55 protein-coding genes, 2 tRNA genes and 1 pseudogene (1 of these 58 running past the window's edge) are annotated in these 54,890 nt (G+C 73.9%); 19 read left to right on the top strand and 39 right to left on the bottom strand.

Annotated features, from left to right (window positions below):
- Window positions 1–658: the 3' portion of an RNA polymerase subunit sigma-70 gene (locus tag ACWEVP_RS46905; RefSeq protein ID WP_452069093.1), read on the top strand. Its footprint begins 332 nt before the window's first position; only the last 658 of its 990 coding nucleotides appear in the window; the start codon falls outside the window, past its left edge; it ends in the stop codon at window positions 656–658.
- A gap of 10 nt (window positions 659–668) precedes the next feature.
- Here the strand turns inward: ACWEVP_RS46905 and ACWEVP_RS46900 are convergent, their stop codons facing one another.
- Window positions 669–1,253: a helix-turn-helix domain-containing protein gene (locus tag ACWEVP_RS46900; protein ID WP_364466398.1), complete on the bottom strand. Its 585-nt coding sequence runs from the start codon at window positions 1,251–1,253 to the stop codon at window positions 669–671.
- Window positions 1,254–1,330: 77 nt separating this feature from the next.
- On the opposite strand from ACWEVP_RS46900, the gene ACWEVP_RS46895 reads away from it, so the two are divergent.
- Both ACWEVP_RS46895 and ACWEVP_RS46890 read left to right on the top strand, forming a co-directional pair.
- Window positions 1,331–2,269 (top strand): NAD(P)/FAD-dependent oxidoreductase, encoded by a 939-nt coding sequence (locus ACWEVP_RS46895; RefSeq protein ID WP_452069092.1) that lies wholly within the window; start codon window positions 1,331–1,333, stop codon window positions 2,267–2,269.
- Between the two features lie 42 nt (window positions 2,270–2,311).
- Entirely contained in the window at window positions 2,312–2,767 is a 456-nt protein-coding gene (locus ACWEVP_RS46890; RefSeq protein WP_452069091.1) for a group II truncated hemoglobin, read from the top strand.
- A 223-nt stretch (window positions 2,768–2,990) separates the two neighbouring features.
- Here ACWEVP_RS46890 and ACWEVP_RS46885 read toward each other — a convergent pair whose 3' ends face one another.
- Window positions 2,991–3,884, bottom strand: a complete 894-nt coding sequence (locus ACWEVP_RS46885) for an NAD-dependent protein deacetylase (protein WP_452069090.1) — start codon at window positions 3,882–3,884, stop codon at window positions 2,991–2,993.
- A 91-nt stretch (window positions 3,885–3,975) separates the two neighbouring features.
- Here ACWEVP_RS46885 and ACWEVP_RS46880 point away from each other — a divergent pair, with 91 nt between their 5' ends.
- Window positions 3,976–5,406, top strand: a complete 1,431-nt coding sequence (locus ACWEVP_RS46880; protein WP_452069089.1) for a protein kinase domain-containing protein — start codon at window positions 3,976–3,978, stop codon at window positions 5,404–5,406.
- On the opposite strand, the gene ACWEVP_RS46875 is transcribed toward ACWEVP_RS46880, so the two are convergent.
- A complete protein-coding gene (locus ACWEVP_RS46875) occupies window positions 5,396–6,313 on the bottom strand; it encodes a DUF3800 domain-containing protein (RefSeq protein ID WP_452069088.1) in 918 nt (305 codons plus the stop codon). The genes ACWEVP_RS46880 and ACWEVP_RS46875 overlap by 11 nt on opposite strands.
- A 128-nt stretch (window positions 6,314–6,441) precedes the next feature.
- On the opposite strand from ACWEVP_RS46875, the gene ACWEVP_RS46870 reads away from it, so the two are divergent.
- The gene (locus tag ACWEVP_RS46870) at window positions 6,442–7,935 is read left to right on the top strand and encodes a hypothetical protein (protein WP_452069087.1); all 1,494 of its coding nucleotides are present in this window, start codon (window positions 6,442–6,444) and stop codon (window positions 7,933–7,935) included.
- Here ACWEVP_RS46870 and ACWEVP_RS46865 read toward each other — a convergent pair.
- From ACWEVP_RS46865 to ACWEVP_RS46855, 3 genes are read right to left on the bottom strand one after another with little or no spacing between them, the layout of a single operon-like run.
- Complete coding sequence (locus ACWEVP_RS46865) at window positions 7,932–8,360, bottom strand: Rieske (2Fe-2S) protein (RefSeq protein WP_452069086.1); 429 nt, start codon at window positions 8,358–8,360, stop codon at window positions 7,932–7,934. The two genes, ACWEVP_RS46870 and ACWEVP_RS46865, sit on opposite strands and share 4 nt — an antisense overlap.
- A gap of 9 nt (window positions 8,361–8,369) precedes the next feature.
- Complete coding sequence (locus ACWEVP_RS46860; RefSeq protein ID WP_452069085.1) at window positions 8,370–8,915, bottom strand: DUF6529 family protein; 546 nt, start codon at window positions 8,913–8,915, stop codon at window positions 8,370–8,372.
- Entirely contained in the window at window positions 8,915–9,592 is a 678-nt protein-coding gene (locus ACWEVP_RS46855; protein WP_452069084.1) for a hypothetical protein, read from the bottom strand. Before ACWEVP_RS46855 ends, ACWEVP_RS46860 begins: the two co-directional genes overlap by 1 nt.
- Before the next feature lie 133 nt (window positions 9,593–9,725).
- Between ACWEVP_RS46855 and ACWEVP_RS46850 the strand changes: the two genes are divergently transcribed.
- Both ACWEVP_RS46850 and ACWEVP_RS46845 read left to right on the top strand, forming a co-directional pair.
- Window positions 9,726–10,748, top strand: coding sequence for an alpha/beta hydrolase (locus ACWEVP_RS46850; protein WP_452069083.1), 1,023 nt, complete (start codon window positions 9,726–9,728; stop codon window positions 10,746–10,748).
- Complete coding sequence (locus ACWEVP_RS46845; RefSeq protein ID WP_452069129.1) at window positions 10,748–11,602, top strand: alpha/beta fold hydrolase; 855 nt, start codon at window positions 10,748–10,750, stop codon at window positions 11,600–11,602. The genes ACWEVP_RS46850 and ACWEVP_RS46845 overlap by 1 nt, the downstream gene beginning before the upstream one ends.
- Here ACWEVP_RS46845 and ACWEVP_RS46840 read toward each other — a convergent pair.
- The 6 genes from ACWEVP_RS46840 to ligD (ACWEVP_RS46815) form a co-directional block, all read right to left on the bottom strand.
- Window positions 11,560–11,901 carry a DoxX family protein gene (locus tag ACWEVP_RS46840; RefSeq protein WP_452069082.1) on the bottom strand — a complete coding sequence of 114 codons (342 nt, stop codon included), beginning with the start codon at window positions 11,899–11,901 and terminating at the stop codon, window positions 11,560–11,562. The two genes, ACWEVP_RS46845 and ACWEVP_RS46840, sit on opposite strands and share 43 nt — an antisense overlap.
- A 94-nt stretch (window positions 11,902–11,995) precedes the next feature.
- Window positions 11,996–12,460, bottom strand: a complete 465-nt coding sequence (locus ACWEVP_RS46835; protein ID WP_452069081.1) for a GNAT family N-acetyltransferase — start codon at window positions 12,458–12,460, stop codon at window positions 11,996–11,998.
- Entirely contained in the window at window positions 12,457–13,449 is a 993-nt protein-coding gene (gene ligD, locus ACWEVP_RS46830; RefSeq protein WP_452069080.1) for a non-homologous end-joining DNA ligase, read from the bottom strand. Before ligD (ACWEVP_RS46830) ends, ACWEVP_RS46835 begins: the two co-directional genes overlap by 4 nt.
- Before the next feature lie 32 nt (window positions 13,450–13,481).
- Window positions 13,482–13,901: a DUF6292 family protein gene (locus ACWEVP_RS46825; protein WP_452069079.1), complete on the bottom strand. Its 420-nt coding sequence runs from the start codon at window positions 13,899–13,901 to the stop codon at window positions 13,482–13,484.
- 55 nt (window positions 13,902–13,956) lie between these two features.
- Window positions 13,957–14,364 carry an STAS domain-containing protein gene (locus ACWEVP_RS46820; protein ID WP_452069078.1) on the bottom strand — a complete coding sequence of 136 codons (408 nt, stop codon included), beginning with the start codon at window positions 14,362–14,364 and terminating at the stop codon, window positions 13,957–13,959.
- A gap of 247 nt (window positions 14,365–14,611) precedes the next feature.
- On the bottom strand, window positions 14,612–15,532 hold the full coding sequence (gene ligD / locus ACWEVP_RS46815; RefSeq protein WP_452069077.1) for a non-homologous end-joining DNA ligase: 921 nt from the start codon (window positions 15,530–15,532) through the stop codon (window positions 14,612–14,614).
- A 60-nt stretch (window positions 15,533–15,592) separates the two neighbouring features.
- On the opposite strand from ligD (ACWEVP_RS46815), the gene ACWEVP_RS46810 reads away from it, so the two are divergent.
- Window positions 15,593–15,814 carry a hypothetical protein gene (locus ACWEVP_RS46810; RefSeq protein WP_452069076.1) on the top strand — a complete coding sequence of 74 codons (222 nt, stop codon included), beginning with the start codon at window positions 15,593–15,595 and terminating at the stop codon, window positions 15,812–15,814.
- A gap of 57 nt (window positions 15,815–15,871) precedes the next feature.
- Here the strand turns inward: ACWEVP_RS46810 and ACWEVP_RS46805 are convergent.
- From ACWEVP_RS46805 to ACWEVP_RS46795, 3 genes are all read right to left on the bottom strand, one after another.
- Window positions 15,872–15,943: transfer RNA gene (locus ACWEVP_RS46805), tRNA-Cys, on the bottom strand.
- 74 nt (window positions 15,944–16,017) lie between these two features.
- Window positions 16,018–16,090 (bottom strand) — tRNA-Leu (locus ACWEVP_RS46800).
- A gap of 246 nt (window positions 16,091–16,336) precedes the next feature.
- Entirely contained in the window at window positions 16,337–17,077 is a 741-nt protein-coding gene (locus tag ACWEVP_RS46795) for an ANTAR domain-containing protein (RefSeq protein ID WP_452069075.1), read from the bottom strand.
- Window positions 17,078–17,175: 98 nt separating this feature from the next.
- Between ACWEVP_RS46795 and ACWEVP_RS46790 the strand changes: the two genes are divergently transcribed.
- Together ACWEVP_RS46790 and ACWEVP_RS46785 are read left to right on the top strand one after the other, a co-directional pair.
- Window positions 17,176–17,907: a GAF domain-containing protein gene (locus ACWEVP_RS46790; RefSeq protein ID WP_452069074.1), complete on the top strand. Its 732-nt coding sequence runs from the start codon at window positions 17,176–17,178 to the stop codon at window positions 17,905–17,907.
- 7 nt (window positions 17,908–17,914) lie between these two features.
- Window positions 17,915–19,309, top strand: a complete 1,395-nt coding sequence (locus ACWEVP_RS46785; protein ID WP_452069073.1) for a SpoIIE family protein phosphatase — start codon at window positions 17,915–17,917, stop codon at window positions 19,307–19,309.
- A gap of 13 nt (window positions 19,310–19,322) precedes the next feature.
- Here ACWEVP_RS46785 and ACWEVP_RS46780 read toward each other — a convergent pair whose 3' ends face one another.
- Both ACWEVP_RS46780 and ACWEVP_RS46775 read right to left on the bottom strand, forming a co-directional pair.
- Window positions 19,323–19,712: an anti-sigma factor antagonist gene (locus tag ACWEVP_RS46780; RefSeq protein ID WP_452069072.1), complete on the bottom strand. Its 390-nt coding sequence runs from the start codon at window positions 19,710–19,712 to the stop codon at window positions 19,323–19,325.
- Between the two features lie 69 nt (window positions 19,713–19,781).
- Window positions 19,782–20,546 (bottom strand): ANTAR domain-containing protein, encoded by a 765-nt coding sequence (locus tag ACWEVP_RS46775; RefSeq protein ID WP_452069071.1) that lies wholly within the window; start codon window positions 20,544–20,546, stop codon window positions 19,782–19,784.
- 212 nt (window positions 20,547–20,758) lie between these two features.
- Here ACWEVP_RS46775 and ACWEVP_RS46770 point away from each other — a divergent pair, with 212 nt between their 5' ends.
- On the top strand, window positions 20,759–21,691 hold the full coding sequence (locus ACWEVP_RS46770) for a PfkB family carbohydrate kinase (protein ID WP_452069070.1): 933 nt from the start codon (window positions 20,759–20,761) through the stop codon (window positions 21,689–21,691).
- A 10-nt stretch (window positions 21,692–21,701) separates the two neighbouring features.
- On the opposite strand, the gene ligD (ACWEVP_RS46765) is transcribed toward ACWEVP_RS46770, so the two are convergent.
- The 6 genes from ligD (ACWEVP_RS46765) to ACWEVP_RS46740 form a co-directional block, all read right to left on the bottom strand.
- Window positions 21,702–23,279: a non-homologous end-joining DNA ligase gene (gene ligD / locus ACWEVP_RS46765; RefSeq protein WP_452069069.1), complete on the bottom strand. Its 1,578-nt coding sequence runs from the start codon at window positions 23,277–23,279 to the stop codon at window positions 21,702–21,704.
- A gap of 17 nt (window positions 23,280–23,296) precedes the next feature.
- Window positions 23,297–23,425 (bottom strand): hypothetical protein, encoded by a 129-nt coding sequence (locus tag ACWEVP_RS46760; RefSeq protein WP_452069068.1) that lies wholly within the window; start codon window positions 23,423–23,425, stop codon window positions 23,297–23,299.
- 5 nt (window positions 23,426–23,430) lie between these two features.
- Window positions 23,431–23,985, bottom strand: a complete 555-nt coding sequence (locus ACWEVP_RS46755; RefSeq protein ID WP_452069067.1) for a hemerythrin domain-containing protein — start codon at window positions 23,983–23,985, stop codon at window positions 23,431–23,433.
- 53 nt (window positions 23,986–24,038) lie between these two features.
- The gene (locus tag ACWEVP_RS46750; RefSeq protein WP_452069066.1) at window positions 24,039–24,224 is read right to left on the bottom strand and encodes a hypothetical protein; all 186 of its coding nucleotides are present in this window, start codon (window positions 24,222–24,224) and stop codon (window positions 24,039–24,041) included.
- A complete protein-coding gene (locus ACWEVP_RS46745; RefSeq protein ID WP_452069065.1) occupies window positions 24,224–24,412 on the bottom strand; it encodes a hypothetical protein in 189 nt (62 codons plus the stop codon). The genes ACWEVP_RS46750 and ACWEVP_RS46745 overlap by 1 nt, the downstream gene beginning before the upstream one ends.
- A 96-nt stretch (window positions 24,413–24,508) precedes the next feature.
- A complete protein-coding gene (locus ACWEVP_RS46740; RefSeq protein ID WP_452069064.1) occupies window positions 24,509–26,074 on the bottom strand; it encodes a glycoside hydrolase family 13 protein in 1,566 nt (521 codons plus the stop codon).
- Window positions 26,075–26,101: 27 nt separating this feature from the next.
- On the opposite strand from ACWEVP_RS46740, the gene ACWEVP_RS46735 reads away from it, so the two are divergent.
- Window positions 26,102–26,899, top strand: coding sequence for a class I SAM-dependent methyltransferase (locus tag ACWEVP_RS46735; RefSeq protein ID WP_452069063.1), 798 nt, complete (start codon window positions 26,102–26,104; stop codon window positions 26,897–26,899).
- Between the two features lie 68 nt (window positions 26,900–26,967).
- Here ACWEVP_RS46735 and ACWEVP_RS46730 read toward each other — a convergent pair whose 3' ends face one another.
- The 10 genes and pseudogenes from ACWEVP_RS46730 to ACWEVP_RS46685 all read right to left on the bottom strand — a co-directional run bounded on the left by ACWEVP_RS46730 (window position 26,968) and on the right by ACWEVP_RS46685 (window position 36,745).
- On the bottom strand, window positions 26,968–27,354 hold the full coding sequence (locus ACWEVP_RS46730; RefSeq protein WP_452069062.1) for a hypothetical protein: 387 nt from the start codon (window positions 27,352–27,354) through the stop codon (window positions 26,968–26,970).
- 8 nt (window positions 27,355–27,362) lie between these two features.
- A complete protein-coding gene (locus ACWEVP_RS46725) occupies window positions 27,363–30,542 on the bottom strand; it encodes a WXG100 family type VII secretion target (protein ID WP_452069061.1) in 3,180 nt (1,059 codons plus the stop codon).
- Window positions 30,542–30,859 carry a hypothetical protein gene (locus ACWEVP_RS46720; RefSeq protein ID WP_452069060.1) on the bottom strand — a complete coding sequence of 106 codons (318 nt, stop codon included), beginning with the start codon at window positions 30,857–30,859 and terminating at the stop codon, window positions 30,542–30,544. The genes ACWEVP_RS46725 and ACWEVP_RS46720 overlap by 1 nt, the downstream gene beginning before the upstream one ends.
- A complete protein-coding gene (locus ACWEVP_RS46715) occupies window positions 30,856–31,119 on the bottom strand; it encodes an acyl carrier protein (RefSeq protein ID WP_372672530.1) in 264 nt (87 codons plus the stop codon). The genes ACWEVP_RS46720 and ACWEVP_RS46715 overlap by 4 nt, the downstream gene beginning before the upstream one ends.
- Complete coding sequence (locus ACWEVP_RS46710; protein ID WP_452069059.1) at window positions 31,112–32,761, bottom strand: fatty acyl-AMP ligase; 1,650 nt, start codon at window positions 32,759–32,761, stop codon at window positions 31,112–31,114. The genes ACWEVP_RS46715 and ACWEVP_RS46710 overlap by 8 nt, the downstream gene beginning before the upstream one ends.
- Window positions 32,762–32,770: 9 nt before the next feature.
- Window positions 32,771–33,355: a cysteine hydrolase family protein gene (locus ACWEVP_RS46705; RefSeq protein ID WP_452069058.1), complete on the bottom strand. Its 585-nt coding sequence runs from the start codon at window positions 33,353–33,355 to the stop codon at window positions 32,771–32,773.
- Window positions 33,348–34,739, bottom strand: a complete 1,392-nt coding sequence (locus ACWEVP_RS46700) for an MFS transporter (protein ID WP_452069057.1) — start codon at window positions 34,737–34,739, stop codon at window positions 33,348–33,350. The genes ACWEVP_RS46705 and ACWEVP_RS46700 overlap by 8 nt, the downstream gene beginning before the upstream one ends.
- Window positions 34,736–35,173: a MarR family winged helix-turn-helix transcriptional regulator gene (locus tag ACWEVP_RS46695; RefSeq protein WP_452069056.1), complete on the bottom strand. Its 438-nt coding sequence runs from the start codon at window positions 35,171–35,173 to the stop codon at window positions 34,736–34,738. The genes ACWEVP_RS46700 and ACWEVP_RS46695 overlap by 4 nt, the downstream gene beginning before the upstream one ends.
- Window positions 35,174–35,252: 79 nt before the next feature.
- Window positions 35,253–36,203, bottom strand: a pseudogene (locus ACWEVP_RS46690) (sigma-70 family RNA polymerase sigma factor); the annotation flags it as partial.
- A 26-nt stretch (window positions 36,204–36,229) separates the two neighbouring features.
- Window positions 36,230–36,745, bottom strand: a complete 516-nt coding sequence (locus tag ACWEVP_RS46685) for a bifunctional nuclease family protein (protein ID WP_452069055.1) — start codon at window positions 36,743–36,745, stop codon at window positions 36,230–36,232.
- Window positions 36,746–36,905: 160 nt separating this feature from the next.
- Here ACWEVP_RS46685 and ACWEVP_RS46680 point away from each other — a divergent pair, with 160 nt between their 5' ends.
- Window positions 36,906–37,373 carry an SRPBCC family protein gene (locus tag ACWEVP_RS46680; protein WP_452069054.1) on the top strand — a complete coding sequence of 156 codons (468 nt, stop codon included), beginning with the start codon at window positions 36,906–36,908 and terminating at the stop codon, window positions 37,371–37,373.
- Window positions 37,374–37,454: 81 nt separating this feature from the next.
- Window positions 37,455–38,888 carry an MFS transporter gene (locus ACWEVP_RS46675; protein ID WP_452069053.1) on the top strand — a complete coding sequence of 478 codons (1,434 nt, stop codon included), beginning with the start codon at window positions 37,455–37,457 and terminating at the stop codon, window positions 38,886–38,888.
- Here the strand turns inward: ACWEVP_RS46675 and pdxR are convergent.
- Window positions 38,816–40,219, bottom strand: coding sequence for a MocR-like pyridoxine biosynthesis transcription factor PdxR (gene pdxR / locus ACWEVP_RS46670; RefSeq protein WP_452069052.1), 1,404 nt, complete (start codon window positions 40,217–40,219; stop codon window positions 38,816–38,818). The two genes, ACWEVP_RS46675 and pdxR, sit on opposite strands and share 73 nt — an antisense overlap.
- Before the next feature lie 80 nt (window positions 40,220–40,299).
- On the opposite strand from pdxR, the gene ACWEVP_RS46665 reads away from it, so the two are divergent.
- Window positions 40,300–41,535, top strand: coding sequence for an MFS transporter (locus ACWEVP_RS46665; RefSeq protein ID WP_452069051.1), 1,236 nt, complete (start codon window positions 40,300–40,302; stop codon window positions 41,533–41,535).
- A 6-nt stretch (window positions 41,536–41,541) separates the two neighbouring features.
- Here ACWEVP_RS46665 and ACWEVP_RS46660 read toward each other — a convergent pair whose 3' ends face one another.
- The 3 genes from ACWEVP_RS46660 to ACWEVP_RS46650 form a co-directional block, all read right to left on the bottom strand.
- Window positions 41,542–42,330 (bottom strand): hypothetical protein, encoded by a 789-nt coding sequence (locus tag ACWEVP_RS46660; RefSeq protein WP_452069050.1) that lies wholly within the window; start codon window positions 42,328–42,330, stop codon window positions 41,542–41,544.
- An 87-nt stretch (window positions 42,331–42,417) separates the two neighbouring features.
- Window positions 42,418–43,923: a CehA/McbA family metallohydrolase gene (locus ACWEVP_RS46655; protein ID WP_452069049.1), complete on the bottom strand. Its 1,506-nt coding sequence runs from the start codon at window positions 43,921–43,923 to the stop codon at window positions 42,418–42,420.
- 86 nt (window positions 43,924–44,009) lie between these two features.
- Window positions 44,010–44,327 carry a hypothetical protein gene (locus ACWEVP_RS46650; protein ID WP_452069048.1) on the bottom strand — a complete coding sequence of 106 codons (318 nt, stop codon included), beginning with the start codon at window positions 44,325–44,327 and terminating at the stop codon, window positions 44,010–44,012.
- Between the two features lie 113 nt (window positions 44,328–44,440).
- Here ACWEVP_RS46650 and ACWEVP_RS46645 point away from each other — a divergent pair, with 113 nt between their 5' ends.
- The 3 genes from ACWEVP_RS46645 (at window position 44,441) to ACWEVP_RS46635 (ending at window position 51,938) form a co-directional block, all read left to right on the top strand.
- Window positions 44,441–44,680, top strand: coding sequence for a hypothetical protein (locus ACWEVP_RS46645; RefSeq protein ID WP_452069047.1), 240 nt, complete (start codon window positions 44,441–44,443; stop codon window positions 44,678–44,680).
- 297 nt (window positions 44,681–44,977) lie between these two features.
- Window positions 44,978–50,443: an ATP-binding protein gene (locus ACWEVP_RS46640; protein WP_452069046.1), complete on the top strand. Its 5,466-nt coding sequence runs from the start codon at window positions 44,978–44,980 to the stop codon at window positions 50,441–50,443.
- Window positions 50,444–50,618: 175 nt separating this feature from the next.
- Entirely contained in the window at window positions 50,619–51,938 is a 1,320-nt protein-coding gene (locus ACWEVP_RS46635) for a M14 family zinc carboxypeptidase (RefSeq protein WP_452069045.1), read from the top strand.
- A gap of 1 nt (window position 51,939) precedes the next feature.
- On the opposite strand, the gene ACWEVP_RS46630 is transcribed toward ACWEVP_RS46635, so the two are convergent.
- Window positions 51,940–52,971 carry a class I SAM-dependent methyltransferase gene (locus ACWEVP_RS46630; protein WP_452069044.1) on the bottom strand — a complete coding sequence of 344 codons (1,032 nt, stop codon included), beginning with the start codon at window positions 52,969–52,971 and terminating at the stop codon, window positions 51,940–51,942.
- A gap of 293 nt (window positions 52,972–53,264) precedes the next feature.
- The gene (locus ACWEVP_RS46625) at window positions 53,265–54,020 is read right to left on the bottom strand and encodes a PadR family transcriptional regulator (protein WP_452069043.1); all 756 of its coding nucleotides are present in this window, start codon (window positions 54,018–54,020) and stop codon (window positions 53,265–53,267) included.
- Between the two features lie 183 nt (window positions 54,021–54,203).
- On the opposite strand from ACWEVP_RS46625, the gene ACWEVP_RS46620 reads away from it, so the two are divergent.
- On the top strand, window positions 54,204–54,890 hold a 687-nt coding region (locus tag ACWEVP_RS46620), incomplete at its 3' end, for a PQQ-dependent sugar dehydrogenase (protein WP_452069042.1).

The following is a 54,890-nucleotide window of genomic DNA, read 5'->3' as shown; positions in this document are numbered from 1 at the left end:
GGGCGAGGCGTTCGTCGAGCCCTACCCCGAGGACGCCTGGGACCCGCAACGCCGCTTCGAGCTCCGCGAAAGCGTCGAGCTGGCGTTCATCGCCGCCCTGCAGCACCTGCCCGGCACGCAGCGGGCCGTGCTGATCCTGCGCGAGGTGCTGGCGTTCTCGGCCGCGGAAGTGGCCGCAGCGCTCGGCACGTCGGTCGCTTCGGTCACCAGCGCCCTGCAGCGGGCCCGCAAGACCCTCGCCGAGCACGCGCCGTCGCAGAGCCAGCAGGCGACGCTGCGCGCGCTGGGCGAGGAGGCGGAACGCGCGCTGGTGGCGGACTTCGTCGCGGCGTGGGAACGCGCCGACGTCCCGGCGCTGCTGGACCTGCTCGCCGAGGACGCCCGCTTCACGATGCCACCGCTGCCCGCGTGGTTCGACGGCCGCGACGACGTCGCCCGGTTCCTCACCGGCAGCGTGTTCGCGACACCGTGGCGGCTGGTCCCGGTCCGCGCCGCCGGCCAGCTCGCGTTCGCGTGCTACCAGCGCCGCCCGGACGGCGTCTTCCGCATCGGCTGCGTGAACGTGCTCACCCTGCGCGGCAACCGCATCACCGAGATCACCGGTTTCCTCGACCCGAAGATGTACGCGGGCTTCGGCCTGCCGGCCGAACTGTCCTGACGCGACTGTCCTAACGGGATTTGGCCCGCAGGTGGAGCCGTTCGCCCTGCTTTCCGAACAGGCTGAGAATCTCCGCCGGCCGCCCGACCGCGCCGAACCAGTGCGGCAGGCGCGTGTCGAACTCCGCCGCCTCCCCCGGGCCCAGCGTCAGGTCGCGGTCGGCGAGGATCAGCCGCAGCCGGCCCGAAAGGACGTAGAGCCACTCGTAGCCCTCGTGGACCTGGGGGTCGGGCTCGCCGGTCTCCGGTTCCAGGATCATCTTGAACGCCTGGGGCGCGCCCGGCTGACGGGTCAGCGGCAGCACCGTCATCGTGGCGCCGTTGCTGCGCGGGAGGCGGCGGGCGGTCAGCCGGACCCGCGGGTCGCCGACCTCCGGGGCACCGACCAGTTCGTCCAGGGGCACCTGGTGGGCCTGCGCGATCGGCAGGAGCAGCTCGAGGCTCGGTTTGCGCTGCCCGGACTCCAGCCGGGACAGCGTGCTCTTCGAGATGCCCGTCGCGGCCGAGAGGTCGGCGAGGGTGACCCGCCGCTGCGTGCGGACCCGCTTGAGGCGCGGGCCGACCTCGGACAGGGCCTGGGTGATCGCGTCGGTCATCCCTCCAGGAAACGCGCTCGTTGCGGAAACGGCAACATTTGTTGTCGGATTCGCCAACCCGGGCGCAGGGTGGCGGCATGACCGAAAACAGCTATGACGTCGTGGTGGTGGGTGGCGGCGCGGCGGGTCTGAGCGCCGCCCTGATGCTGGGCCGGGCGCGGCGGCGCGTCGCGGTCGTCGACGGCGGCTCGCCGCGCAATGCGCCCGCCCAGCACATGCACGGCTTCCTGTCCCGCGACGGCCTGCCGCCGTCCGAACTGCTCAAGATCGGCCGCGAAGAGCTCGCCGGCTACGGCGTCGAGGTCCTCGAAGACCAGGTGACCCGGCTCGACGCGGGCTTCACGGCCGAGCTGGCGAGCGGCCGGACGCTGACCGCCCGGCGCGTCCTGGTCGCGACCGGCGTCCACGACGCCCTGCCCGACGTCCCCGGCCTGCGCGAAAGCTGGGGCACCGACGCCGTCACCTGCCCGTACTGCCACGGCTACGAAGTCCGCGACCAGCCGCTCGGCGTCCTCGGCACCGAGCCGCTGAGCGTCGACCACGCGCTGCTGGTGCGCCAGTGGTCGCCCGACGTCGTGTACTTCCCGCACACCGCGCCACTGTCCGAAGAGGACCGGACCCGGCTGGACGCGCGGGGTGTCCGGGTCGTCGACGGGACCGTCACGGCGGTGCGGCGGGAAAACGGGCACCTCACCGGGGTCGAACTCGGCGCGCGGTTCGTGCCGCGGGTGGCGCTGTTCATCCGCACGCAGACCGTCCCGCACGACGAGCTGCTGCGCGGCCTGGGCTGCGAAGTCGGGTCCACCGACCCGATGGGCAGGACGAACGTGCCGGGCGTGTGGGCGGCCGGGAACGTCGTCGACGCGCGGGCGACCGTGATCATCGCGGCGGCCCAGGGCGCGGCCGCCGCGGGCGCGCTGAACCACGACCTCGTGGCCGAGGACGTCCAGCGGGCGGTCGACGCGTTCGGCGGCTTCACCCCGGCCGCGGAACGCGCGGCCGCGGCGGCGCGCTGAGGCACCTGGCGCCGGGCGGCGGCGCGTGCCAGGCTCGACGCCGTGCGTCCGACCCTGTACGACTTCGCCGGCGGCGACCCCGCGTTCCTCGCGCTGGCCGCCGCCCACCACGAGCGCTGCCTGGCCGACCCCGAGCTGAACCACCCGTTCTCGCACCCGGGGCAGAACCCCCGGCACGTGGAACGGCTGGCCTGGTACTGGGCCGAGGTCATGGGCGGCCCGCCGCGGTTCTCCGCCGAGTGCGGTGACCACTCCGCGGTGCTGCGGATGCACGCGGGCAACGGCGACATGAGCGACCTCGGCCGCCGGTTCGTCGGCTGCTTCGTCCGGGCCGCGGACGACGCCGGGCTGCCCGCCGACCCCGAGTTCCGCGCCGCGCTGCGGTCCTACATGGAGTGGGCGGTGGCCGAGGTGCTCACCTATCCCGGGCCGGCGGCGGAGGTGCCCGGCGGCCTGACGGTGCCGCGCTGGTCGTGGACGGGGCTTCAGCCGGTGTAACGCCCGGGGCGGTGGCGGCGTCTTGCAGGCGACGACCGGCTGTGGAGGTCCGTCGCAGAGCCGGCCCCGGGCGCGTCTCCCCCCACCCGCCCGGGGCCGGCTCGTCCACGGCGTCCGGAACCCGCCTGCGCCGGGCCGGGCGCGGCGCCACCCGCGAGGAGTTCCTGGCCGCCCGCGACGCCGACGCCCTCGACCCCGGCCTCGTCGTGTGGATCGACGAGAGCTACGACGACGTCTTGGCGGAGCACCCCAGCCGCGCCGCCAGCTCGGTGAGCGCCCGCCCCAGCGGCAGGTCGACGCGCACCGAGGCGTAGCGGTCGCCGCGCGTCTCGCCGCGGTTGACGATCACCACCGGCTTGCCCGCGGCCGCCGCGTGGCGGACGAACCTCAGCCCCGACATCACCGTCAGCGACGAGCCCAGCACCAGCAGCGCGCGGGCCTCGTCCACCAGGCGGTAGCAGCGCTCCACCCGCGGCCGCGGCACGTTCTCGCCGAAGAACACCACGTCCGGCTTCAGCACGCCGTCGCATTCGGTGCAGGGCACCGGCGTGAACCGGCGCACGACGTCCTCGGGCAGTTCGACGTCGCCGTCCGGGTTGACCCGGGTGGCCTCGCCGCCGAAGTCCGGGTTCGCCTCCCGCAGCCGCCGATCCAGCTCCGCGCGCTCGCTGAGGCGGCGGCAGTCCAGGCAGATCACCCGGTCGAGGCTGCCGTGCAGCTCGACGGCGTCCGCGGTGCCCGCCGCCTGGTGCAGGCCGTCGACGTTCTGCGTGATGACACCGCCGAGGTACCCGCCGTCGCGCAACGCGGCGACGGCGTGGTGGCCGTCGTTCGGGTCGGCGCGGGCGATGGTGCGCCAGCCGAGGTGGCTGCGCGCCCAGTACCGCCGGCGCCCCTCGGCGCTGGTGACGAACTCGTCGTAGGTCATCGGCGTGTGCTTGCGCAGGCTGCCGGACTCGCCGCGGTAGTCGGGGATCCCGGACTCCGTCGACAGCCCCGCCCCGCTGAGCACGGCGACGCGCCCGCGCGCCACGACCTCGGCGAGCTCGTCGAGGCTCGAGGTCCGGGGCAGCGGCGCGTCCGGGGACGTCCAGGTCAGGGTGGGGCGGGTCCGCACCAGACCAGGGTACGTGGGCTCCGGTGCCTGTAACGCCACGCCGCCCGGAGCAGACTTCCCGGTGTCGGGGTGCCTTGCGGAAAGGGTGCGCGTGAGCTGGCAGTTCGGCCCGTACCGTGTCGAGTCGCTGATCGCCCGCGGCGGCATGGGCGAGGTCCTGCGCGCCTACGACTCCCGCCACGACCGCGTCGTGGCGCTGAAGCTGCTGGCCCCGGACTTCGCGGCCGACCGCGACTTCCAGGAGCGGTTCCGGCGCGAGGCGCACGCGGTGGCGCGGCTGCGAGAGCCGCACGTGATCCCGATCCACGCCTACGGCGAGATCGACGGGCGCCTCTACCTCGACATGCGCCTGGTCGACGGCGACGACCTCGGCAGCAGGCTGGCCGCGGGCGGCGCGCTGGCCCCGGCCGACGCGGTCGACGTCATCGGGCAGGTCGCGCAGGCACTGGCGGCCGCGCACGCCGAAGGCCTGGTGCACCGGGACGTCAAGCCGTCGAACGTGCTGGTCGGCGCCACCGGGTTCGCCTACCTCGTCGACTTCGGCATCGCCCGCGCGGCCGGGCCCGCCACCGGGATCACCGCGACCGGCGGAGCTGTCGGCACGCTCGACTACATGGCGCCCGAGCGCTTCACCGACGCGCCGGCCGACCACCGCGTCGACGTCTACTCGCTCGCCTGCGTCCTGCACCAGTGCCTGACCGGCAGCAAGCCGTTCGCGGCCACGACGGCCGCGTCGCTGATCGGCGCGCACCTGCACCAGCCGCCACCGCTGCCGAGCGCGCTGCGGCCCGGGCTGCCCGCCGCGTTCGACGGCGTGATCGCGCGGGGCATGGCGAAGGACCCCGGTGCGCGGTTCGGCAGCGTGACGGAACTGGCGGCCGCCGCCCGGGCCGCGCTCGGCGGCACCACCCCGGTCCACGCCCTCGCTCCCCCGACCCGGCAGGCCACCCGGACGACCCCGGGCCCCGAGCCGAGGCGGCCCTCGAAGGCGCCGTGGCTGGTCGCCGGGGTGGCCCTGCTCGCGCTCGTCGCCGTCGTCGGCTGGTTCACCGTCCTCAAGCCGTCGTCGCGGGCCTCGACCACCTCCGGCTCGGCACCGCCGCCGGTGACGTCGTCCGCGGCGCCGCCGGTGACCGCCCCGCCGGTCACCACGACGCAGGTCAGCGTCCGGACGTCCGTCGCCACGAGCGTCGCGAGCAGCGCGGACCTCGGCCTGGCCACCGCCGTGACCACACCGGCGTGCGACGGCTCGTTCGTCGTGATCCTCGGCTCGGCCATCACCCCGGCCCGCTACCGCGCCGACGTCCAGCGGTTCCTCGACGCCCACCCGGGCGCGGGCTACCTGCACGCGCCGAGCACGGGGTGCGGCTCACTGCGGCAGCAGGTGAACGGCGCCGACGTCTACGCCGTCTACAGTGGACCGTTCGGGACGAAGGACGCGGCTTGCGCGCATCGCAGCGGCGGCGCGTACGTCAAACGGCTCGACAACACCACACCGCCGACGCAGGTCGTCAACTGCTGAGCGCGTTCCACACGGATTCGCTGTCCACAAAGGACGACAGCAGCGCGGTCAGCCGCGGGTCGCCGCGCCCGTTGAGCGCGTCCGAGGCGATCCGGCGGGCGACCCCGGCGAGGAAGTCGGCGACCTGCACGCGGGCGTCGGAGCGCGAGTCGACGAAGCGGACGCCCGCCAGCCGGTGCCCGAGCGTGGCCTTCAGCCGGAGCACGCGCTCGCCGGTCAGGGCCAGCTGCTCGTCGTGGACCAGGGCGACCGGCGTGCCGTCGGCGCTGAAGTGCCGGACGGTGTGGATCACCGCGGGAACCAGCGGATCCAGCACCGGCACCAGGCCGGGATCGGTCGCCAGCCGGACGCGGTAGCCGGCGACGCGTTCGCCGCCGCCTTCGAGGCGGCGCAGGATCTCGCCGGCTTCGCCGGGGACCGCGGCGAGTTCGCCGGCCAGCGCGAAGAACTCCGCAGGCGACGTTGTCACGCCGCGCCGCGGCCGCAGCCGCAGCACACTGGTGAACGCGGCCAGGAAGTACGCCCAGCGCTCGGCCCCGAACGCGGCCGGCCCGGCGCGGTGGAGGGTGCGCGCCATCGCGTCGGTGCCGTCCTCGGCCAGCAGCGTGACGGCGGCCCGCACGGCGAAGAACGTCTTGTCGGTCAGGTGCACGTGCCCGTGGCCGGCGAGGGGGCCGCCGGGGTCGAGCAGCCACTCGAGCACCGGGCGGTGCTTGGCGCGCAGCAGGTGGTTGGCCTTGTACTCCTCGGCGGGCGAGCCGATCCGGGCCCGGATCTCGGCAACGCAGGCACGCGCGGCCGCCGGGGTCAGCCGGACGCCCGCGTGGGCGAAGACGTCCGTTTCGCCGCCGACGAGGTTCTCGCCCTCGGAGCCCGACTCGTCGCAGGCGATCTCGACCGGGCTCACCGGTCCGATGGTGCCAGACCGGCCGCGGGGCGGCGACCGATTACCCGGCGGTCACGGTTGGGCCACGGCGGCTAACGGCCACGGTGGGTCCGGTGACTTGCGGAGAGCAGGTGTTCTGGGAGGCGCCGATGGCCACGAACGACCGGCCGGCCCGGCTCGCGCTGACCGCGGCCGTGCTCGCACTGCTGCTGGGCGGCGCGGGATTCCTGGTGCAGCAACGGTTCGCCACCGGTCCGGGTGGGACGGTCGCTGTCGCCGGGATCGCGATCGACGCGCCCGCCGGTACCCGGGCCTGGCTGCGGGAAGCACCGGAGCCCGGCGCCGTCCCGCCGTTGACGCGCCGGTTCGGCGGCGGCGCGGACCTGGCTTTCGACGGCGTCCGGCCGGTGCGGGTCCGGATCCCCGTGCCGTCGGCGCCACCGGCCGGGTCGGGGCCCGTCGTCCTCGGCGGGCGGACGCTCGTCCCCGCAGTCTACGACGCCGCGAGCCGCAGCATCGTCGCCGAGCTGACGCGGGAAGGCCCGTTCTGGGGCGGGCTGCTCGACTTCGCCGCGCTCGGCCGCGAAGTCCGGCCCGGACCGGCGCCCCGGCCGGGTTGCGCCGGCCGCTCGGCCGGCTCCGACGGCCTCGTCGTCGCCTTCGACGCTCCCGACCCGGCGGCACCGCTGTCCCCGTGCGTGACCGCCGGCGGTGGCCGCGCGAGCGTCACCCTGACGTCGAACGCGTCCGTGCCCTACCGGATCGCGCTGCCGCCGGGCTGGCCCGAACCGGCCGCCCGGACGGTCGCCGCCGGCCAGCTGTCCGCCCGGCCGCGGCAGCGCGACCTGCTCTGGCCGGGCACCGCGGTGACCTACGACGTCCCGTTCGGCCGGCTGCCCGGCACCCTCCGCGGCCAGGCCGAGCCCGGCGCGGCGATCGGCACCACGCTCGCCGCGGCCACCCACCGCCTCGCCGCGCTGTTCGGCATGACCGACGCCGCCGAGCCCGCTCCCGAGGTGCTGGCCTGCGCGGCCGACGCCGGCGCCGGGAACGTCACCGCGGACCGGCCGGAGGCCGCCGCCTGGGCCGCGCTCGCGTCGTGCCACCCGGCCGGCGGCGACGTGGTGCGCCGGTTCCTCGCGCCCGGGGTCGGGCCGGTGACCGCCGGTCTCGCCGCGGCGCACCCCGGTTTCGCCGTCACGGTCACCACGAGCCGCGCGCAGCGGTTCACGCAGACGGTCGCGTACCAGCCGCGGACCGCGGCCACGACGTCCCGCGCGACCGGCGACTGCGGTGCGGTGTCCGCGGTGTCCGGCCGGCACGACGCCTACCGCTGCACGAGCGGCGCCGCGACCTACGACCCGTGCTTCGCCGCGGCAGGACCGCGGGTCGTCTGCCCGCTCCCGGCGGGGAAGGCCGTGCTGCTGACCCACCCCGGTCCCCTGCCGGTCCCGCCGGCACCGGGCGGGACGCCCGACCCGTTCCTGCTCACGCTGGCCGGCGGCGTGCAGTGCGCCGCCGTCCCCGACGATCCGGGCACCCGGTTCGCCTGCGCGGACGGCACCGCGCTGCCGGGCGCACTGGACACGTCCGGTCCACTGTGGACGATTGACGGGCGGACCGTCGTCAAGGCGGCCACCTAAGCCAGCGTGATCTTGCCGTCCGCCACGGTGACCGCCTTCTTGTCGAGGGGCTTCGCCGCCGGGCCGTTCGCGACCGAGCCGTCGGCGATCTTGAACTTGCTGCCGTGGCACGGGCAGTTGATGGTGCCGCCGGAGACCGTGTCGACCGTGCAGCCCTGGTGGGTGCAGATCGCCGAGAAGGCCGCGAACGTGCCGGCCGCCGGCTGGGTCACCACCACCTGCTTGTCCGCGAACACCTTGCCGCCGCCGACCGGGACGTCGACCGCCGCGCCCAGTTCGGTGCCGCCCGGGGCCGCGGGCTGCCGCGCGGCCGACGACGGCGTTCCCGAAGTCCCGCCGTAGGTGCTGCAGCCCGCCACCAGGCCGGCGCCGGCCGCGGCGATCGCCGTCCGGCGGGTGACCGCCGGGTCCACCTCGTTGCCCACGTTCGCCCCCTAGAAGGTCAAGCCGGATCGGGTGAAGAACCACAGCGACGCGCTCAGCCAGAGCCCGACGAGCCCGGTGAACACGAGCCCGCCGAGCACCGGCAGCGCCCAGCCGGGCGCGCCGTCCTTGCGCAGCAGCAGCATCTTCGCGACGAACGCGCCGTAGAAGAAGCAGCCCAGCAGGGAATGCAGCAGCACGCGCGTGTCGAACGCCTGGAACCCGAGCGCGTAGAGGCAGTGCAGCGCCACCGGGATCGACACCAGGAACGCCAGCCGGCCCGACCAGCGGTGCACCGGCGACACCCACGCCGGCGCGCTCCGGCCGAGTTTCCCGTACATCGCCAGCGCCGACAGCAGCTGCACGACGGCCAGCACGACGACGACCGTCGCCAGCCACGCCTTCACCGACTGCGGGCTGGAGAACCCGGCGACGTTGATCGCGACGCCGGTCGGGGTGTGCAGGCTGCCGTAGACACCGAGCGCCACCGAGACGACGGCGCCGACGGCCAGCGGGACGAGGAGCGCGGCCGCGGCGCGGTTGCCCGCCGTGGTCATCAGAAGTCACCGTTCCCGGTGAGGCCGCTGACCGGCTCGGCGGTCACGGGCGCGCCGTCGACGGTCGCGCTCGCCCCGGTCCCGAAGCTCAGCGCCGGCGCGGTGGCCGAGTCCGCTTCCGTCGTGAGGATGCCGACCTGGCTGCCGTCGGGCTGCACGATCCAGCCGACCTTCGCCTGCTTGCCCTTGACCTTCGGTGCCGCGCGGTAGAGCCCCGCGGGCTTCTTCGCCGTGGGCGCGGTGAACTGCCAGGTCTTGCCGGACGCCGTCACGGTCCCGGTGACCGCGGCCGCGTCGAAGCTGCCCGTCAGGCTCGCGTTCTTCGCCCCTTTGAGGTCGAGCTTCCCGCCGACGGTCACGCCCTGCAGCCAGGCTTCGACCTTCTTGCCGTCGCAGAGGTAGGCGATGGCGTGGCCGTCGCGCACCGACACCGCGACGGACGCGCCGCCGCCGGTGACGCGCCCGGCGTAGTCCGCCCGTGCGGGCGCTTCCGCACTGGGCGCTTCGGTTTTCGGCGCTTCGGACGCCGCGGGCGGCACCGCCGTGGTACTCGCGGCCGCGTTGGCGGCCCCGGCGACCGGCGCGACGCCCGTCCCGGTGGCCAGATTGACGATCCCGATGCCACCGGCGAGCACGACACCGGCGAGCAGTGTGAACAACGGCCCCGGATGTTTCATGGTCTTCCCCGCATTCCCTGACCCACCACCGTGCCCATAACACGGTGGTCGGGGCGGAACGGCTCAACGCTACGCGCGGAAAAGAGGTATCGCTTAGCCCCCGCAACCGGTTGGGGCGTGGTTGACTGGCGGCATGCTGCCCTGGGACGGCGACCTCGCCGGCCGGCTCGACCGGCACACCGTCGAATCCGCGTCGCTGCGCGGCAACCCGCTCGGCGACCCGCACGAGCGGCCGCTGTGGGTGTACGTCCCGCCGGGCTACGACGACGGCGACGAGCGGTACCCGGCGGTGTACGTCATCCAGGGCTACACCGGGCACCTGTCGATGTGGGCCAACCGGACGCCGTTCCGCCGGCCGTTCGTGGAAACGGCCGACCAGGTGTTCGCGGACGGCGCGCCCGGCTGCGTCGTGGTGTACGTCGACGCGTGGACGGCGTACGGCGGCTCGCAGTTCGTCGACTCGCCGGGCACCGGCCGGTACCACTCGTACCTGTGCGACGAGATCGTCCCGTGGGTGGACGAGCACTACCGGACGATCCCGGACCGCGAGTCCCGCGCGATCGCGGGCAAGTCCTCGGGCGGCTTCGGCGCCATGATCACGCCGATGCTGCGCCCGGACCTGTTCGGCGCGCTGGCCACGCACGCGGGCGACTCGCTCTACGAGCTGTGCTACGTCCCGGACTTCGGCAAGGCGGTCCGCGCGCTGCGGAACTACGGCGGCGACATCCACGAGTGGTGGGCGGACTTCCGGTCCCGCACGGCGTTCACCTCCCCCGACGACCCGACGCTGCTGCAGCTGCTCGGGGTCTCGGCGTGCTTCTCGGCTCGCGAGGACGGAACGCCGGAGCTGCCGTTCGACCCGGCGACGGGGGTGCTGCGCCCGGAGGTGTGGCAGCGCTGGCTGGACTGGGACCCGGTCCGCATGGTGCCTTCGCGGGCCGAAGCGGTGAGCTCGTGGCGGGCGGTGTGGATCGACGCGGGCACGAGCGACGAGTACTTCCTCGACGTGGGCGCGGAGGCGTTCCGGGCGGCGATCCTCGAGGCGGGGCTGCCGGCCGGGCGGATCCACTTCGAACTGTTCGAGGCGGGCCACGCCGCGATCGACTACCGGTACCCGTTGTCGCTGGCCTGGCTGTCCGGAAAGCTGGCGCGGTGATCGTCACCGAAACCGACCTCGCCCTGCCCGGCGGCCGCACCCTGCACGTCTACGACACCGGCGGCCCCGCGCGAGTCACCGTCCTCTGGCACCACGGCACGCCCAACCTCGGCGCGCCGCCCGGGCCGCTGCTGCCGCTCTCGGAAACCCTCGGTGTCCGCTGGATCTCCTACGACCGGCCCGGCTACGGCTCCTCGACGCCCGTTCCCGACCGGACCGTCGGGGACGCCGCCGGGTACGCGGCCACCGTCGCCGACGCGCTCGGGGTCGGCCGCTTCGCCGTCATGGGCCACTCCGGCGGCAGTTCGCACGCCCTCGCCACCGCCGCGCTGCTGACCGATCGCGTCCTGGCCGTCGCCAGCCTCGCCGCCGTCGCGCCCTTCGGAACCGAGGGCTGGTTCGACGGCATGGCCGCCGCCAGCGCCGCTTCCCTGCGCGCCGCCGCCGAAGGCCGGGTGGCCAAGGAAAAGCACGAAGCCGCCGCCGAGTTCGATCCCGACGTCTTCACCCAGGCCGACTTCGCGGCCCTCACCGGGTCGTGGTCCTGGCTCGACGACGTCGTCCAGCCCGCGCTCGGGGCCGTCGGGCTGATCGACGACGACCTCGCCTACGTCACGCCGTGGGGCGGCGACCCCGCCGCCATCACCGCGCCCGTCCTGCTGCTGCACGGCGAGGACGACCGGATGATTCCCGCCACGCAGAGCACGTGGCTCGCCGAGCGGATCCCCGGCGCCGAACTGCGGCTGACCCCCGGCGACGGGCACATCTCCGTCCTGGACCACGCCGCCGGCGCGCTCACCTGGCTCGCCGGTCAGGACAGCAGCGCCAGCGACGCGACGACCGGGGCCAGGTAGAGCACCGGGAAGGCCAGGTGACCGTACGACCGCGCGCGGGCCACGGTGACCACCGCGCCGAGGAAGTACAGCACCAGCCCGACCGCCGCGGCGACGCCGATCGGCGTCCAGAACAAGCCGGCGACCAGGCCGGCCGCTCCGGCGGCCTTCGCCGCGCCGAGCCAGTTCCACCACGCCCGCGGCACGCCGTAGGAGGTGATCGGCTCGACGACCCACTTCGCGCGGGCGAAGACCGAGACGGCCGAGAAGCCGACGAACGCGGCGGCGAACAGGGTGACGATCACGTGGGCGGTGGACATCGGGACTCCTTCGGGGAGCGCGGACGCCGGGGTTCGGCGTCCGTCACCCCCACGACTCCGCCCGCCGCACCGATGTGACCGGCGGTGACGGCGATCACAGCCCGAGCCGCAGCACGATCTCCCCGTCGTCGATCTCGCCGGTCGGCGTGAACCCGTACTTCCGGTAGAACGCACCCGGCCCGTCGTCGCCGGGCCGGTGGCTCGTGAGCAGCTCGGTCGCGCCGTCGGCCCGCACCAGCGAGACGACCTGGTCCAGCACCGCGCGGCCGATCCCGCGGCCCTGGAAGCGCTTGTCGACGAGCAGCCGCCACAGGAAGTACGGCCCGAGGATGCCCGGCCGCCCGGGCGGGACGTTCCAGCTGAGCATCACGAACGCGACCGGCTCGCCGCCCGCGTAGCCGGCGCGGTACCAGGGCTCGCCTTCGGGCGTCGTCGCGGCGTTCTCGAGCGACTTCGCCACCGACGCGACGAACCGCTCCTGCCCGGGCCGCACGCGCAGGGCGCACACCGCGTCCCGGTTGCCGTCGGTGATCTCGACCAAGCGCACCGGTGTGCTCATGCCGCTCCCGTCGGCCGGGGGACGCGCACCTCGCCGGGGGTCCGGTCCGGGCGCAGGCCGCGCCACGACGTGTGGCGCAGCCGCAGGTCCGGGGTGACGCGGCGGTGGACGACTTCGCCGACGAGGTCCGGCTCGACCCAGTGCGCGCCCCGGGCGCGGTCGCGCGGCACCTCCGTGCCGAACGGGCTTTCCGTGCGGGCCAGCGGTGCCAGCACCTCGCGGAGGCGGTCGAGCGCGTCGTCGGTGAAGCCGGTGCCGACGTCGCCGATGTAGACCAGCGTGCCGTCGTCGTCGTAGCCGCCCAGCAGCAACGCGCCGAGTGTGCCGGCGCGGCGGCCGGCGCCGGTCCGCCAGCCGCCGACGACCACTTCGCGCGTCTGGGTCAGCGCGTGCTTGGTCCACAGCGGCGACCGGGCACCGGGCAGGTACGGCGCGTCGAGCCGCTTCGCGACGACACCTTCGATGCCGTGCTCGGCCGCCGTCGCCAGCAGCTGGTCCGGCGCGATGTCGGCGCGGGTGTACCAGGGCGGCACGACGAGCCGGCCGTCGGCGGGCCGGACCAGCTCGGCCAGGAGTTCGCGGCGCTGTTCGTACGGCCGGTCCAGCAGTGACTCGGTCCCGATCCGCAGCAGGTCGAAGGCGAAGTAGACGACCGGGACCTCGGCGCGCAGCTTCGCCGTCGGCTCGTGCATCGCGCGGCGCTGCATCAGCTCGAACTCCGGCCTGCCGGCCGCGTTCAGCGCGACGACCTCGCCGTCGAGCACCGCCTCGTGCCCGCCGAGCGCGGGCGCGAAGACGTCCTGCAGCTCGGGGTAGCGGTGGGTGTGGTCGCTGCCGCTGCGGCTGGTGATCCGCGCTTCGCCGGTACCCGCGACCCGGGCGCAGCCCCGGAAGCCGTCCCACTTCCACTCGTAGCCGTGCCGGTCGTCGTCCGGGAGGGTCCCGTCGACGGCCAGCATCGGCACCACCGCGTCCGGCACCGTCCCCATCGCTCCAGTGTGGAGGATCGCACCGCGCCGCGTCACCCGGCCGGCAGCAACGGCAGCAGCTCCTGGTGGCTGCCCGCGCGGCGCAGCACGGGTGATCCGGGTCCGTCCGGCGCCAGGTCCCCGGCGCGCAGCGCGGCCAGGAACCGCACGATCAGGCGCGGCGGCGGCAGGATGTCGGCCCCGCCGAGGTAGGCGAGCACGATCAGCTCCTCCCCGCACGCGGCCTCGACCGCGGCGGCCCAGCCGTGCACCTCGTCCCACAGCAGCGCCACGTCGCGCTCGGGGTAGCGGCGCAGCCGCCAGTCCACCGCGACGTAGGCCGACACCGGGACGTCGACGTCCACGGTGCAGGACTCGAAGCCGAAGCCGAGCGCGCCCGCCACCTCGCCGAGGTAGGCGCGCAGGCCGCGCTGGAACCAGAACTCGAGATCGGTGTCGATCAGGACGGACACCCGTGTCCTTTCTTCCCGGATCCGCCGGGCACCCTGCCCGGGCGGTCGAAGCGGATCAGCCGTGCGCCGCCAGCGCGCCGGCCCGATCCCGGTAGCAGGAAAAGCCGGCGAAGCCGGTCCCCCGCAGCAGCAGCCGCCGCAGCGACGGGGTGTTCACCACCCACGCGACCGGGACGGCCGCTTCGTCCGCGCGGTGCTGCACCCGCTGCAGCGCCCGGAGGCCGGCGCCGGAGCAGAACACCGTCCCGCCGAGGTCCACGACGAGCGCGCCGCCGCGGCCGATCGCCATTTCCGCGCATTCGACAAAAGTGGCGACCGTCGCCAAATCGATGTCGCCCACCACCACGAGAAGCGTGCACCGGTCGCCGGGGAACGTCGTGGTGACCGAAAACGGCTCGCACAACGCTCCCGGCGACGACCGGCCGAATGCTCGCGAAAGCCGCGGCGGTTTCTGGATCTTCATGACCGGCTCCGGCGGCTCAAGTGGACTCTTACGGCATAGACCGTACCCACTTCGTCCACCCTGCCGCACAACAAGATCCTCCCGGTCGCCGGGGCGTGCAGCGACACGGCCGTCTGCACGTGCAGCAGTCCACAAAGGACCGTCGAAATCACCTGGTCGGCCCCGCGGTTCCGCAATTCCGCCGACGCGGTGAGCCGGCGCGTCCGGAACCGGAGCCGCCGCACCGGGGAATTGCGATTTCCGAAATTCAGCCGAATGCGGGAATCGCGGCGCGCGTCCGGCCGAGATCCGCGAACAGGTCCCCGAGGTCGTCGACGCGGTCGAGCACCTCGCCGGCGGTGAAGCGCAGGTGCGCGACGTGCCGGCAGGCGCGCACCTCGTCCCACGTGACCGGAGTGGACACTGTCGGCTCGTCTCGGCCGCGCAGCGAGTACGGCGCGACCGTCGTCTTGAACGGGTTGTTCTGGCTCCAGTCGATGAAGACCTTGCCCGGCCGCAGGGTCTTCGTCATCCGCGCCACGACGAGGTCCGGCGTCTCGGCGGCAAGCCGTTCCGCGAGCGCCTTCGCGTACTGCGACGTTTCGCCGGGGTCGGTCGTCACCACACCGGCGTAGAGCTGCATCCCCTTGGAACCACTGGTCTTCGCGACGGGGGTGAGCCCGTCGGCGGTCAGCACGTCGTGCAGCCGCTCGGCGACGCGGCAGCAGTCGACGACCGTCGCGCCGGGCCCGGGATCGAGGTCGAACACGAGCCGGTCCGGCGTGCTCCGCTCGCCGCCGTCGTCGACGGTCCACTGGTGGACGTGCAGTTCGAGCGCGGCGAGGTTGGCCGCCCAGACGAGCTCGGGCAGGTCGTTGATGAGCGGATAGGCGACGATCTCGGGATCCCTCCCCCGGCCGCCGACGGCGAGGCGTGCGGTGCGCACCCAGTCGGGCGCGTGGCGTGAGACGTCCTTCTCGAAGAAGGAGCCGCCGGCGACGCCGTCGGGGAAGCGCACGAAAGTCATGGCCCGGTCGCGGATGTGCGGCAGCAGCACCGGCGCGATGCGCGTGTAGTAGTCGAGCACCTCACCCTTGGTGAAGCCGTGGCGCGGGTAGAGGACCTTCTGGAGGTTCGACAGCGTGAGCTGCCGCTCGCCCACCCGCACCGTGATCCGGCTCCCCGCCACGCCGCACACGCTATCACCCATGGTTATGATGCAGTCGTATCAACAACGGGAGGGGGCATCGTGAAGTTCGACGTGCTGCAGATCGTGGGGGCGGTGGTGACCGTGCTGGGCGTGCAGGGCGCGATCCGGCTGCTGGTGGACCACGGGAACACCGGCCTGCTGGGGTGGCTGGGGGCCGGGTTCGCCGGGACGCTGACCGGCTACCTGGTGGTGACGGCGGCCGGGGTCGTGCTGGCCGGCTGGGCGCACGACCGCGCCAAGGCGCTGGGGCGCCGGAAGTAGGACGCACCGAAGCCGGGGGTGCGCCGCCACCACGGCGGCGCACCCACCGGCGCGCGGAGACCCACCCGGGAGTCGAACCCGGACCGCACGGCTTTGCAGGCCGTCGCACGAACCGTCGTGAAGTGGGCCGGAGTGGAAGACGAGGGTGTCGAACCCTCCCCGGCGACCGTGCAAGGATCGCCTGCGCCCCGGCGCGTCTCCCGTGCCCCCACCAGGATTCGAACCTGGACTGAACGCGTTCTGAGCGCGTTGCCTCTTCCGTTGGGCTACAGGGGCGGAAAAGTGCTTTTCGGCGAGCAGGAGAACACAAAAGAAAAGCCGCCCGATTCGGTTTCCCGAAGGGCGGCTCCCGGACCGGACGGTGTCCCGTCACGGCGAGGAGCGCGCCGAACCGGCAAGCGACGCGCCCGAAAGACACCCGGCGGCCGCCGGCCGCAGGACCGTCCCGATGCGCGTCATGACTTGCTCCTGTCGAAGTGGTGTGCGTTCATCATGCCCGCACGCCGGTCCACCGTCAATCGGTTAAACAGCACCGCTGGAAACGACCCGCCGGACGAATTGCTCGGCGATTTCGCGCAGTTTCACGTTCTCCCGCTGCGACTGCTCGACGAGAAGCGCGAACGCGTCGTCCGCGTCGATCCGGCGGATCGCCATCAGCATGCCCTTGGCCTGGTCGATGACCGCGCGCGAGGTGAGCGCCGTCCGCAGGTGCTCGGCCGTCTCGCTGGCCTCCACGTACCGGTGGTACACGCGGAAGACCGCTTCCACCGCCGTCGTGTACAGCTCGAGCAGCTGCGCTTCGATCTCCTCGAAGCCGTCGTCCTGCCTGCCGTAGCAGTTCACCGCGCCCGTGTACTCCTCGTCCGCCACCAGCGGCGCGGCGAGGAAGCTGCCGAAGCCCGCCTCCCTGGCCCCGCTCGCGAACGCGGGCCAGCGCTCGACCGCCTCGGTCACCGAGGTGCGGACGATCTTCCCGCTGCGGACCGCCTCCAGGCACGGGCCGTCACCGAGGCGGTACTGGTCGGCGTCGAGCTCGCCCACCACGGCGGCCGTGGCGGACGCCGTGTGCGGCTCGCCGGCGCGCACCAGCGTGACGGAGGCTTCGGCGACGCCCGGGATGGCCTGGCGCACCTGGAGGCACACGTGCCGCAGCAGGATCCGGAAGTCGTCTTCCTGCCGCAGGACGGCGGTGAGGGACTCGAGCGCCCCGGTCACGTCGTCGAGCAGCGGTGCGGCCGTCGCGGTCCGCTCCGGCAGTTCCATGTCCTCTCCTCCCGCTGGGCGCCGAACCGCCCGGGTACCCACTTCGCGCCGGGCCATGTGCAGGTTTGACCGCGGCCTGGCTTTGGTATTCAGCGGCCATGGCGACGGAGAAGGCCGGCGGGTTGCCGCTGGACGGTGAGCTGGCAGCGGTCGCCGCGCGCATGTCGGGGCTGCTGCTGTCGCGCGAGACCGTCGACTCGGTGCTCGAGCTGGTCGTCTCGCTCGCGGGGCGGACGATCGCCGGCGCGGCCGGCGCCGGGGTGACGCTCCTCGACGACGAAGGCCGCCCCGCCACGACGAGTGCGTCGAGCCCGCTGGTGCGCGACGCCGACACCCTGCAGTACCGGCTCGGCGAGGGCCCCTGCATGGCCGCGCTCGCGGAGTGCTCGCCGATGCGCGTCGACGACGTCACCACCGAGCGGCGCTGGCCGCGGTGGTGCGCCGCGGTCGCCGGGTCCGGGCTGCGATCGGTGCTCACCACGCCGCTCGTCGCCGGCGACGGCTGCCACGGTGCCATCAAGATCTACGCGACGACCGCCGGCGCGTTCGGCCCCGCCGAGGAACGGGTGCTGGCGTCGTTCGCCGACCGCGCCGCGACGCTGGTCGCCAACGCCCGCGCCTACGAGCGGGCGAGCCGCTTCAGCGAACGCTTCAAGCACACCCTGCGCGACCGGGACCTGATCACCATGGCCAAGGGTTTCCTCATGGGCCGCGACGGCCTCGACGAGGACGCCGCGTTCGACCGCCTGCTGTCCCTGGCCCGCGCGGACGACCTCAGCCCGGCCGAGGCCGCCACCGGGCTGCTCGCGTCCGCGCCGCGGGGAAGGTGAGCCGCCGGTGCGCTTCCTGCCCGAGGAGGAACAGCGGCGGTTGCTCGCCGCCTGCTTCGCCCGCAGCGGCCTGCCCCTGGAAGAGCTGTGGATGCGCTACTTCGCGCTCGGCGGCAGCCAGAACCTGCTGGAGCTGGACGCCTACCTCAACGGCCTGACCACGCTGCCCCGCGTCGACCGCGACATGCTGGCCCACGCCGTCAACGAGCGGCTCGACGAGCTGGCCGGGCCGCCCCGCGCGCCGTACAGCCATTCGGTCCGCCAGGGCAAGCCGTTGCACGGGCCGCTGAAGGCGCTGCTCGACCTCCTCGAAGGCGCCCACCGCGCGCCGCCCGAACGGCTGCCCGCCGTCGTCGCCGCGGCGGGCCGCGCGCTCGACCTGCGGATCGGGGTCTACCTCGCCGACTACGACCAGCGGACGCTCGTGCGCGCGGACTCGGCCGCGGAGCTGGACATCGACACCACCGTCGCCGGCGCCGTCTTCCGCCGCGCGGGGACCGCGGTGACGCGGGACGCGCCCGGCCCCACCCTGTGGACGGTGCTGCTCGACGGCGTCGAGCGGCTCGGCGTGCTGGAGATCGTCCCCACCGACGGCGCCGACCCGGACGACCCCGTGCTGCGGGAGCAGTGCCACTGGCTGAGCACGCTGCTCGGGCACCTCGTGACGGTCACGACCCAGTACGGCGACGGGCTCGACGTCCGGCGCCGGCGGCGGCACCGCGGGTCCCCCGCCGAGCTGCTGTGGCAGAGCCTGCCGCCGCTCACCGGTGCGACCGGGAGCGTGGTCGTCGGCGCGAGCGTCCAGCCGGCGTACGACCTCTGCGGCGTCGTGTTCGACTACGCGCTCTCCGAACGGCTGGCACGGCTGGCGATGTTCGACGCCGGCACGCGCACGGCCGACGCGAGCTCCGCGGTGGTGAACGCGCTGGCGGCCTACCGCGCGGCCCGGCGCGACGGGGCTTCGCTGGAGGAGCAGTACGCGGCGGTCGGCCGGGAGCAGGCCAGGTCCGCCGCGGTGGTGACGGGAGTGGTCGCGGAGCTGGACCTGGTCACCGGTGGGCTGCGCTGGCTCGACGCGGCGCACCCGCCCCCGCTGATCGTCCGCGGTGGGGCCGCGCTCCCGGAGACGAACCCGGTCGCGACCGGGTTCGCGGAACCGCCGCGGGTAGCGGAGGCGCGGCTGCGCCCCGGCGACGTGCTCGCGCTGTACTCGCCCGGCCTCGCGGCGGCGACCGACCGGGCCGGGACCCGGTTCGGGCGGGAGCGGGTGGCGGGGTGCCTGATGGGTGCGGCGCTGCCGCCGGAGACCGCGCGGTTGCTGACGCAGGCGGTCGTCGCGCACGCCGGCGGCGAACTGGAGTCCGACGCCGGGGTGCTGGTGACCCGCTGGGTCCCGCGCTGAGCGCCGCCGGTGCTCAGCAGGCGGCGTCGCGCACCGCCAGCAGCTCGCGCAGCGCGTCCGACAGCGACGCGAACATCGGGACCACCGCCGCCAGGCCCGTGATCCGGAACAGCCGCGCCAGGGTGCGGCTGGTGGCGACCACCCCGAACCGCCCGCCTTCGGTGCCGGCCTGCCGAGCGGCCGCCGCCAGTGCGCGGGCGCCCGCCAGGCCGAGGAACGCCACGTGCGTGAGGTCCACCACCGTCGTCCCCGGTGGGCACGCCGCCAGCTCGCGTTCCAGGATCGGCAGGGTCAGCGCGTCGATCTCGCCGGCGAAGGTCAGGATCAGCAGACCGGGGCGGTACTCCGTCCGGCGCACCGCGAGCGGCGCGGACCGGGTCGGGACCGGGGACGTGGGGGACACGGGTTCGGCAGGCCTTCCGGGGTGATCAAGGTCGGGGTCTTGATACCCAAACCGCCGGATCGGAAACGCCTAGTTCGCGGTGAACGCCGACCAGAGCCGCTCGGCCGCGTGCCGGGCCGCGGCGCCCGGCCGGATCGCCGGGACCCCGTCGGGCTGGGGCGCGTGCCCGCCACCGACGTGCTCGACCAGCGCGACGGCCAGCTCGCGCACTTTCACGTTGAATTCCTGGCTCGCGCGGCGCAGCGTCTGCCAGGCCTCGTCCGGTGAGCACCGCCGCACCGCCATGACCGCGCCCTTCGCCTGCTCGATGGCGGCGCGCGAGGCCAGCAGGTCCAGCGTCTGGTCCGGGTCGCCCGCGCTGGCGGCCTCGGCGACGACCAGGGTCGTCTCGGTGAGCTTCTCGTAGCGCCGCAGGACGCTCAGGACGCCGGGGGCGAGCGGCCGGTCGAAGATCGCGGACAGCACGAACGCACCGGCGTCCTGCCAGAGGCCGGGCAGGGCGGCCGCGCCGCGGACCGCGGCGAGCTCCGGGTGGCCGGCGAGCGCACGGGTGAGCCCGGGCCAGCGTCCGTCGGCACCGAGGTCGTCGGTGGCCACCGGGTCGCCCGTGGCGGCGGCGACGGCCACCGGGCCGCCGTGCGCCAGCGAGAGGGGCAGCAGCCCGCCGGCGACGCCCGCGGCCGCCAGCACCCGCGGCGCGCGATCGCCCCGCCCGACCGTGAGCCCCGCGCCGAGGCACCCCGGCAGCTCGCCGGTGATCCGCTCGAGCAGCGCCTCCAGCAGCTCGGTCAGCGGTCTCCACCGGTCGGCCGCGTTCATCAACGTCTCGGTCACCCGAACCTCGCTTCCACCGTGTCTCCGTCTCCTTGATTTACCCGAAGACGACGGGAGCCACATCCCGGGCACGGAGCAACCGGTACCGCCGTCCGGGGCAACGGCGGCACGCCCGGCGATCGACCCGAACGTGCGGTTTATCCGCCCCGCGGAACGGGGTAGCCGATCTTCGCCAACCGAGGAGGCGCCATGACCGACCGGCGGTACCGGTGATGTACAGCGAAGTCGTGGTCGTCGGGCAGATCGCCCGCGACCTGGTGGTCCAGGTCCCGGACGCGCCCGGCGCCGATTCCTCGGCGCCGGTCGAGCACCGGAAGGAGATGCTCGGCGGCAAGGGCGCCAACCAAGCCGTGGCGCTGAGCCAGCTCGGCGTGGCCGTGTCCCTGGTCGGTGTGGTCGGCCGGGACCGCACCGGCGACGCCCTGCGCGCCCAGGCCCGCGCCGACCGGATCGGCACGTCGCACGTCGTCCGCCGGCCGGGCACCGAGACGGCGCTGCTGATCGACGTCGTCGACGACCGGGGCCGCCGCCGCTACCTCGAGCACGTCCCGGACGGGACGCTGCTGACCGAGACCGACGTCTTCGCCGCGTCCGCGCCGATCTCGGCGGCGAGCTCGCTGATCGTCCAGCTGCAGCAGCCGGCCCCGGCGGCGCTGCTGGCCGCGCGGCTCGCGCACACCGCGGGCACGCGGGTCGTGCTGGACGGGGCACCCCGGGACCGGGCCGACGAGCTGCTCGCCCTGGCAGACGTCGTCCGCGCCGACGGGCACGAAGCCGAGCTGCTCACCGGGCAGCCGGTGGACGACGTCGCGAGCGCGGCCCGCGCGGCCGGGGACCTGCGGGAACGCGGGCCGTCGCTGGTCGTGCTGGAGGTGGCCGGGCAGGGGAACCTGTTCGCCGGGCCGGCGGAGTCGTGGTTCGTGCCGCACGTGGAGACCGAGGTCGTCGACCCGACCGGCGCGGGCGACGCGCTGGTCGCGACGCTGACGGCGGCGCTGACCCGCCGCCGCCCGCTGGAGACGGCGGCGTGCCTCGCGGTGGCGGCGGCCGCGGCGACGACCGAGCACGCGGGCGGCCGGCCGCACCTGTCCCGCCCCGACCTCGACCGCCTGCAGCCCCGCAAGCTCGAGACGGTCCACGCCTGAGGCCCTGGCGCTAGAGGCCCGGCAGCCGCTGCTCGACCCCGAGCAGCGCCGCGAACGGGTCCCCGCGCTCGGCCAGCCGCCGCGGGACGTCCCGGATCGTCCAGCGGTCCGGGGTGAGGCCGTCGTCGTCCAGCTCGGCCCACTCCAGCGGCACCGACACCGGCGCCCCCGGCCGCGGGCGCACGCTGTAGGGCGCCACGAGCGTCTTGTTCGACACGTTCTGCGTGTAGTCGAGCCGGGCGCGGCCCCGCCGCCGGTCCTTCGACCACGCCCAGCTCACCAGGTCCGGCAGGACCCGCCCGATCGTCTTCGACACGGTTTCCGCCCACGCCCGGGTCTGCTCGAACGTGCAGCGCGGCGCGATCGGCACCCACACCTGGATCCCGCGCTGCCCGGTCACCTTCGGCCGCCCGGTCAGGCCGAGGTGCTCCAGCGCCGTGCGGTGCAGCCGCGCCAGGTCCAGTACCTCGCCGAACGACGTCTCCGGGCCCGGGTCGATGTCGAACAGCACCCACGTCGGGTGGTCGACGTCGGCCGCGCACGACGTCCAGGCGTGCAGTTCCAGGGCGCCGTGGTTCGCGAGCCACGCCAGCGTCGCGACGCTGTCCGCCACGACGTACCGCCGGCTCTCCCCCGCCTTCGCGCGCTCGTTGTGCCAGGTCGTCAGCCAGTCCGGCGCGTGTTTCGGGACTTCTTTCTGCCAGAAGCCGGGTTCGGTGACGCCCTGCGGGAAGCGGTGCGTGTTCAGCGGCCGGCCCGCCAGGTACGGCAGCATGACCGGGCCGGTGGTGACGTAGTAGCGGATGAGGTCCCGCTTGGTCACCGGCTCGCCGTCGCCGGCCGGCGGGAAGAGGACTTTGTCCAGGTTGGTCAGGGACAGCTCGCGGCCTCCGACCGACCACTTGCCCTTCGCCGCGAGGTCGTCGAGGGCCGCCAGTTCGTCCTCGGTGGCGGCGGTGAACCCGACGGCTTCCTCGGCGTGCGCGGCCGGCCGGTCGCCGTGCCACAACGCGCCGGGCGCGGCCGCCACCTCGTCGTTGGTGCGGCCGCTCTTCACCGACCGCGGGTGGTCTTCGGCGTCCCAGCCCGCTTCGGCGTGGTCGTCCTCCTTGTGCAGGAGGAACCACTGGTCCTGCTCCCCGCGGTTCGTGCGCACGAGCACGAACCGCCCGGCCAGCTTCTCGCCGTCGAGGTCGAAGTGGAGGTTGCCGTCTTCGATCGCCTTCGCCGGGTCGGCGTCGACCGGCCGCCACTCACCGCGGTCCCACACGATGACGTCCCCGCCGCCGTATTCGCCGTGCGGGATCACCCCTTCGAAGTCGGCGTACTCGATGGGGTGATCTTCGACGTGCACGGCCAGCCGGCGGGCCTTCGGGTCCAGCGTCGGGCCCTTCGGCACCGCCCAGCTGACCAGGACGCCGTCGAGCTCCAGCCGGAAGTCGTAGTGCAGGCGGCGGGCCCGGTGCCGCTGCACCACGAACCGGTGCCCGGCCGGCCCGCCCGCGGCCCCGCCGGCCGGCTCGGCGGTCCGGCCGAAGTCACGCATCTCCTGGTAGCGCCGCAGTTTGCGGGCCGAGCCTGCTGCCATGGCGAAGGGGTACCCACTCAGTCCGGCGACGACCAGGGCGGGTTCTTCTTCGCCAGGTCCTGGTACTGCTCGACCTCCTGCGGGGTCGGGTCGGGCCCGGCTTCCTCCGCGAACTCCTCGGGGTCCTGGGGCTCTTCGGACGGCACCGCCCTCACCGCCCCAGCGCGCCGCGGATGAGGTCGCGCGCCCGGTCCATGATCGCCGCGGGCGGGCCGAGCACCAGGTTCGCCGTCGCGCTCTCGACGCCCGGGTGCGGCCGGGTCGGGCCGACGGCTTCGGCCAGCCGGGCGGTCGCGGCCATGGCGCGCAGCCGCTCCGGCGGCCGGTGGGCGCGCAGCAGCGGGAACTCCTCGCGCTCTTCGTGGCCGGCGTGCGCGAGCACATCGTCGCGCAGCTGGACGAGCAGCGTGTCGAACCCGTCGGCGTCCGGCCCCATCTTCTGCAGCGTGGTCAGCAGTTCCTTGGCGCGGTGCTCCTCGCCGAGCCGCGCTTCGACGACCGCCCCGGCCGCGGGCTCGAGGTCCCGGATCTCCGGGTGCACCACCAGCTCTTCCGCCGTCTCGTGCACGGCGAGCAGCCGAACGAGATCGGCGAACACCTCGCGCCGCCGGTCGTCGTCGGCGGTTTCCAGCGCGGCGAACAGGTCCCGGATTTCGCGGTGCTGCCGCTGCAGCAGTTCGATGACGTCCTCGTCGTGGTCGGGCACGGAAAGCCTCCTCGTGGATCGGTGTGGGAGGGACTTTCCCGGTGGCGGCGCGCTTACTCGTGCCGGTTGCCCACCGTGAGCCACAGCACGCCGCCGGCGGTCAGGGCGATCCCCGCGACCGTCCACCACGACCACCACGTGAAGAACGCGACGACCAGCCCGACGGCCAGCAGCACACCCCCGCCGACGGAGGCCGTGTCGTCGTTGCCCGCGCGCGAGAACCCACCCGCGACGGCCATCAGCCGATCCGCCCGTCGACGGCCGCCACGACCAGCGCCGCGCACCGCGCCACCGTCAGGCCTCTGTCCTGGGCCATCGCCTTCAGGGCCGTCTGCGCGGCGGGGCGGCTCATGCCTTGGGCCGCAAGGACTTCCAGCGCCAGGCCGACGGCGTCGGTGGCGGGCGGGGTGGCGGATCGGACGGGCATCGGAGTACCTCCGGGGTCGGACGGCGGCGACGAACGCGACCGGGTACCCCGCCGCTCCCGCTTTCACACCACTCAACCCGGGCGGGTGACGCCGGCTCAACTCCCGGCGAGCCACACCGCGGCGTCGGGTGGCAGCACGCCGTCGTCGAGGGGCGCGCTCGACAGCAGCACCCGGCCGGGCGGCACGTCGACCGGCTCCGCCGACAGGTTCACCACGCACCCGAACCCCGGCTCCCGCGCGAAGGACAGCACGCCGGGAGCCGAGGGCAGCCACGTCAGCGTCCCGTCCCCCAGCGCCGGGTTCGCCCGCCGCTCGGCCAGGGCCGCGCGGTAGAGGCTCAGCATCGACGCCGGATCGGCCGCCTGGGCTTCGGCCGTGCTCCAGTGGGCCGGCTGCGGCAGCCACGTCCGCACCCCCTCGGGCGCGAAGCCGAACGGCGGCTCGGTGCCCGACCACGGCAGCGGCACGCGGCAGCCGTCGCGGCCGCGGCGGGTGTGTCCGGAACGCTCCCACGTCGGGTCGGCGAGCACCTCGTCCGGCAGGTCCTCGACTTCCTCGAGACCCAGCTCCTCCCCCTGGTACAGGTACGCGCCGCCGGGCAGGGCGAGCATCAGCAGCAGCGCCGCCCGGGCCCGCCGCCTGCCCCGCGCGAGATCGCCGCCGGGGGCGAACCGCGTCACGTGCCGGACGACGTCGTGGTTGGACAGCACCCAGGTCGCGGGCGCGCCGACCGCGTGCAGGGCTGCCAGGGTCCGGTCGACGACCTCGCGCAGCGCGGCCGCGTCCCAGTCGCAGCGCAGGTAGTCGAAGTTGAACGCCGTGTGCAGCTCGTCGGGGCGGACGTACCGGGCGAGGCGGTCGGGCCGGTCGACCCACGCTTCGGCGACGAACACGCGGTCCGGGCCGAACTCGCCGGCGATCTTCCGCCAGGAGCGGTAGATGTCGTGGACGCCGTCGAGGTCCCAGTGCGGGTGGGCCGCGCGGTCCGGCGGCTGCGCGATCTCCTCGTCGTCGGTGCCGAGGTCGGGGAAGGCGGGGTCCTTGAGCAGGCCGTGGGCGACGTCGATGCGGACGCCGTCGACCCCGCGGGCGAACCAGAACCGCAGCAGGTCCTCGAACTCGGCGCGGACTTCCGGGTTGTCCCAGTTGAGGTCGGGCTGCTCCGGGGCGAACAGGTGCAGGTACCACTCGCCGTCGGCGGCGCGCGTCCAGGCCGGGCCGCCGAAGACGCTGCGCCAGTCGGTGGGCGGCAGCTCGCCGTCGGGGCCGCGGCCTGGCCGGAAGTGGTAGCGGGCGCGTTCGGGCCCGCCGTCGAGCGCGGCCCGGAACCAGGGGTGGCGGTCGGAGGTGTGGTTCGGGACGACGTCGATCAGCAGCCGCAGCCCCACCCGGTGCGCTTCGGCGATCAGGTCCAGGACGTCGGAGTCGGTGCCGAAGAGCGGGTCGGGGGTCCGGTGGTCCTCGACGTCGTAACCGCCGTCGACCATCGGCGAGCGGTACCAGGGGGTGGTCCACACCGCGTCGACCCCGAGGTCGGCGAGGAAGCCCAGGCGCGAGCGCAGGCCCGCGAGATCCCCGGTGCCGTCCCCGTCCGCGTCGGCGAAGCTGCGTACGTAGACCTCGTAGACGACGGCGTCGCGCCACCAGTTCGCGGAGTTCATGACACCCGAGTATCTACGCTGGGGGGCGTGGCCGACGCGTGGGAGTGGGATCCGTCCCTCTATTCGGGCAGTGCCGGGTACTACGCGCGGGGCCGGGCCGCGTATCCGCCGGAGCTCGCCGAGGCGTTCGTGGCGGAGCTGGGCCTGGACGGCACCGGGCGCCTGCTCGACGTCGGCTGCGGGCCCGGCTCGCTGACGCTGCTGCTGGCGGGGTCGTTCGAGGAGGCGGTCGGGCTCGACGCGGACGAAGGCATGCTCGCGGAAGCGCGGCGGCTCGCCCGCGGCGGGAACTGCCGGTGGGTGCACCGGCGCGCGGAGGAGCTGCCGGCCGGGCTGGGGCGGTTCCGGCTGGTGACGTTCGCGCAGTCGTTCCACTGGCTCGACCGGCCGCGGGTCGCGGCGGCGGTGCGCGGCATGCTGGCGCCGGGCGGGTTCTGCGCCCACGTGCACGCGACGACGCACGAGGGCGCCGGATCGGTGCCGCACGAGGAGATCGCCGGGCTGGTGCGGGACTACCTGGGTCCGGTGCGGCGGGCGGGCCAGGGGACGTTGCCGTCGGGGACGGCGGGCGGCGAGGCGGCGATCTACCGCGGTGCGGGGTTCCGCGGGCCGCGGCGGTTCACGGTCCCGGGGCGGGTGGTCACGCGGACGGCCGACGAGGTGGTGGCCGGGGTGTTTTCGCTGTCCAGCTCGGCGCCGCACCTCTTCGGTGCGCGCCGCGCGGGGTTCGAGGCCGGGCTACGCGAGCTGCTGGGGCGGGCGAGCCCGGCCGGGGTGTTCACCGAACGGCTGCGGGAGATCGCCGTCGACCTCTGGGCGCCGTGACGGCCGGGCCGGACCCCTTCGCCCCGCAGCCGCCGAATCGCGTCCGGCCTCCGGCAGCCGTGCCGGGCTCACCAGGGGTTGTTGTCGAAGTCGTCCTCGGCCTCCGCCGCCCGCGCCCGGCGCGCCCGCCGGGGCGCCTCGTCGCGCGGCGACGGCTGCTGGGTGGCCGACGGCGCGAACGGTGACGCTTCGCCCGGCTCGCCGCCGAACGCGTCCGTGTCGAACGCCGACGGCTGTTCCGTGCCGCGGTCGGTGCTCCAGCCCGACTTCGTCTTGCGCTGCGCCATCTCGCGCACGTGCTGGACGTACCGCTCGGCCGCCTGGACCTGCTTGGTCATGTACTCCTGCGACCGGGCCTTGATCTCCTCGCCCCGCTGCTCGCGCAGCGCGCGCCGCTCGGACTGTTCGCGCACCAGGCCGGCCAGCTCGGCCTTCATCGCGGCGATGTCGGTCATGGGTCCTCCTACCAGGTCCGGCGCGCGGACGGCGGGTCTTCGTCGTCGTTCAGGGAGCCGATGATCCGGCGGCCCGGCTCGCCGAGGTTGTCGAACACCGCGCCCTCGATCCGGTACGCGGGCGACCGGCGCTCGGTGTCACCGCCGCCACCGCCGTGGGCCCCGCCCATCGCGCCCATGCCGGGCATCCCGGACATCGCCTGGCCGCCCGGCCCGGCCGAAGCCCCGGCCGGGGCGAACGCGGCCGCGGGCTGCGGCTGCGCGAAGCCCGCGCCCGCACCGGTGTGCGCGCCGCCGGACACCGGCGTCTCACCGAGCCCGGCGTGGGTGTCGAAGCCGGCCGAGGACAGCCCGGCACCGCCGTGCGAGCCGCCGCCGATCCCGGCTCCCGCACCGCCGCCGTGGTGCGCGCCGGAGCCGCCCTTGTCGGACGACGACCCGAGGTCGTCGAGCGTGCCGCGGTGGGTGGGCAGGTCGTCGTCGCCCTTCTTGCCCGGTGTGTCACCCAGGACGTCCGACGGCTTGTCGTCCTCGCCGAGGGTGTAGGTCGTCGGCTTGCCGCTGCCGTCGTCGACGGTGACGACGGTCGGCCCGTCCGGCCCGTCCGGCCGCTCGGCGGTGATCTTGAGGTCGCCGTCCTCGATGTGGATCTTGCCGTCCGGGCCGGGGCAGTACGCGTCGTCCGTCCCTTGTGGACCTTGGCCGTCGGCGTCCTTGGACCAGTCGAGCTTGAAGTCCTTGACGGCGTCGGTGCCCTCGCCGACCTTGATGTCCATCTTCCCGTCGCGGTCGGGTTCGGTCATCTCGAAGGTCTTGTCGCCCTGCTTGACCTTCAGGTGGTCGGGGGTGTCGTCGCCGTTCTTGTCACCGGCGTCCTTGTCGTCGCCGAGCAGGCCGTCCGGCTTGCCGTCGTGGTCCTTGTCCGCGCCCGGCGGGTCGTCGGGCTTGCCGTCATGGTCCTTGTCCGCGCCCAGCGGGTTGTCGGGCTTGCCGTCGCCGTCCTTGTCGGCGCCGGGTTCGCCGCCGGACCCCGTGTCGCCGAGGCCGCCGGCGCCCTCGCCGGAGTCCGTCTTGATGCCTTCGCCGCTGAACTCCTTCAGCGCGTCGGCCGCCTTCTGCTTCGCCTCTTCCGCGGCCTGCTCGGCCGCCGCCTTGCCGTCGTCGCCGGACCCGGATCCGGACCCGCCACCCGAGCCGGACCCACCGCCCGAGCCCGAGCCGCCGCCCAGGCCTTCGCCGCCGCCCAGGCCGCTGCCCCCGGAACCCGAGCCCAGCCCGGACCCGGCGCCGTCACCGGATTCGGTCTGGATGCCGGGGCCGCTGAACTCCTTGAGCGCGTCGGCGGCCTTCTTCTTGGCCTCTTCGGCGGCCGCGGCCGCGGCGTCCTGCCCGCTGGAGGACGGCGGCGGCACCGACGAGGGCGACGTGTCCCCAGAACCCGAACCCGAACCCGAGCCGCCGCCGAGGCCCGAGCCACCGCTCCCGCCGCCGTCGAACGAGCCCAGCGCCTCCGATGCCTGCTTCTTGGCCGCTTCCGCGGCCTCCGCGGCTTGCCTCTTGGCCGCCTCCGCGGCGGCCTGCTGGTCGTCGCCCGACGAGCCGGACCCGCCGCCGGCCGAGCCGGCGCCCGAGGGGGTGTCGGTGTCCGGGATCGGCGGCACCGAACCGCCCCCTCCGGAACCCGAGCCGCCGCCGGAGCCCGAACCCGAGCCCGCGCCGCCACCGGGGATACCCGCGCCGGAGCCACCGTCCGGACTGCCGGAACCCGAACCGGAGCCGCCGGAGCCGGAGCCACCGCCGGGGATACCCGCGCCCGCACCGCCACCGGAACCGCCGCCCGGGATACCCGCGCCCGAGCCGCCGCCGGTCCCGGAACCGCCACCGGTCCCCGAACCGCCGGTGCCGAAACCGCCGCCGGTGCCGTTCCCGCCGCCCGTCCCGTAGCCACCGCCGGTGCCCCCGGTCCCCGGGCCACCGGGACCGCCCGTGCCGGAACCGCCGGGCATCGACACGCCCTCGAACTCGTTCTTCACCGCGCCCATGACCTTGTCGAGCGCGTCGTAGGCCTGGTCGACGAGGTCCTTCGTGTCCTTGCAGGTCTTCTCGAAGCCCTTGTAGAGCCGGTCCCACATGTCGGGGTTGAACTGGTTCTGGATCCACTGCTTGGCCAGGTCCTGGCCGTGCTTCTTGATCTCGTCGCCGTCGCAGCAGCCCTGGTCGTTGAGGGTCTTGACCAGGTTGGTGCCGAAGTTGAGGTCCATCCAGCCCGCGATCTGGGCCAGGTCCTGCTCGTTGCCGTGCTCGCCGCTGGCGACCGCGACGACCTTCTGCGCCATCGTGTAGTCGGCCTTGCCGACCAGGTCGGTGTACATGCCGATGACGGCGTCGGCCTTGCCCTTGCACAGCTGGAACACCGTGGTCGCGGTGGTCAGCGTCGCTTCGCTGACGTTGCCGAGCGTCTGGGCGAGCTTGGCCGCCTTCGGCTGGATCTTGTCGTTGTAGGTGTCTGACGCCGCGTCCGCGCCCGCGCCGCTCCACGTCTTGTACAGCGACCCCAGCTGCGAGCCGGTGTCCTCGACCGTCCGGTCCACCGTCTCCGAGCCGGTCTTGAAGTGGGCGGCGTCCTGGACGAAGTTCGCGAAGCTGATCCCGCGCTGCTCGTCGAACGGCGCGCGGATGTCCTTGTCGAGGTCGAGCGCGCGGGTGTTGCCACGGCAGTCGGCCGGGATCTTGGCCAGCAGCGACCCGAAGGTCTCGAACAGCTTCAGCGCGGGCGCGGCGGCGTCGAAGATCTCGTCGGAGGTCTTGGTGCCGGTCGCGTCACCGCCGTTCTCGCCGGCGGCGGGCGGCTTCGTGTCGTCGAGCATCGCCTTGCCCTCGTCGACGGCCTTCTTTTCCTGGTCTTCGTTGTAGGAGTTCTGGTCGCCGCTCTGCTTGGCCTTGTCGAAGGCCTCGTCGACCGACTGCCCGGCGAAGAGCGGGTTGGCGTTGTACGCGTTCGCGTATTTCTCGGCTTCCTGCCGCTTCTGCTTGATATCGTCCGGTTCCTGGTCGGCCAGGAACGGCGGGGGCGGCGGGTTCTCCCGCAGCCAGCTGCTGATCAGCGCGCTCTTCTGCTGGGCGGGGACGCTCGGGTCGTCCAGCAGCGCCTTGACGTCGGACCACTTCTTCTTGGTGTCGTCGGCCATCAGAGGGAACCCCCGGCGTTCGTGATCGCGCCGGCCTGGTTGTCCTCGTTGGCGCTGTAGCTGGCCCCGGCGGTGCCGAGGTTGGTGCCGAAGGAGGCGAGCGTGCTGCTGTAGCCGGACACGGCGGCCCACAGCGCCTGCGCCCCGGCGGTGTACTTGGCGGCGTGGGCGTTGTGCGCCCGGCCGAACCCCTCCGCGGTCACCTGCGGGGTCTGCAGGTCCGGGTTGTCGTCCAGCAGGTGTTCCGCCAGGTCCCCGATGGTCTTGGACGCCGTCGACAACGCTTCGGTCGTCGCGGTGTACCCCCCGCCGCTCATTTCCGGGCCTCTCCTGTAGATCCGCCAGTTCCCAGGGCTTCCGCGAGCACGGCGGCCACCGAACCCACATCGGTGAACCGATCGAGCTGGTCCAGGTCGATCGTCACGCCGTAGTAGACCTCCAGCGCCGCGAGGAGCTTGATCCGGCCCTTCGAGTCGATGCCCAGCTCCTCCAGCGGCGCGTCGGGCTCGACGAGGGCCGGGTCCAGCCGGAAGGTCTCGCTGACGACCTTCGTGACCTCGGCGCGGTGATCACCCACAGGCGCCACCATAACGTGCCTTCGCCGCCGACCGGGCGACCTTGCCACTGGATGTGCGCGGAAGTCCGCCGGAAGGGACCAGATGTACCGCACGGAGCGTGAGATCGTGCTCCCGCGACACCGCGCGCAGCACCGCCCGGGTCACCTCTTTGAGGTCGGCGTCGGCGTCGCGTGCCCACTCCGCCACCACCACCGCGCCCTCGCCGTGCTCGTCGGCGACGCCGAACGCGGCGACGCGGTCGCGGCGGACCGCCGGGTGGGCTTCGCCCGCCGCGGCCTCGATGTCCTGCGGGTGGAAGTTGCGGCCGTCGACGACGATGAGGTCCTTGAGCCGCCCGGTGACGTAGAGGTCGCCGCGGTGCACGACGCCGAGGTCGCCGGTGCGCAGCCAGCCGCCGGTGCCGTCCAGGGTGGCGTCGAACGCGGCGGCGTCGCCGCGGCCCCAGTAGCCGGTGGCCACGTTGGGACCGCGCAGCCAGATCTCGCCGACGAGCCCCTCCGGCTGCTCCTGTCCTTCGTGGACGATCCGCACGTCCTGCCCGACCGGACGGCCGACGGACACGAGTTCCTGGCCGTCGACGATTTCGACGGCACGGCCCTGCGCGAGCTTTTCGCGGTCGAACACCGCGCCGCGCGGCCCTTCCGGCCCCGCACTGGCGACGTACACGGTGGCTTCGGCGAGCCCGTAGGACGGCCGGTACGCCTCGCGCCGGAAGCCGTGCGGGCCGAAGACCTCGAGAAAGCGCTCCACCGTGCGCGGGCGGACGGGTTCGGCGCCGTTGAGCGCGACCCGCACGTCCGACAGGTCGAGGCCCTCTTCGGCGCCGGCGTCGGCGGCGAGGTCGTAGGCGAAGTTCGGCGCCGCGGTGAACACGGCCGGGTGGCCGGCGAGCTGCCGCAGCCAGCGCCGCGGCCGGTGCACGAACTCGGCCGGGGCCATGAACACCGCCCGCCCGCCGGCGAAGACCGGCAGGCACAGCAGCTGGATCAGGCCCATGTCGTGGAAGAACGGGATCCAGCCCGCGCAGGTCGTGCCCTCGTCCACGGCGTAGGCCCGGCTCCCCTGCCAGCAGGCCGCGACGATCGCCCGGTGCGGGATCACCGCGCCGGCCGGCTCCCGCGTCGAGCCCGACGTGTACTGCAGGTACGCGGGGCTTTCCGGCGCGACCGGGACCGGGTCGGCGCCCGGCCCGCTCAGCTCGTCGACGACCAGGAGGTCAGCGGGGTCACCGGGGTCACCGAACTCGCGGACGCGCGCCGCCGCGGCCGCCGACGTCAGCCACACGCGCGCGCCGGAGTCGGCCAGCACCCCGCCGAGCCGCTCGGCCTGCGCGCGGTTGCCCGGCGGCATCAGCGGGACGGCGATCAGGCCCGCGGCGAGGGCGCCGAAGAACGCGAGCGGGTAGGCGAGTTCCTGACCGGCGAGGACGGCGACCCGCTCCCCCGGCTCGGCGACCCCGCGCAGCTCGCCCGCGACGACGCGGACCCGGGCGGCGAACTGCGCCCACGTCACCGTGTGCTCGGTGTCGCGGGAGAAGTCCTGGTGGGTGAACAGCGGGCGCTCGTCGTCCGCGCGGGCGAACAACCGCTCCACGATCGAGACGCGCAGCACCGCCTCGGGCACGGTCGCGGGACGGGGCACGCAGCGAACCTACTGGACGCCCCAGAGGTCGCCGAGCCCGGCCACGTCGACGACGGTGGCGGTGCGCGGGAACACCGTGCCGGTCAGGAAGTCGTGCGTCGCCTGGTCGCGGTCGCCGCACGCATCGCTCAGGACGACGATCCGGTAGTCGCGGTCCATCGCCTCGCGGACCGTGCTCAGCACGACGCCGCTGGTGCTGAGCCCGGCGAGGACGAGCGTCGTGATCCCGCGCTTCTCCAGCTGCGGCCCGAGATCCGTGGTGGAGAACGCGCCGACCCGGATCTTGCGCACCTGGATGTCCTCGGGCCGCGGAGCAAGCCTCGGATGGATCTGTGTACCGGGGGCGTCGGCGTGCATCGCCGCGCGGAGGTCGGCGTTCGCGGCGATCGGGGCGAACATGCTCGTTTCGGGGATGGCCCCGAACTCGGCCTCCTCGAAGGCGACGCGCACCCAGCCGACGTGCCCGCCGCAGCTGCGGACGTCGTCGACGACGCCGGCGACGCGGTCGAGCAGCGGGCCGGTGCCGGGCAGCTGCCCGACGATCCCCTCCTGGTAGTCCATGACGAGCAGGGCGGTGCGGTTCGGGTCAAGCACGGGTTTCGTCCTTTCCTGGTGGGGTGGTGCTTTTCGAGAGGGAACGGTCGAACACGGTGACGGCGAGGAAGACCGCGCCGACGCCGAGCAGCAGCAGAGCCAGGTCGTGCAGCCCGCCGGTCTCGGCGGCCGGCCCGTAGAAGGCACCCTGCAGCGCGGAGGAGACGATCGCGCCGAGGTAGCCGGAGGTGCGCAGCAGCCCGGCCGACGCCCCGATGTCGGCGGGATTCGCCTGGCGGTACACCGAGTTCTGCAGCGCGAGGCTGTTCAGCCCCTGCGGAACCCCGGCCACGAGGGCGACGACGACGAGCAGCCAGACGGGGGCGGCGGGGTCCAGCGTCAGCAGCAGCGCGCACCCGGCGAGCTGCCCGAGCGCGGCGACGACGAGCTTGGCGCGCACCTGCTCGCGGCGCCCGCTGACCAGCGACACGAGGATCCCGGTCGCGAACAGCGGCAGCGTGGCGAGCCCGGCCTGGGCCGCCGACAGGCCGCGCCCGTGCTCGAGCCACTGCGTGTAGCCGTAGAGGAAGCTGTACGCGACGACGTAGGCCAGCAGCGAGCGGCCGTAGGTCCGCAGCAGCGGGCCGTTGCGGCCGAGCAGCCGCAGGTCGATGAACGGGTGGGCGCAGGTCAGCTCGCGCACCGTGAAGCCCGCCGCGCCCGCGACGGCGATGGCCGCCAGGTACCAGTCGCCCGCGCCCGGGTGCATCAGGAACAGCAGCAACGCGACCAGCGAGCCCGCGAACAGCGCCATGCCGGGCAGGTCGAGGTCGAACCTGCCCGTCGACACCGGCTTGGGCGCCTGGGGGAAGCGGCGCGCGCCGAGGACGAACGCGGCCAGCGCGATGGGGACGTTGAGGGCGAAGGTCGCCCGCCAGCCGCCGACACCGATCAGCAGGCCGCCCAGCGCCGGGCCGACCACCGAGATCGTCTGGGTGGAGATGGCCAGCACGGTGAGCACGGACGCGGGGCTGCCGCGGCCGGTGCGGTCGCTTTCGTCGCGGATGAGCCGCATCGCCGCCGGGTAGCCGGCGCACGTGCCGAAGCCGAGGACGACCCGCGCGGCGATCAGCCACCCGAGGTCCGGCGCGAGCGTGCCGAGCACGCCGGCGGCGCCGACCAGCGCGGTCGCCGGGAGGAACACCGGGCGCGGCCCGAACCGGTCGATGAGCCGCCCGGCCACGGGCTGCCCGACGGCGGTGGCCAGGTACAGCGCGGAGATCAGCCACGCGGTCGCCGAGGCCGGCGCGCCGAACGCGACGCCGATCGGCACCAGCGCGACCGCGATGATGGTCGAGTTGACCGGGTTCAGCACCGCGCCCGAGACGAGCGGGGCCAGCAGTTTCCGGTCGAACCCGTCCCGCGTCCGCTCGCGCGTGGTCATGGCTCGACCACGCGGCCGAGCAGGGCGAGCGCCTCGGTGACCACGGCCAGCTCGTCGCCGGTGAGCCGCTCGGCGAGGGTCCGGGCCAGCCACTCTTCCCGCGAGGCGCGGGCGTCCTGGCCGTAGGCCCGCCCTTCGGGGGTGAAGAAGATCAGCTGACGGCGGCCGTCCTCGGGGTCGTCCTCGCGGCGGACCAGGCCGAGCTTCTCCAGCGCGGCGACGGTCGCCGCCATCGACTGCGGGCGCACCCGTTCCGCGCCGGCCAGCACGCTCGCGGTGGCGGGCTCCAGCTTCGCGAGCCGGGCGAGCGCCGAAGCCTGCGCGGAGGTCAGGCCGCCGACCGCCGTCGCGTCCATCATCTGCCGCCGGAGCCTGCCGACGAGCACGCGCAGGTTCTGGGCGGCCGCGACGGCTTCGGCCTTCTTCGAAGTCATCTCGACAGGATAGACTGAACAGGTAACCCTGTCGAATTTCCGGCCGCGCCGAAGCCGGCCGGGAATGTCTACAGTGGACTCAGGACCGGGTGGCCGGGAGGTCGAACAACGCCAGCACGGCGGGATCGGCGAACACCACGTTGTGCGCCACGCGCCCGCCGCCGACCGTGAACACCTGCAGGGTGTGCAGCCGGAACACGCCGGTGTCGTCGCGGCAGTAGGCCACCAGCGCGGGCTGCCCGTTCGCCGCCGCCCGCGTCATGCGCCAGTCGCGGCCGCGCATCGCGAACAGCCGGTCCAGGAACCGGCCGTAGCCGTCGGGCCCGAGGTACCACAGCGGGACCGGCGGCATCTCCAGCACGACGTCGCGGGTCAGCAGCTCGACCAGGCCTGCGACGTCGGCCGATTCGAACGCGCGGACATAGCGGTCCAGGACCGCCTCCACCGCCGAGTCGTCCGGTTCGGGCACCGCGTCCGCCGTCAGGTCACCGAGGCCCGCGCGGGCGCGCTGCAGCGCGCTGTTGACCGCCGCCGGCGTCGTCTCCAGGAACCCGGCCACCTCCGCCGCGCTGAACTCCAGGACGTCGCGCAGGATCAGGACCGCGCGCTGCTTCGGCGGCAGCGTCTGCATCGCCGCGAGCAGCGCCAGCCGCAGGGTGCCGCGGCGGGCCAGGCGCAGGCCCGGGTCGTCGAGGCGCGCGTCCGGGAACGGGTGCAGCCACGGGATTTCGAACGACGGCGTCAGCGGGGCGGCCGGGTCGTCGCTCGGCCGGCCGAGGCCGGAGGGCAGCGGGCGCCGGGCCCGGCCTTCGAGGGCAGTCAGGCAGGCGTTGGTCGCGATCCGGTAGAGCCAGGTGCGCACCGACGCGCGGGCCGGGTCGTAGCCGTCCCACGCCTTCCACGCGCGGACTAAAGTCTCCTGCACCAGGTCCTCGGCCTCGTGCACCGAGCCCAGCATGCGGTAGCAGTGCACCAGGAGCTCACGCCGGTGCGGCTCGGTGTTCGTCGCGAAGTCCGGCATCGCTCCCCCTCGCCGTGCTGAGGGAGCCGATTCTGCTACAGGTCGTCGAAGTCCTCGGGGCGCAGCCCGTCGAGTTCGGCGCGGAACCGGGCGACCTCGGCCTCGGTGTCCAGCACGTCGGCGGCGGGGCCTTCGGCCTCCTGCTCGACCTCCAGCTGCACCGACGCGACGTCCAGGACCTCTTCGGCGACACTGATCGGCGCGCCCTGGCGCAGGCCGAGCGCGACCGCGTCGCTGGGGCGGGCCGACACGCGCGTCCCGGAGGCGAGCACGAGATCGGCGTAGAAGATCCCGTCCCGCACCTCGGTCAGCTCGACCGCGGCGACGCCCTGGCCGAACGCGGCGAGCACGTCGCCGAGCAGCTCGATCGTCCCCGGGCGCGGCTGCGCGATCTGCTCGCGCGCCCGCACGAGGGCCTCGGCCTCGCCGTACCCGATCATGATCGCCAGCCAGCGGCGGGCCCCCTCCGGCTCCCGAAGCAGCATCAGCGGCGCCTCGCCGGGCACCGGGACGGCCATTCCCACCACCTCGATCGGGATCACGCTGACCACCGCACCCTCCGTGTAGGGACTCCTCCGCGCGCGAGATACCCAGAACCCGCGGTCGGCAACCCGGTTTCGCGCGGGAGTTTTTTCACCTCCGACTCTCCTCCGCTGCGGACTCCGCCGGAACCCCTTGCCGGGTGCGTCGTGGCGCTGTCACCGTCGGGGCGTGGAACCGACGATTTCGCGCGCCACCGACGTCCCGGCCGACGCGAGCACGGTGTGGTCGTGGGTCACCGACCTGCCCCGGATGGGCGAGCTGAGCCCGGAGAACGTCGGCGGCCGCTGGCTGGACGAGCCGGGCCTCGGCGCGCGCTTCCGCGGCCGCAACCGCAACGGCGACCTGCAGTGGTGGACGCGGGTCCGGGTCGTGGCGTTCGAGGAGAACCGCCGGTTCGCGTTCGACGTGCGGACGCCGTTCGGGTCACGGGTGTCGCGGTGGGAGTACGTGCTGACCCCGACGGCGGCGGGCTGCCGGGTCGAGGAGAACTGGTACCGGATCGGCAGCTGGGTGGTCCGGAAGTTCATGGGCCCGCGGGTGACCGGGCGGGCGGACCGGCCGGGGTACAACGTGCGGTCGATCGAGCACACCCTCGCGGCGATCAAGGCACGGGCGCAGGAGCGGGCCGCCGCGTGACCTCCGTCGCGCTCAGCTGGTCAGTCTCTTGTTAAGACCCACCCTGTCCGGCTAGGTTGCGTTTTCAAACCTAGGAGGGCCATGACCGACACCGCGCCGAAGCCCGGCCTCGTGCTGCTGGTCGTCTCGACGGCGGCGTTCCTCGCCGGCCTCGACACGTTCATCGTCACGATCGCGTTCCCCGGCATCCGGGCCGCCTTCCCCGGCGACGACCTCGCCACGCTCTCGTGGGTCCTCAACGGCTACACCGTGCTGTTCGCCGCCTGCCTCGCGCCCGCCGGGCGGCTGGCCGACCGCTACGGCCGGAAACGGCTGTTCCTGCTCGGCGTCGCCGTCTTCACGCTCGCCTCGGCCGCCTGCGCCGCCGCGCCCTCCATCCCGCTGCTCATCGCCTTCCGGGCCGTGCAGGCGGTCGGCGCGGCGCTCGTCATGCCGACGTCGCTGGCCCTGCTGCTGACCGCCTTCCCCGCGCACCGGCGGCCGATGGCGGTCGGCGTCTGGGCGTCCGTCGGGGCCGCGGCCGCCGCGCTCGGGCCGCCGGTCGGCGGCCTGCTCGTCGAGGCGTCGTGGCGCTGGGTGTTCCTGGTGAACCTGCCGATCTGCGCGCTGACGCTGCTGGCCGGCCCGCGCGTGCTGCGCGAGTCGCGGGACGCCACCACCGGCGTCCCGGACCTGGTCGGCGCGGCGGGCCTGCTCGCCGGCGTGGGCGCCCTCGCCTACGCGCTGGTCGAAGCCCCCGGCCGCGGCTGGACGGCGGGGCCGGTGGTGCTCGCCTTCGCGCTCGCCGTCGTCGCGCTGGCCTGGGTGCCGCTGCGCTCGGCGCGGCACGCCGTGCCGGTGCTGGACCTGCCGGCCCTGCGCGTCCCGACGCTGTGGCTGGCGTGCGTGACGACCGGCGTGTTCGCGGCCGGGTTCGCCGCGATGCTGTTCGGCAACGTGCTGTTCCTGACGTCGGTCTGGCACGACTCGATCCTGGTGGCCGGCCTGTCGCTGGCACCGGGACCGCTGGTGGTGGTGCCGGTGTCGATCCTCGGCGGCCGGTTCGTGCACCGCTTCGGCCCGGGCCCGGTGGTCGCCCTCGGCGGCGTCTCGTTCGGCGCGGGCACGCTGATCTGGTTGCTGCGCATGGGATCGACACCCGACTACGCCGCCGCGATGCTGCCCGGCCAGCTCCTCACCGGCCTCGGGGTCGGGCTGATCCTGCCGAGCCTCTCGGGCGTCGTGGGCACGGTCCTGCCCCCGGCCCGCTGGGGCGCGGGCTCGTCGATGGTCAACACGACGCGCCAGGTGGGCACGGTCCTGGGGACGGCGGTACTGGTGGCGGTGTTCGCGGGAACGCCGGACCTGACGGACTTCCGCCACGGCTGGCTCCTGGTCCTGGCCACGGCGGCGGCGACGTCGGCGGGCGGCCTGCTCATCGCCGGGCGCCGCCGGACCGACCACTACGTCGAGCCCCAGGCCGCGGCCAAGGCCGCCAGGCCGCCGGCGATCCGCTCCGCCGGGATCGAGCCGTAGCCCAGCACCAGGCCCGGCGGCGGCGACCCGCCGCACAGGTCCGCCAGCGTCTGCACCGCCACCCCCGCGACCGACGCCCGCGCGGCGATCGGCTCCACGTCGGCGTCGGCCAGCGCGCACACGTGCAGGCCCGCCGCCGAGGGCACCACCCGGAGCCGGCCCGCGAACTTCCGGTCCACAATGGACAGCAGGCGCTCGTGGCGGTCCGCGTACACCTTCGTGGCGCGGCGGATGTGGCGGGCGAACAGGCCTTCGTCGACGAACCGGGCCAGCGCCGCCTGGGCCGGGACGTCGCCGTGCCAGTCCGACAGCCGGCGCGCCGTGCACAGGGCGTCGCGCAACGAGGGAGGCGCCACCAGGAAACCCAGGCGCAGCATGGGGAGCAGCGTCTTCGAGAACGAACCGACGTACGCCACCCGCCCACCGCGGTCCAGGCTCTGCAACGGTTCCAGGGGCCGGTCGGAGAACCGGAACTCGCTGTCGTAGTCGTCCTCGACGACGACCGCGTCCGCCCGCCCGGCCCACGCCAGCAACGCCGTGCGGCGGGCGAGGGACATCGGCGTGCCCAGCGGGAACTGGTGCGACGGCGTGACGTACACCAGCTTCGTCCGCGCGGGCAACGCCTCGACGTCGAGGCCTTCGCCGTCCACCGGCACCCCGACGACTTCGGCGCCGTGCGAGGCGAACAGCAGCCTCGCCTGCCGGTAGCCGGGCTCCTCGACGGCGACGCGGTCGCCCGGGGAGAGCAGCACCCGGCACAGCAGGTCGAGGGCCTGCTGCGCGCCTTGGGTGACGAGCACGTCGTCGGCGTCGGCCCGCACCGACCGGGAGACGCCGGCATGGCGGGCGATCGCCGCGCGCAGACCCGCGTGGCCGCCCGGGTCGGCGTAGTGCGCGAAGCCGGTCCGCAGTTCGCGTCCGAGCAGCCGCCGCCACGTCTCGAGGGGGAACAGCGCCGCGTCCGGGACGCCGACGCGGAAGTCGAACTCCGGCTCCCCCGTCACCGCGGCGGCCGGGGACGGCAGCGTGCGCCAGATCGCCTTCGGCCGCGGCCCCCGTGCCGGAGCGGCCCGGCGCGGCTTGGGTGCGGGCAGCGAACCGCTGACGTAGGTCCCGGCGCCGACGCGGCCGGTGAGGAAGCCGTCGGCGGTCAGCCGGTCGTAGGCGACCGCGACGGTGTTGCGCGAGACGGCCAGCCGCCGCGCCAGTTCCCGCGTGGGCGGCAGCCGCTCCCCCGCCCGCAGCCTGCCGTCCAGCACGGCGTCCCGCAGCTGCCGGTAGATCCGGACGGACAGGTCGCCGCGCCCGGCCAGGCTGACGTGGAAGTCCATCCGGCGAGCCTACATTGGCCCAATCCGATTCGTGGGAATTGGATCTGGGATCAGGCCAACTGCCGCCCTACGGTGAGTCCATGACACCGACCCAGGACCGCCCCGCCCGGCTCCTCGCCGCCGCCCAGCTCGCCGGCTCGCTCGGCGACGGCGCCTTCCTGACCTGCTCGGTCCTGTTCTTCACCCGGGTCGCCGGGCTGACCCCGGCGCAGGTCGGGCTGGGTCTCACGCTCGGCTGGGCGGTCGGCTCGGTCGCGGGCGTCCCGCTCGGCCACCTCGCCGACCGCCACGGCGCCCGCGGCTGCGCGATCCTGCTGGCGCTGGGGACGAGCGCGTCGATCCTGGTGTTCCCGTTCGTCCGCACGCCGCTGCTGTTCGTCCTGGCCGCGTGCCTCTACGGCAGCTGCCAGACCGGCCTCGCCGCCGTCCGCCAGGCCCTGCTGGCCGCGCTCGCCGACCCGGAACGGCGCACGCGCGTCCGGGCTCGGCTCCAGTCGGCGGGCAACGCGGGGCTGGCGGTCGGAGCCGGATCGGGCGGGCTCGCGCTCTCGGCCGACACAGCGTCGGCGTACTTCACGGTCTTCGCGCTCGACGCCGCGGCCTTCGTCGTGACGGCGGTGCTCATGGTCGCGCTCCCGCCCGTGGCGGCGGCCGCCCCGCGGGCCGGCGAGCCGAAGCTCGCCGTGCTGCGCGACCGGCCGTACGCACTCGTCACGCTCCTGAACGCGGTCCTGCTGCTGCGGATGCCGCTGCTGAGCGTCGCGATCCCGCTGTGGATCGTCGAGCGGACGGCCGCGCCGGGCTGGACGGTGTCCGCGTTGTTCGTGCTCAACACGATCGTGGTGGTGCTGCTGCAGGTCCGCGTCGCGGGACGGCTGGCCGGCATCGGCTCGGCGGCGCGGATGGTCCGCCGCTCCGGCGTGCTGCTCCTGGCCTCCTGTGTGGCCTTCGCGCTGGCGGCGGCCGGGACGTCACCGTGGACGGCGTTCGCGGTGCTGGTCGTGGGCGCGGTGGTGCAGGTGTTCGGCGAGATGCTGCAGTCGGCGGGCACGTGGGAAATCGGCTTCGCGCTGGCGCCGGCGGACCGGCAGGGGCAGTACCAGGGGTTCTTCGGCACGGGTGTGTCGGTGGCGCGCGCGGTCGGCCCGGTCCTGCTGAGCACGGTGGTGGTCGGCTGGGGCTTGCCGGGGTGGCTGCTGCTGGGCGCGGTGTTCCTGGCCGCGGGTGCGGCGATGGGCCCGGCGGTCCGCTGGGCGCAGGCGAAGCGAGCGCCGGCCACGACTCCCGACGCGGGGCGCGCGGCCCTCGTCCCGTAGGCGCCGCTACTCGCCGGGCCGGGCTGCCGGGGCCTGGTGCAGCGAGAGGTCCGGACCGGCGGCGGAGTCCTGGGCCCAGGCCCCGGACTCCGCCGTCCACGTCTGCCCCGCGAAGCTCACCTTGTCGACCCCGAGCGCCTCCGCGCGGCCGACCAGCCAGCTCGCGTACGCCCACCCCTGCCCGGCCGGGTGCGCGCCGCTCACCCGGGCCGTGCCCAGCTCCGCCGTGGCGGCCGCGGCCAGGTCGCCCGGTGCCGCCAGGGTCAGGTTCCGGCACGTCAGCGCGGCCGGGAACTGGCCGGTGAACGCCGCCGCCATCGCCCGCGCCTGCGGCTCCCACTGCGCGTACGCGTCCGGGACGCCCGAGCGCTGGATCTCCTGGGCCGCCTCGGTGATCGGCAGCGTCTCCCAGCCCGGCAGCTTCTCGAGCTTCTCGTAGAAGGCCGTCGCCGCGTAGACCGGGTCGCGCAGCTGCGCCACCGCGCCCCAGCCCTGGCTGGGCCGCTGCTGGAACAGCCCCACCGAGTCGCGGTCACCGCCTTCGAGGTTGCGCAGCTTCGACTCCTGCAACGCCGTGGCCAGCGCGACCGTGGCCGCGTGCGGCGGGAGCCCGAGCTTCGTCCCGACGCCCGCGATCGTCGCGGCGCTGTCCATCTGCTCGGGCGTGAACGTGTACGACTCCTGGCCGGGCAGCGCCACTGTGCAGCCCGGCGTGCGCACCGGGCTGCGCGTCAGCACCACCACCACGACGATCCCCGCGGTCAGGACGATGACCGCCCCCAGGAAGATCGCCACCTTCGGACCACACCCGCGCACCCTGCCCCGCTTTCACCCGTTCGCACCAGTCTGCCAAAGGCAGGACGCGGCGCACCGGGTGGAGGTTCAGTGCTCGGCCCCGAGGAAGATCGGGTTCGACATCGCCACCATCGCGTTCGGCTGGGTCGTGTTCGGGCCGCCGGACGGGCGACGGACCTCGACGCGCACCCACCGCGAGTAGCGCGGATACGTCGTCCACGTGACCGTCGCCGCGCCGCCGTCGCCGATCGTCTCCGTGTGCTCCGGGCCGAGCTGGTCGAGGAACGTCACCGTCGTCCCCGGCACGCCGCCGACGGCCGCGCGCACCGTCACCGGCGTCCCGGTGCCCAGCGGCAGCCGCTCGCCGATGCCCGCCGTGCGGCCGTCGCCGGACGCCGTGAAGTCCAGCCGGACCGCCGACGACTCGGCCAGCCACGAGCGGCCCGCCTTCAGCCCCTCGAGGAGTTCCTCGCGGCGCAACCGGTCGGCGAGGACGACGGTGTGCGGCAGCGCGACGCGCTGGTCGGGGTTGTGCGCGTCGGAGTCGCCGATCGCCGGGACGAACCGGCCGCCGCGCAGGAGCCCGTCCCAGTGGATGACGCTCGCCTCGTCGTCCTGGGTCCACGGGCCGTTCCAGACCTCGACCAGGTCGGCGATCTCGTAGGCGAACTCGTATGTGCAGCCGAAGCAGTTGGCGAACGGGTGCGCCGCGGTGACCAGGCCGCCCGCGCGGTGCACCTGGTCGGTGAAGCGGCGGAAGTCCCGCGGGTCGGCCGCGCGGTAGCGCCAGTCGATCCACGTGCCGGCGGGCAGGCCGATCGCGGGCCAGTGCCCGGACCGCGTCGTCACCTCTTCGCCGTTGAGGATCAGCAGGTCGTCGGTGGCGTACTGGCCCCAGACCAGCTGCGAGCTGGACGTGTTGTGGTCGGTCGAGACGATGAAGTCGAGACCGGCGGCGCGCGCGTCGGCGACCAGCTGGTCCGGGGTGCGGCGGCCGTCGGAGTAGACGGTGTGCAGGTGGCCGTCGCCGCGGTACCAGGCGCGGCCGCGCTCCCGGCCGGGCGCGGACTCCGGCGCGGGCTTGGGCACGAACGGCGCCGCGTCCGGCCCGAAGGTGAGCGTGATGTCCACTTTGTAGTTCAAGCCCTGCGGCGCGACCGTGTACGGGCCGAGGATGACGTGCCAGCGGCCGGGCTTGATCGGCCCGGCGAGGTAGCCCGGCGTGGCTTCGGACGCGCTGATCGAGAACCGGTCGCGGAAGCCGCCGGACCAGCCGCGGAAGCCGCGCGCGTTGCCCAGTTCGTGGCCTTCCGGGCCGAACATCCCGATGTCGCAGGCGTTCCCGCGCGTGCCGGCGGGGACCGACGGCTTGTCGTAGGAGTAGACGACGTCGATCTGCCGCACCCCGCGCGGGATGTCGACGGGCAGGTAGTACCAGTCCGGGACGTCCGGCTTCAGCGTGCCGGTGACGGTCCGGGTCTGGCTGCCGGTGCCCCCCGGCTGGTCGGCGAACGCGACCCCGGGCAGCATTCCCGCTGCTGCCGCCACTCCGCCCGCCAGCAGCGCGCGCCGGCTGAAGTCCCCAGAACTCATGCGTACCTCCGCATCGAAAGACGCTTTGAAGCTAGGTGAGCGACGCGAACGCCGGCGCGAACCGGCGGTGAACTTTCGCCGTCGGGTCAGCGCCGCGAAAGGATCTTGGCGAGCGCGACGACGGTGACGGCGGCGGCCAGCCCGAGCCGGGTCCGGTCGACCGCGGGCACCCAGGTCACGGCGTCCCCGCGGACGACGAAGGCCCCGGCGGGCCGGGCGAACACCCCGAACCCGGCGCCTTCGCGCACGGGCAGCGCGCCGGTGTCGTCGCCACCACCGCCCCCACCGCCGAAGACGGCCGCGGCCGGGATGACGACGGTCCCGTCGCGCTCGACCGGATCGCCGTAGACCAGCTTGGCGGTGAACAGTTCCCGCGCGGTGGCGGCCAGTTGCCCCAGCTTCATCAGGCCATCATGGCGGAATTTTCACCACCATCGGGTGTAACCGCGGTGTATCCGGGGCATTAACCATGGACACCTGTGCCGCAAGGGGAGTGCACGACCGAGGGGAGACCGCGATGACCTTCGACTTCGTCAGCCGGTGGCTGGGCAGGCATCGCGACCGCCCCGGGGTCAGCGTGGACCTCGCCTGCGGCGGCCGGGTGACCCTGCGCGAGATCGACGGGCAGCCGGTACTGGCCATCACGACGGCACCGGGCCCGGACGGCCGGTGCAGCGTCGCGGCGGTCCCGTTGTCGGAAGCCGAACGGCGCGAGCTGGGCCAGGTCCTCGGCCCGGACGTCCTGCTGGCTTCCTGACCCCTGCCCCGCGGCCCGCGAACAGGGGCCCGTACTTCCGCGTCACCGGATGTTTCCCTACCCGCCGCCGCCGTAAGCTGCGCAGCGTGCTTTGTGAGAGTCCTCGCGAGAAAAGCGGCCACGCCGGTGTGGCGCGGGTCGCTTTTTGTGGGGTCTCCACAAAGCAGCCGCCTCGGCATGCGCCATGGCGGACATTGGTCTACCCCGCGGTAATCCAGCAGGGTGTAGACAGGTGCAGGCGACGCCCCAGGACAGGTGCGTCGCCTTCTGTGCGTGGGTACTTGGGAGGCTCAGCCGGTGTTCAATCGTGTCGCCATCGTCAACCGCGGAGAGGCCGCGATGCGGCTCATCCACGCCGTCCGGGATCTGTCGGCGGAAACCGGCACGAAGATCGAGACGGTCGCCCTCTACACCGACGCCGACCGCACCGCCACCTTCGTCCGTGAGGCCGACCTGGCCTACGACCTGGGGCCCGCTTCGGCCCGCCCCTACCTCGACCTGGCCAAGCTGGAGCAGGCCCTCGTCGAGACGAAGGCCGACGCCGCGTGGGTCGGCTGGGGTTTCGTCGCCGAAGACCCGGCTTTCGCGGAGCTGTGCGAGAAGGTCGGCGTCACCTTCGTCGGGCCGAGCGCCGACGCGATGCGCAAGCTCGGCGACAAGATCGGCGCCAAGCTGATCGCCGAAGAGGTCGGCGTGCCGGTAGCGCCGTGGAGCCGCGGCGAGGTCGCCACCCTCGAGGACGCGCTGAAGGCCGGTGAGCAGATCGGCTACCCGCTGATGCTCAAGGCCACCGCGGGCGGCGGCGGGCGCGGCATCCGCATGGTCGCCTCCGGCGAAGACCTCGCCGACGCCTACGAGCGCACCAGCCAGGAAGCCTTGCGCGCCTTCGGGTCCGGCGTGGTGTTCCTCGAGCGCCTGGTCACCGGCGCGCGGCACGTCGAGGTCCAGGTGATCTCCGACGGCGCGACGGCGTGGGCGCTCGGCGTCCGCGACTGCTCGGTGCAGCGGCGCAACCAGAAGATCATCGAAGAGTCCGCCTCCCCCGTCCTCGCGCCCGAGCAGACCGCCGAACTGAAGGCGTCGGCCGAGCGGCTCGCGGTCGCCGTCGGCTACCGCGGCGCGTGCACCGTCGAGTTCCTCTACCACCCGGGCGAAAAGCTGTTCGCCTTCCTCGAGGTCAACACCCGCCTGCAGGTCGAGCACCCGATCACCGAGATCACCACCGGCACCGACCTGGTCCGGCTGCAGCTGCACGTCGCCGGCGGCGGCAAGCTCGAAGGCACCCAGCCGGCCGAGCTCGGCCACGCCGTCGAAGCGCGCCTGAACGCCGAAGACCCGGACCGCGACTTCGCGCCCTCCCCCGGCCGCATCGCCCGGCTGGCGCTGCCCGCCGGCCCGGGCATCCGCGTCGACACCGGCGTCAGCGAGGGCGACACCATCCCCGCCGACTTCGACTCGATGATCGCCAAGATCATCGCCTACGGCCGCGACCGCGACGAGGCGCTCGGCCGCCTGCGCCGCGCGATGGCCGAGACCACCGTCATCATCGAGGGCGGCGCGACCAACAAGAGCTTCGTGCTCGAGCTGCTCGACCAGCCCGAGGTGATCGACGCGAGCGCCGACACCGGCTGGATCGACCGCGTCCGCGCCGAAGGCCGCCTGGTCACCCACCGGCACTCCGCGGTCGCGCTCGCCGCGGCCGCCATCGAGGCCTACGAGGACGAGGAAGAGGTCTCCGTCCAGCGGCTGCTGGCCACCGCGCACGGCGGGCGCCCGCAGGTCCAGCACGAGACCGGCCGCCCGCTCGACCTCAAGCTCCGCGGCGTCGGCTACCGCGTCAGCGTCGCCCGCATCGGCCAGAAGCGCTTCCGCGTCGGCGTTTCGGCCGGCGCGTCGGAGGTGCACCACGCCGACGTCGAGATCGACCGCTTCGACGCCCACAGCGGCCGGATCCGGGTCAACGGCGAGGGTTTCCGCCTGGTGGCGGCCACGCACGGCCCGATCCACCTCGTCGAGGTCGACGGTGTCACCCACCGCGTCAGCCGCGACGAAGGCGGTGTCGTCCGCTCCCCCGCGCCCGCGCTGGTGGTCGCGACCCCCCTGGCCGTCGGCGACGAGGTCGAGGCGAACGCGCCGATCCTCGTGCTGGAAAGCATGAAGATGGAAACGGTGCTGCGCGCGCCGTTCCGCGCCCGCGTCCGCGAATGCCCGGTGTCGGTCGGCAGCCAGGTCGAGACCGGCGCGCCGCTGATGCGCCTGGAACCGCTGGCCGACGGGGCCGAGGACGAGGTCGCCGAGGAGACCGAGACCGTCGAGATCGACCTGCCCGCCGAGGCGGCGGACATCTCCGCGGCCGACCGCGTCGAGCGCGGCCTGCAGGACCTGCGCAGCCTGCTGCTCGGCTTCGACGTCGACCCGGCCGAGCGCAAGCGCGTCCTCTCGGCCTACACCGCGGCGCGGGCCGAGCTGGGCGGCCGTCCGGTCGAGGGCGAACTCGAGCTGCTCACCGTCTTCGCCGACCTGTCCGAGCTGAGCCGCAACACCCCGGGCGGCGAAGACACCGTCCCGAACGGCGCGGTGCACAGCCCGCGCGAGTTCTTCCACAGCTACCTGCAGAGCCTCGACGTCGAGCGCGCCGGTGTCACCGAAGGCTTCCAGGCCAAGCTGGCCAAGGTCCTCGGCCACTACGGCGTCACCGACCTGGAGCGCACGCCGGAGCTGGAGGCCGCGGTCTTCCGGATCTTCCTGGCGCAGCAACGGACTTCGGCCGACGTCGCCGTCGTTTCGGAGCTGCTGCGGCAGTGGCTGACCGGGCCGCCGCCGTCGGAGGCGCTGAGCGACCGCGCCGGCCGGACCCTCGAGCACGTCGTCGAAGCCACGCAGGTCCGCTTCCCCGCGGTGTCCGACCTGGCGCGCGGTGTGGTCTTCCGCTGGTTCGCCCAGCCGCTGCTGCGCCGCAACCGCGCCGAGGTCTACGCCGCGGTCCGCACCGAGCTGCGCTACCTCGACCAGCACCCGGACGCCGCCGACCGCGCCGAGCGGATCCAGGCCATGATCACCGGCTCGCAGCCGCTGGTGCGGCTGATCGGGCAGCGGATCGGCCGCCCGGGCCGCGACCACGCGCCGTTGCTGGAAGTCCTGACCCGTCGCTACTACGGCAACCGCAGGCTCTCCGGCGTCACCGTCCGCGACGCCGGCGGCTCCCGCTGGCTGACCGCCGAGCTGAACACCCCCGACGGCGCACTGCCGCTGGTCACCACGGCCGTCGACTTCGCCGCCCTGCCCGACGCGCTGCGCGCGCTCGGCGAGGTGGCGACCGACGGCGTCGTCGCCGACCTGTACCTGCGCTGGGAGGACCAGCCGGACGTCGACGCGACCGCGGAGCGCCTCGGCGCGCTGCTGGCCGAGCACGCGGTACCCGCGAGCGTCCGCCGGATCGTGGTCACCGTCGCCGGCACCGGCGGCGCCGTGATGCACCACCACTTCACGTTCCGCCGCGACGGTGACGGGTTCGCCGAAGACCGGCTGATCCGCGGCCTGCACCCGCAGATCGCGAAGCGCCTGCAGCTGGAGCGGCTGCACGAGTTCGACCTCACCCGGCTGCCGTCGGCGGACGAGGAGATCTACCTCTTCAAGGCCGTGGCGAAGAGCAACCCGGCCGACGAGCGGCTGATCGCGATGGGGCAGGTCCGCGACCTGACGCCGCTGCGCGAGGCCGACGGCCGCCTGGTCGCGCTGCCCGCGCTCGAGGACGCGGTCACCGCCTGCCTCGACGCGATCCGCAACATCCAGGCGCAGCGGCCGCACAACAAGCGGTTCGACACCAACCGGATCATGATGTACGTCTGGCCGCAGACGGACCTCACCACCGAGGAGCTGAACACCCTCGTCCAGCGCATCCTGCCGACCTCGGTGGGCGCCGGGCTGGAGGAGGTCCAGTTCCTGGCCCGCCGGCGCACCGACGCGGGCAAGCTGGCCGAGCTCGCCGTCCGGATCACCCTGGACCCGAGCCAGGGCGCGCGGCTGCACGTCGGGCCGCCGTCGACCGAGCCGGTCAGGCCCCTCGACGACTACCGCCTCAAGGTGCTGCGCGCGGCGCGGCGCGGCAACGTCTACCCCTACGAGCTGACCGACCTGCTCGCCGGGCCGGACGGCACGTTCACCGAGCACGACCTCGAAGGCGGCGCGCTGGTGCCGGTCGACCGGCCGAAGGGCGGCAACAGCGCGGCGATCGTCGCCGGCGTCGTCACGACGCCGACCACGCGGCACCCGGAAGGCGTCACGCGGGTCGTGCTGCTCGGCGACCCGACGAAGTCGCTGGGCGCGCTGTCGGAGCCGGAGTGCTCGCGCGTCATCGCGGCGCTCGACCTGGCCGAGCGGATGCAGGTGCCGCTGGAGTGGTTCGCGCTGTCCTCGGGCGCGCGGATCTCGATGTCCTCGGGCACCGAGAACATGGACTGGGTCGCCGCGGCGCTCAAGCGGATCGTCACGTTCACCCAGGACGGCGGCGAGATCAACATCGTCGTCAACGGCATCAACGTCGGCGCCCAGCCGTACTGGAACGCCGAAGCCACGATGCTCATGCACACCAAGGGCGTCCTGGTGATGACGCCGGACTCGGCGATGGTGCTCACCGGCAAGCAGGCGCTCGACTTCTCCGGTGGCGTGTCGGCCGAGGACAACTTCGGCATCGGCGGCTACGACCGCGTGATGGGCCCGAACGGCCAGGCGCAGTACTGGGCGCCGACCCTGCCGGCCGCCCGCGAAGTGCTGATGGCGCACTACGACCACACGTACGTGGTGCCGGGTGAGGCCGGGCCGCGCAAGGTGGGCACGAACGACCCGGTCGACCGCGACGTCTCGGCGTTCCCGCACGCGATCGTCGGCAGCGACTTCAAGACCGTCGGCGAGATCTTCTCGGCCGAGCACAACCCGGACCGCAAGAAGCCGTTCGACATCCGCACGGTGATGCGGGCGCTGTCCGACCAGGACCACCCGGTGCTGGAGCGCTGGGCGGGCATGGCCGACGCGGACACCGCGGCGGTGCAGGACGTGCACATCGGCGGCCGCCCGGTCTGCCTGGTCGGCATCGAGTCGCGGTCGGTCCCCCGCCGCGGCTTCCCGCCCACCGACGGCCCGGACACCTACACGGCGGGCACGCTGTTCCCGCGGTCGTCGAAGAAGGTCGCGCGGGCGATCAACGCGGCGTCGGGCAACCGGCCCCTGGTGGTGCTGGCGAACCTGTCGGGCTTCGACGGCTCCCCGGAGTCGCTGCGCAAGCTGCAGCTGGAGTACGGCGCGGAGATCGGCCGGGCGATCGTCAACTTCGAGGGCCCGATCGTGTTCACCGTGATCTCGCGCTACCACGGCGGCGCGTTCGTGGTGTTCTCCAAGGCACTCAACCCGAACATGACGGTGCTGGCCCTCGAGGGCTCGTTCGCCTCGGTGCTGGGCGGCGCCCCGGCGGCGGCGGTGGTGTTCGCCGGCGAGGTGGCCAAGCGCACGGCGAACGACCCGCGGGTGACCGAGCTGCAGGCCCAGGTCGCCGCGGCGGACGCGCCTTCCCGCGCGGCGCTGAGCGCCAAGCTGGCGGAGACGCAGTCGTCGGTCCGCGCGGAGAAGGTCAGCGAGATCGCGGCGGAGTTCGACAAGGTCCACAGCATCCAGCGAGCGGTGGAGGTCGGCTCGGTGGACGCGATCATCAGCACGGCCGAGCTCCGGCCGCGCATCATCGAGGCCATCGAACACGGCTTGAAGCAGTAGCAGCGTCCCTCGAAGGGCGGCACTTTCCCGGGAAAGTGCCGCCCTTCGGCATTCCGGCGCTTCGCGACTTTCGGGGGTATGGCGGTTTTGTCCCCGCCGACACACTGTGCGTGCCGGTTCGGTGACCGCTAGTTTCGGATCGGCGCGTCCATCCGTGCGGCGTGAGGAGATCCCGATGGCGTCAAGGTCCCTGTCCCGGCTCGCCCTCGCGGCGACCGGCGTCCTGCTGGCCTCCCTGCTCGGCGGCACCGCCACCGCGCAGGCGGCGGACACGCCGGTGTTCTGGCGCGTCCCGGCCACGGCCGCGCAGGCCCAGGCGCTCGAGGCGGCCGGGTTCGACGTCGAAGAAGGCGACGCCGGCTCGGTCCTCGTCGTCGGCGGCCAGGCCGTCGCGAACCAGCTGCGGGCCCGCGGTTTCGCGCCGTCCTTCCACGACACCGTCTACAAAGAACTGCCGGCTCGGACGGAGGCACTGGCGGCGGACACCTACTACGGCGGCTACCGCACCGTCGCCGCGCACGAAAACCACCTCACGGCCGTCGCCGCCGCGCACCCCGACCTGGTCACGAAGTACACCATCGGCCAGTCGTGGAAGAAGACGAAGGGCCAGGGCGGGCACGACATCCAGGCCCTCTGCCTGACCAAGAAGCAGTCCGGCGACTGCACGCTTTCGACGACGTCGCCCAAGCCGAAATTCTTCCTGATGGCCCAGATCCACGCGCGCGAGCTGTCGACCGGCGAGCTCGCCTGGCGCTGGATCGACTACCTCGCCGACGGGTACGCCACCGACGCCACCGCGAAGTCCATTCTGGACACCACCGAGGTGTGGGTGGTGCCGATCGCCAACCCCGACGGCGTCGACATCGTCGCCTCCGGCGGCAACTCGCCGAAGCTGCAGCGCAAGAACGCGAACAACTCCCGCGGCAGCTGCACGGGCACGAACATCGGCGTCGACCTCAACCGCAACTCCACGTTCAAGTGGGGCGGCGACTCGAACTCCGCCTGCGCCGAGACCTACCAGGGCGTGAGCGCCGGCTCCGAGCCCGAGGTGCAGGCACTGGAGAAGCTGGCCCGCGCGATCTTCCCGGACCAGCGCGGCACCGGGAACAACGACCCCGTACCGTCGACGGCCAAGGGCACGATGATCACGCTGCACAGCTACGGCAACGACATCATCATCCCGTGGGGCTTCACCCAGGCCACCTCCCCGAACGACGCGCAGTACCGCAGGCTCGGCGCGAAGTACGCGGCGTCGAACGGCTACCTCGTCGGCACCAACGAGGAGACCGTCGGCTACGACACCAGCGGCACCACCGACGACTTCACCTACGGCGAGCTCGGCGTGGCGAGCGTGACGTTCGAGGTCGGCGGCTCCAGCGGCACCTGCGGCGGCTTCCTGCCGAGGTACACCTGCGTCGACAGCACGTTCTGGCCGAAGAACAAGGGCGCGCTGATCACCGCCGCCAAGGCCGCGGCGGCGCCGTACCAGCAGTGACTCACGGCCGGCAGGCGTAGATGCAGTTCTGCGGACGCGGGGACTCGAGCACGCTCACGTGCCCGAACCCCGCGTCCGCGAGCATTTCCCGTGCGGTTTCGGTGCCCCACATGGCTCCGAGCGCGGCGCCGCCTTCCGCGAGCGACGTCGTGGTGCAGTACATGAGGCTGATCGAGTAGCACAGCGCGGCCAGCGGGTTGCCGACGTTGTTCTGGACGTGGCTCGAGAAGTTCGTGTCCACCATGAAGAACAGGCCGTCCGGGCGCAGCGCTTCCCGGATCCGCCGCAGCACGACGTCCGGGCGGTCCTGGTCGTGGACGGCGTCGAAGGCGGTGATGACGTCGTATTCGCCGGCCAGGTGCGCGGCGTCCCCGACGACGAACTCGGCGTTCGGCAGGTCTCCGGTGGTTTCCTGCGCCTGGCCGATGACTTTCTCGTTGATGTCGAGGCCGGTGAAGCTCGAAGCGGGGAACGCGCGCGCGGCGACGGCGATGGCGTTCCCGGTGCCGCAGCCCAGGTCCAGGACGCGCACACCCGCCGTGAGCCGGTCCCTGAGACCGGGGACCGCGCCGAAGAAGCCGTCCACGAGGTGCTCGCGGTAGATGTGCTTCCAGCTGTCGCCGGTCTTCGCGCCGAGGGTTTCGAGGTGGGGCCCGTAGGCCGAGCGCGGGACGCCGCCGCCTTCGGCGAAGCAGCGCTCGAGGTCGGGCAGGATGCCGGTGAACGCGCTCAGGGTCAGCAGCGACGGCATGAGGTTCGCCGCGGTCTCGCCGAGCAGGAACTTCGCGTGCTGCGGCGGGAAGGTGTACCTGCCGGCGTCGAGGGTGAAGATGCCGCCGGTGACCATGGCACCGAGCCATTCGCGGACGTAGCGCTCGTGCAGCCCGGCGCGGCCGGCCAGCTCGGCACTGGTGGCGGGCCCTTGAGCGGCGGCGGCGAGCAGCCCGGTGCGGTGCCCGATCCCGAGCAGCATGGTCAGGGCGCTGCCGGTGAGGGTCGCCGTGAGGTGGGCCGCGAAGTCCTTCTCCTCCATGCGGCCCGAGTCTACCGGCCGGGCGGACCGTCCGAAGTGGACAATCCGCCCGGCGCGGTCGGACGGGCCCGGTCCGGCAGGCGCCGCCCACCGGCGCGGTCGGGCCAGCCCGGTCCGGCAGGCGCGGCCCACCGGCGCGGTCGGACGGGCCCGGTCCGGCAGGCGCGGCTTACCGGCGCGGTGAGGCCGCCCCGTCCGGCAGGCGCGGCTTACCGGCGCGGTCAGGCCGCCCGATCCGGCAGGCACGACCCACCGGCGCGGTCGGGCCGGCGCGGCCCACCCGGCCGTCGCCGTCAGGCTTCCTCGTCTTCCAGACCGGCGTCGGCGAGCACCGCGTACACCCGGCGCCGCGCGTCGGCGAGGATCTTCTTGACCTCCGCGACCTGCGCCTCCGTGCCGCTGTGCCCCACCTGCGCGGCCGCGCCCGACAGCTCGCCGAGCGCGTGCCACAAGGCGGCGAAACGGTCGGCGTTGGGTGCCTCGCCGGGTTCCTCCCAGAGAGCCGCGAACTCGGCTTCCCGCCCGGCGACGTGCTCCCGTCCGGCGTCGGTCAGCTCGGCGACCCGGCGGCCGCCGGTCTCGGCCGTGTGCACCAGGCCTTCGTCTTCCAGCTGCTGCAGGATCGGGTAGACCGAACCCGGGCTGGGCCGCCACCGCTCGTTCGTGCGGCGCCGGATCTCCTGCATGAGCTGGTAGCCGTGCATGGGCTCTTCGGCGAGCAACGCGAGCACGGCCGGCCGCACCGGACGGCTCGGCCCGCGGCCGCGGAACTCCTGGACCCGCTGGAACGGACCCGCCCCGCCGAACCAGCCACCGGGCCCGCCGAACGAGCCGGGCCCACCGGGGAAACCGGGGAACCCCGGACCACCCGGAGCGCCGGGTGGCCCCGGCGGCTGGGGTGGGTGCGGCGGGTGGGGCGGAAAGCCGCCGCGGGCCAGATCGGGACCGGGCCCGAAGTCCTCGTGGCCGGGAAACCCGTGGTCGGGGCCGTGGCCGCCGAACCCCGCGCCCCCGAAGCCGCCGAACGCGCGTCCCGCGTTCATCACCATGTCTGCCTCCCAAAGTCATCGTATCGCCGACATTCGCACGATATATCGCCGGTGCATCGGACGCAAGCTCCGACAAGGAGCACCGACGTCGCCCGTTGGTCACGGAAACGTCAATTTCCTCGCCCAGGTGCAACCGCAACCCCGAGTCAGGCGATAGCTGACCTGCCGGAAAGGGGAACCGACATGGCGTTCGGAAAATCTCGGGCATTCGGCCGCGCCCTGGTGTCGGCCGCGCTGGCAGCAGCCCTGATCTCCGTCGTGCCCACCGCGGCCGACGCGGCGGCCACACTTCCGCCGGGGTTCGTCCTGCGGGACACCAGCACCGGCACGGGGCAGTACCAGCTCACCGACTTCGCGTACCTGCCGGACCAGTCCGTTCTCGCCACGGCGAAGAACGGCCGCGTCCAGTGGGTCCCGGCCGGCGGGACACCGCGAACCATCGCGACGCTGCCGACGCGCGAGATCAGCGACATCGGCCTGGTCGGGCTGGCCGTCGCGCCGGACTACGCGACGTCGCACACGATCTACACCACCCGCTCGGTGAACGTCGGCAGTGGCTTCGTCATGCGGCTTTCGAAGTTCACCGTGGGCCTCGACACGGCCGGCGCGCCGGCGTCGCTGAGCGGTGAGCAGACGCTGTTCGAGGTGCCGGGCATCTTCGAAGTCCACGGCATCAACGGTGTCGTCCCCGCCGCCGACGGGACGCTGTGGCTGTCCATCGGGGACAACGGCGACTTCACGAAGGTGGATCCGGGCTCGCTGCGCGCGCAGGACATCAACCAGCCGTACGGCAAGATCTTCCACCTGGCCGCCGACGGCAAGGGCGTACCGGCCAACCCGTACTACGACGCGGCCAACCCCGGCTCGACC

The organism is Amycolatopsis sp. NPDC003865, assembly GCF_053605345.1.
Note: the sequence above shows the minus strand (reverse complement) of the source record. Positions and strands in the feature narration are given on the sequence as shown.

What these genes read in the sequence shown, in the direction of transcription:
- ACWEVP_RS46900 (WP_364466398.1), bottom strand. Translation starts at nt 1,253, where the DNA reads ATGACCGACGCGATCACCCAGGCCCTGTCCGAGGTCGGCCCGCGCCTC.
- ACWEVP_RS46895 (WP_452069092.1), top strand. Translation starts at nt 1,331, where the DNA reads ATGACCGAAAACAGCTATGACGTCGTGGTGGTGGGTGGCGGCGCGGCG.
- ACWEVP_RS46870 (WP_452069087.1), top strand. Translation starts at nt 6,442, where the DNA reads ATGGCCACGAACGACCGGCCGGCCCGGCTCGCGCTGACCGCGGCCGTG.
- ACWEVP_RS46860 (WP_452069085.1), bottom strand. Translation starts at nt 8,915, where the DNA reads ATGACCACGGCGGGCAACCGCGCCGCGGCCGCGCTCCTCGTCCCGCTG.
- ACWEVP_RS46855 (WP_452069084.1), bottom strand. Translation starts at nt 9,592, where the DNA reads ATGAAACATCCGGGGCCGTTGTTCACACTGCTCGCCGGTGTCGTGCTC.
- ACWEVP_RS46850 (WP_452069083.1), top strand. Translation starts at nt 9,726, where the DNA reads ATGCTGCCCTGGGACGGCGACCTCGCCGGCCGGCTCGACCGGCACACC.
- ACWEVP_RS46840 (WP_452069082.1), bottom strand. Translation starts at nt 11,901, where the DNA reads ATGTCCACCGCCCACGTGATCGTCACCCTGTTCGCCGCCGCGTTCGTC.
- ACWEVP_RS46835 (WP_452069081.1), bottom strand. Translation starts at nt 12,460, where the DNA reads ATGAGCACACCGGTGCGCTTGGTCGAGATCACCGACGGCAACCGGGAC.
- ligD (WP_452069080.1), bottom strand. Translation starts at nt 13,449, where the DNA reads ATGGGGACGGTGCCGGACGCGGTGGTGCCGATGCTGGCCGTCGACGGG.
- ACWEVP_RS46820 (WP_452069078.1), bottom strand. Translation starts at nt 14,364, where the DNA reads ATGAAGATCCAGAAACCGCCGCGGCTTTCGCGAGCATTCGGCCGGTCG.
- ACWEVP_RS46795 (WP_452069075.1), bottom strand. Translation starts at nt 17,077, where the DNA reads ATGGAACTGCCGGAGCGGACCGCGACGGCCGCACCGCTGCTCGACGAC.
- ACWEVP_RS46790 (WP_452069074.1), top strand. Translation starts at nt 17,176, where the DNA reads ATGGCGACGGAGAAGGCCGGCGGGTTGCCGCTGGACGGTGAGCTGGCA.
- ACWEVP_RS46770 (WP_452069070.1), top strand. Translation starts at nt 20,759, where the DNA reads ATGTACAGCGAAGTCGTGGTCGTCGGGCAGATCGCCCGCGACCTGGTG.
- ligD (WP_452069069.1), bottom strand. Translation starts at nt 23,279, where the DNA reads ATGGCAGCAGGCTCGGCCCGCAAACTGCGGCGCTACCAGGAGATGCGT.
- ACWEVP_RS46750 (WP_452069066.1), bottom strand. Translation starts at nt 24,224, where the DNA reads ATGGCCGTCGCGGGTGGGTTCTCGCGCGCGGGCAACGACGACACGGCC.
- ACWEVP_RS46745 (WP_452069065.1), bottom strand. Translation starts at nt 24,412, where the DNA reads ATGCCCGTCCGATCCGCCACCCCGCCCGCCACCGACGCCGTCGGCCTG.
- ACWEVP_RS46740 (WP_452069064.1), bottom strand. Translation starts at nt 26,074, where the DNA reads ATGAACTCCGCGAACTGGTGGCGCGACGCCGTCGTCTACGAGGTCTAC.
- ACWEVP_RS46730 (WP_452069062.1), bottom strand. Translation starts at nt 27,354, where the DNA reads ATGACCGACATCGCCGCGATGAAGGCCGAGCTGGCCGGCCTGGTGCGC.
- ACWEVP_RS46725 (WP_452069061.1), bottom strand. Translation starts at nt 30,542, where the DNA reads ATGGCCGACGACACCAAGAAGAAGTGGTCCGACGTCAAGGCGCTGCTG.
- ACWEVP_RS46720 (WP_452069060.1), bottom strand. Translation starts at nt 30,859, where the DNA reads ATGAGCGGCGGGGGGTACACCGCGACGACCGAAGCGTTGTCGACGGCG.
- ACWEVP_RS46700 (WP_452069057.1), bottom strand. Translation starts at nt 34,739, where the DNA reads ATGACCACGCGCGAGCGGACGCGGGACGGGTTCGACCGGAAACTGCTG.
- ACWEVP_RS46695 (WP_452069056.1), bottom strand. Translation starts at nt 35,173, where the DNA reads ATGACTTCGAAGAAGGCCGAAGCCGTCGCGGCCGCCCAGAACCTGCGC.
- ACWEVP_RS46675 (WP_452069053.1), top strand. Translation starts at nt 37,455, where the DNA reads ATGACCGACACCGCGCCGAAGCCCGGCCTCGTGCTGCTGGTCGTCTCG.
- pdxR (WP_452069052.1), bottom strand. Translation starts at nt 40,219, where the DNA reads ATGGACTTCCACGTCAGCCTGGCCGGGCGCGGCGACCTGTCCGTCCGG.
- ACWEVP_RS46665 (WP_452069051.1), top strand. Translation starts at nt 40,300, where the DNA reads ATGACACCGACCCAGGACCGCCCCGCCCGGCTCCTCGCCGCCGCCCAG.
- ACWEVP_RS46655 (WP_452069049.1), bottom strand. Translation starts at nt 43,923, where the DNA reads ATGAGTTCTGGGGACTTCAGCCGGCGCGCGCTGCTGGCGGGCGGAGTG.
- ACWEVP_RS46650 (WP_452069048.1), bottom strand. Translation starts at nt 44,327, where the DNA reads ATGAAGCTGGGGCAACTGGCCGCCACCGCGCGGGAACTGTTCACCGCC.
- ACWEVP_RS46645 (WP_452069047.1), top strand. Translation starts at nt 44,441, where the DNA reads ATGACCTTCGACTTCGTCAGCCGGTGGCTGGGCAGGCATCGCGACCGC.
- ACWEVP_RS46635 (WP_452069045.1), top strand. Translation starts at nt 50,619, where the DNA reads ATGGCGTCAAGGTCCCTGTCCCGGCTCGCCCTCGCGGCGACCGGCGTC.
- ACWEVP_RS46630 (WP_452069044.1), bottom strand. Translation starts at nt 52,971, where the DNA reads ATGGAGGAGAAGGACTTCGCGGCCCACCTCACGGCGACCCTCACCGGC.
- ACWEVP_RS46625 (WP_452069043.1), bottom strand. Translation starts at nt 54,020, where the DNA reads ATGGTGATGAACGCGGGACGCGCGTTCGGCGGCTTCGGGGGCGCGGGG.